The organism is Pseudomonas proteolytica (assembly GCF_007858275.1).
Classification (GTDB): domain Bacteria; phylum Pseudomonadota; class Gammaproteobacteria; order Pseudomonadales; family Pseudomonadaceae; genus Aquipseudomonas; species Aquipseudomonas proteolytica.
Map to the genome: position 1 here is coordinate 115344 of NZ_VFEV01000005.1, position 57362 is coordinate 172705.

The following is a 57362-nucleotide window of genomic DNA, read 5'->3' on the forward strand; positions in this document are numbered from 1 at the left end:
TGGTCACCCCCCGCTGGCGTATTACCGTCAGCGACATGCAGCCGCTTGCGCCCCTTTGCGAGTCGTTGACCAGCATTCTGGCGCGCCAGGCGTTGTCGCCCGAACCGGTGGACTACATCGACGGCGAGCATTTCCTCACGCTGGACCCTTCGGCACAGCCACCCGTTCACCTGCCGGTGAAAATCGATGCCATCGCACGCCTGATAAACGAGCTGTCCAGCCTGTTGTTCAGTGCCTTTCAAGAGCAGCAACTGGACTACTGGAATACCTCCAACACCGGTACAGGCCCACGCTGGAAAGCCTTCTCCAACATGTTGCGCAGAGTCTGGAGCGTCACCGAGCATGAAGGCTGGAGCGCGCAGGAATGCGCGATGGCCAGAATATTTTTCCAGTACCCCGAGCACGCCACACGCACCGCTCAAGATCCGTACAAATCCCGCGCCTACCTGATCGACATCGATACCCTGAGTAACGGGCAGACATGCCACCTCGGCCTTTCGGGCACGGCGGTGCTGATCGGCGAGCATGAGCAACGCCCTCTGATTCTGATGCACTCGCTGGCGCAAGGTTATCAACGGTTCGACTCCCTCGAACAACTGGAGCAAGCCCTACCCGCCACACTGTCCCGCACCCACCCGGACCTGTCCTTGCACTGGCGGTTGTACGAACCCCCGGCAAACTATTTCGACAACCAGGCCTGTGCCTTGATCGCCATGCAGATCGGGGTGATTGGCGCTTTGGTCGACACCGATTCGCCGGGCAGCGCAGACGATGGTGAGCCAAGCCCGATCATCGCCCGCATCCTGCCGGGCATTGAAGAGTTGAGCGATCACGAACTGTCCAATATCCGCCACATCCATGAGCGTATTCCACCTTGGCTGGCTGATGCTTCTGACCTCGACGTATCCCTTTACAGCCGCCTGTTGGTGGACCTGGCCGAACTGCACAGCCATAACCATGGCCGGTTGTTCAACGACGGCATTGCGCCAATCCGCACCTACGCCCGGCAACAGTTGCAGGACCGCATTCAGGCCCATCGAGAGGGTGCCCATCTTGAGGTGGACGACATCGAGATCATCATCGAAAGCCCGCAAGTGTGGGGCACCTTTGTCGTGCCAGGCCCCAACACCATTACCCGCCGCGGCCTGATAGACCTGGCGCTGGAAAACCTTGCCGGCCTTCCCACCGGCCAGGCCCGTGTGCTCTACAAAGGCAGCCAGGCACCCACGTGGCTGTCCTATAGCTACCTCAAGGGCGTGATCGAAGACCTCGACATCGGCAAGCACTACCCGGCATTGATCAAACAGAAGCTGCTGGATGACCCCCTGGAATCCAAGCGCCGACAGACCCTGTACGCCATGCACCTGCAGGTGCAATTACCCCTGCAGGCCCTGCAGTGGAAGGTTCAGCACAAGCACGGCATCGACGGCCAGGGCTTTCGCTACGTCGCCGCAGCCATGCAGGTGGAGCCACATGAGCGCAAGGTCGAAGGGCAAGAGATCGTCATCCGGGCGCTGGGCTTTGTGCCGACACTGCGCCCCACACCCAAACAGGATGTCGTCGCCAACATGTTTGTGATCGGCCCCCGTGATCACACGCGTGGCCCCTGCCTGCTGTACCGGCCGTTGCTGAACCCGTCGCTGATTCAATTCCCGTCCCGGCAAAACCTGCTTTACGCCATCAAACATGACCACAACCTGCGCGAATCGGTACTGGCCTGGCTACCGGAGGGCGCACGCTTCAACTACGCCCAATACGTGTTCCCCTATAAATTGCCCTCGCCCTGGACGGTGGTGAGGGGGCTGATCGAGTCGCAGACCCTGTTGTATATGAGTGGCCCCATCGCCTTGAGCGATGAGGTGCTGGGCAATGACACCCTGCACACGCTATTCACCGCCAATGCCAACGCGCTGGTCGAACTGGCGACCCGGCAATCGGTGTCCAATGTGCAGAAACGCTGGGCGTCCTACCGCCAGGCGGCCTGGCAGATTTTCAGCGCGGTGTTGCCTTTTTTCGGGCGCACGCTGGGAATCGCCGCGTGGATCTGGCAAATCATGGACGACTTGCAGACCATCGAGCAGGCCCAGGAGCTCGACGACCCGCAGGCCTCCTGGGCTGCCGAGGCCGATCTGTTGCTGAACCTGGGTATGGCGCTGATCCTGCACGTCGCCCTGCGCCATCCGCCCAAGCAGGTCGAACCCCTCAAACGTCTACCGGCAACGCCACCGGTACCGGTCGAAGAACCCGCCACACCGGTTCGCAAGGTGGTAGTGGTGAAACAGCCCAACCTCAGCGAACCCGAGCGGCAGGCGCGGCATCAAGACACGCTGTACACCAGCGGTGCCCTGAACAGCCTTCCCACAAGGCTGGCCGCGACGCTCGACGGTTTCAAAGTCAGCAGGCCCACAGGGCTGGGCGCCCAGAACAAGACGCCGGGCCTGCACCTGCACCTCTATCCGCAGGGGGAAAAGTGGTATGCGCCGGTGGCAGAGCGCTGGTTCGAAGTCAACGTCGACAGCCATTCCAACGTGGTGATCATCGACCCCAACACGCCTTCGCGCACCGGCCCCTTGCTGCAGTCCAACCTGGCCGGCCAGTGGTTTATCGATACCCGCCTGCGCCTGCGCGGGGGTGGCTTCAGGAACCGCCGACGCGCCGCCCAGGCCGAAAAACCTTCGCGCATCAGCGACCTGAAGGACAAACTCAATCGCTTCGACGCCACTGAAAATCTCCGCCAATCGCAGATCTCTGCTGCCTACGCCGAGATCGGCACCGGAGCGGGCCCTTCCACCGGGGAACGCCGCGAGTCCTTCATCGAAAAGGCCGACGAGCGCAGGGCCGAATACGAGGTCCCGATCCGTCAACTGCGGTCCCTGAACATTATCGACACCGTGCCCAATTATCAGGGCTACATGATCGATTACCTGAACAAGCAGGTGCTGCTGACCCGCTCCGTCATCGCCGAACGCCTGGAGCCGTTTCGCGCCCTGCTGTCCTCGACCTTGACCGCGATAGAGACCGAGGGAGCGCCCAACCCCAGGGAGCAAGCCGCGCAGGCACAGGCCATGTCGACCTTGACCGTGGATATGATCCAGCGCCTGGAATACATCGACACCCGTTTTCGCCAACTGGAAAACCTCGGGATCGAAGGCGCCAGGGTGATCCAGGCCACGATGCAGGCGCTGCCCAACCTCGCCCTGCCGGACCTGAAGGCTTACAACATCACCCTGCAGCGCTACCTGTGCATCAAGGAAGGCAAGGGCGAGGCCTTTGTCGATGCGCGCGCGCGCCTGCATGACATCAGCGAGGCGGCGGACGTTCACATCCAGAGCCTGATCGAAATGACCAGCACCATCAGTGAAAGCTCCCTGGATGAGCGCATCGAAGCGCTCAACAGCCTGCTCGACCAGTTTGCGATCAACGACCAGCGCTTGCTGGACCTGCACGCCGAGCACCCGGAGCAGGTGCTGCGCGAGCCGCTGGAGAGCCTGCGCCAGCACATCGACGAGTTCGCCCGGCGCGCGGAGCAGAATCTGGCGCAATGCTTGCGCGAAAGAAAAGCCCTGGAACCCAAGCCCGAGGCCGCCAAGGTTGTGCAAACGCCGAAAAAGAAAATCATCAAGACCCGCTTCGACGGCGTGGTGGTGGGCGAGCCTCGGGAAACCCAAAGCGATCTGGTGGACGTGAAGGAACCCATGACGGGCAAGGTGATTGCCACCTTCCACGAAAAAAACCCGGGGGTCTGGGTCGAGCGCGAGCAGCAGGCCAGCACCTCGCGGCCGCCTCCGGCGGTGGACCTGGGCGTCAGTATCAACGCGGGCAAAAGCGTGCTCGAAGGCGAGCCCGGGGCGACCCAGCGCATCATCTCCCACTCAAAAAAAGCCGGGCGGATCCCGGTGGAAATCGAAGAGATGTTCCACCAGTATGCCGCCCGCATGGAGCGTGCGATCAGCACGATTGAGCAGGCGCTCACCGAGCTCAATCTGACCGAAAGTGACCGCCCTTCCGCTGCCACCCTCAACAAGCAACTCAACGACACGGCCGAGCGCCTTTACGAACAGGGCACACAGACGCGCATCAGCATGACCAAGCAACAACCGCCCACGGCCGCCCGAGTCGAATGGCTGTACGACAAGGGGCTGGTGGAAATTGCCAAGGTCGTCAACCGCCGGCGCCTCAAAGGACCGGGCAAGAACTACCTGGACGAATACGAGGTACGTGACCATCAAACCCACGAGGTGCTGTGGTACGCGCACTTTCACTACGGGTCACCGCAAGCAGCGCTGCCTGACTATACCGCCGGGCATCTGAAGACCCGTGAGCAGCAGAAACTCGGCGGCGCCTTCCAGGCCACGAGTAGCAATGACCGTGACCAGATCGCGATTTATCGCAGCGAAATCCGCCTGCCATTGGCCAACAAGCTGTTTTTCAACACCTGACCCTCAGTCGGCCCGCCAGGCCTTGCGCAACCGCGCCAGGGCCTGGGTGATGGCCTCTTCGGGCACGGCGGCAAAACCCAGCACCAGGCCGGCACGCTGGTCCTGCGGCTCAAGGGAGTCGGGCAACCAATAGCTGCTCAAGCCGTTGATTTCGACATCGGCTTTGGCGGCCAGGTCCAGCAATTCCCGCTCCCGCGCCAGGCTGTCCACCCGCACGGTCAGGTGCAGCCCCGCCGTGACAACGGGCAGGCTGCCCATGCCGGGCACACCCTGCGGCCAGCCCGCCAACAGGGCATTGCGCCGACTCAACGCAGCACGGCGCATGCGCCGGATATGTCGCTGGAAATGCCCGCTGGCCATAAATTCAGCCATGACTGCCTGGGTGCTGACTTCCGAATGGCGCACGTCCACCGCACGGCGCCGGGCGAACGCGTCCACCAGCCCCGGCGGCAATACCAGATAGCCCAGGCGCAACGCCGGAAACGCAACCTTGCCAAAGGTGCCGACGTACAGCACCCGACCACTGCGATCCAGCGCGGCCAAGGGCGCCAGGGGGGCGCCGCTGTAGCGGTATTCGCCGTCGTAATCATCCTCGACGATCCAACCGTCGCTGCGCTCGGACCAGGCCAGCAACTCCAGGCGCCGCGCCAGACTCATGACCACCCCCAGCGGGTATTGATGGGAGGGCGTGACGTAGACCACACGATTGGCCCCCAGCGCGGTGCAGTCGATACCTTCTGCATCCACCGTCACACCCTGCATCTGTGCGCCAGCAATGGCGAAGGCGTGACCGGCGGCGCGGTAGCCGGGATTTTCAATCGCTACGCCATCTCCCGGCCGCACCAGCAACTGTGCACAAAGGCTGATTGCCTGTTGCGCGCCACTGGTGATCACTATTTGTGCAGCGCTGCACTGCAGGCCCCGGGCGTTGCGCAAGTAGGCGGCAATCAAGCCCCGCAGGCGCTCATCGCCGGCCGGGTCGCCATAGCACAGTTGCTGCAAGTCCGGCTTGCGCCAGAAAGCCGCATTCAGCTTGGCCCACACGTCAAAAGGGAACAGGTCAAATGCCGGCACGCCCACCCGAAAAGCCCGGGGCGGTCCACTGGGAGGCAGGGGTAAATGATGGGTTTGCAAACGATCCAAAGCCGGGCTGTGGATAACTTTTTTGCGAGAATTTGCCGCCGGATCGGCATCAATTGTGGATAAGGCTGGGGATAAGCCTGTTGAAAACCCTGTGGACAGTTTTGTGGATAATTTTTCCGGCAACTGCGCCACATACGTCCCATCCCCTACCCGGCCCTCGATAAAACCTTCGGCATACAGCTGATCGTAGGCGCGCACCACGCTGTTGCGGGAAATCCCCAGCGCCACCGCCAGGTCACGGCTGGCTGGCAGCCGCGTACCGCTGACCAGGCGCGCATCGAGGATGCGCTGGCGCAAGGCCAGGTAAAGCTGGCGCGTCAGGCCCTGCCGGCGGTCCAGCTCAATGCCTGCCGGGTTGAAAGACAGCGGGGGCTCGATGGGCGGCATGTGGCAGCTCCGGCATTGGTCCTATGAAATGAGCACAAGATGGCTCTTACAACGAACCATTAGCCTGCCTAGGATGCTGGCATTCGCCAAGGAAAATCTCCATGTACACACCCCGCGCCTTTGCCTTCGACGATTTGCCTGAACTGCACCAATTGATCCAACACACGCGCTTGGCCCAGTTGGTGACCGTTGGCGAACAAGGCCTGCAAGCCAGCCACCTACCGCTGCTGCTCAAGCCCGACGAGGGCCCCCATGGCACCCTCTACGGGCACCTGGCCAAGGCCAACCGGCAATGGCAGGACCTGCAGAGCGGCAGCCAGGCCCTGGTGATTTTTGCCAGTGCCGAGGCCTATGTCAGCCCGAGCTTTTACCCGGCCAAGGCGGAACACGGCAAAGTGGTGCCGACCTGGAATTACCTCGCGGTGCATGCCTACGGCCAGGCCGATGTGTTCACCGACACCGAGCGCCTGCTGGCACTGGTCAGCGCCCTGACCGACCGCCATGAATCGGCGCGCGCGCAGCCTTGGAAAGTCAGCGACGCGCCGGACGATTACATTCAAGGCATGCTCAAGGCCATCGTCGGTTTCGCCCTGCCCATCGAGCGTTTGCTGGGCAAGCGCAAACTCAGCCAGAACCGCAGCGCAGCAGACATTGCCGGCGTGCGTGACGGGCTGGCCGCCAGCCCCGATGTACGCGACCAGACCCTCGCCCGCTTCATCCCCCAAGGAGCCCCCCATGCACCCGATTGAAATCCGCCCGGTCAGCGCAGCCGATCATGCCGCCTGGTTGCCGCTGTGGCAGGCGTACCTGCGTTTCTACAACACCGAGCTGCCAGACACGGTCAGCGCCAGCACCTGGCAACGCCTGATCGACCCCAACGAGCCGACGCACTCGGCCCTGGCCTGGCAGGATGGCAAGGCGCTGGGCATGGTCAATTTCATCTACCATCGCTCCAACTGGAGCATCGAGAACTCCTGCTACCTGCAGGATTTGCTGGTAGAACCGGCGCAACGCGGCAGTGGGATCGGCCGCAAACTGATCGAATTCGTCTACACCACCGCCAAGGCCGATGGTTGCTGCAAGGTCCACTGGTTGACCCATGAGAGCAATGCCACGGCGATTGCGTTATACGAACGTATTGCTGAGCGCCCTGGTTTTATCCAGTTTCGTAAAGGCCTCTGAACCCAAGGCCTCAATACAACTCCCCTGGAGAACAGCATGTCGACTTCACTTGCAGACTGGAAAGGCGTCGCGGCGCCCAGCACTCAACTGATCGAGGGGCGTTTCATTCGCCTGGAAAAACTCGATCCACCTCGCCACGCCGATGGCCTGTGGCAAGCCCTGCAAGGCCCGGGCGCCGACCCCAAGCTTTGGGACTATTTGCCATACGGCCCATTTCTCGAGCGCGCGGCCTTCGATGCCTGGCTGAACAATCACGCGCTCAACAGCGACCCGTACTTTTTCAGCGTGATCGACCGTGCCAGCGGCGAGGTACAAGGGATTCTGAGCCTGATGTCCATCGTCCCGGCCCAGGGCCGCATCGAAATCGGCCACGTCACCTTTGGCGCCCCGATGCAGCGTTCACCGAAAAGCACCGAAGCGGTGTACCTGCTGGCCAGGCATTCCTTTGAACTGGGCTACCGCCGCCTGGAATGGAAGTGCAACAACGCCAATGCCCGCTCCAAATACGCAGCCGAACGCCTGGGCTTCAGTTTTGAAGGGGTGTTCCGCCAGCACATGGTGGTCAAGGGACAGAACCGCGATACGGCGTGGTATTCGATTTTGGATGGAGAGTGGCCGACAGTGGGTGCCGGGTTTGAAGCGTGGCTTGCCGATGCCAACCAGACCACCGACGGGCAAGTGAGAAGCCTGGCAGAGTGCCGGGCCTGATCCCCCTCAAGGCAGTACAGATCAAAGCTGTCGAGCTTCGACGAGGCTGCTATGGCGGTGGGTCAGGCACCCACAAGGGTTTCGTTGGATGGCGCTGGGGTCAGGCCAGCTTTTGCGCCAACACTGCGATGTGTTCCGGGCCAATCCCGCAGCAACCGCCCAAATGGCTGGCACCGCGCGCCTGCCAGTCAGCCGCCCAATGCAGGTAACCGGGCGGGTCGAGGTCTTCGCGCAGCGGGTCCAGGCCATCGTTGGCCGTGGCTTGCTTGGGTTGCGGCGGGAAGGCGTTGGCGTAGGCGCCGATATGGATATCGCGCCCCAGGCGCTCAAAGGTCTGCCGCGCAGCGTCAATCGCGGCGCCAATCACCTCCGGCTGGCTGCAGTTGAACAACAACACCTGCACACCCAACTGCGCCGCCGCTTCTGCTGCGTCTGTCACGGGTTCGCCCGAACGCAGGCGCGGCACCTCATCGGCGTCTTCGTCGCGCAAGGTAAACGACAGCCAAAACGGTTTGCCGTCATCGGGCAGGCCGGCGTGGATGGCCCGGGCTTCGACGATGGAGCTTTGGGTTTCCGCCAGCCACAGATCGACATGAGGCCCCAGGCCCGCTACCAGCGGCGCCAGCAGCTCAAGGGCGCGATCGGCTTCAAACAGGTCAGGGCGATAGGAGCCAAACAACGGCGGCAAGGAGCCCGCCACACGTACCGCCTTGCCCGAGGCATCCACCGCCCGGCGCGCGAGTTCGCCCGCCAAGGCCGCCAGGGCCTGGCCTTCGGCGGCAAACCGCGCCTCGCCGATATGGAACGGCACCACCGCATAGCTGTTGCTGGTGATGACATTGGCGCCGCTCTCGATATACGCCGCGTGCACCGCTTCCACCGCTTGCGGGGCTTCGCTCAAGGCCAGCGCAGACCACTCCGGCTGGCGAAACGGCGCGCCACGGCGCTGCAGTTCGCGGCCCATGCCACCGTCGAGAATCACTGTGTGTACTGAGCCCATATGCCTTTTACTCATATGCTTATGAAAATAACTCACTATCAGAGTCGTTCTTATAACTATTTAATACGCACCTTCTGGTTATTAACAACCTCTTTTTTATTGGTATTCATCGTGAAATTTCCACCGCTGCTGGCCCTCGGCCTGACGATTCTGGCCGCCTCTACCCAAGCCTTTGGCGGTGCCACTCTGGAGCGCATCGAGAAAAAGCAGGAACTGGTCGGCGTGCTGATGGAAAGCTACCCGCCGTTCTCATTTCTCAATGAGCAGAACCAACTCGATGGCTTCGACGTCGATGTGGCCAAGGCGGTCGCGCAAAAACTGGGCGTGAAGCTGCGTCTGGAAACGCCCTCCTGGGATGTGATCGCAGCCGGTCGCTGGAGCGGCCGTTACGATATATGCATCTGTTCGATGACCCCGAGCAAAGCCCGCGCCGAGGTATTTGACTTTCCGGTGCAGTACTACGCCTCACCGGCGGTGATCGTGGTCAATGCCCAAGACGAGCGCATTCATGGCGCCAAGGACTTGAGCGGCAAGAGGGTCGGGCTTACCAGCGCCTCCAGCTATGAAAGCTACCTGAACAAAAACCTGGTGATCGAAGGCGCCGAAGACACGCAATTGCAGTACCCCTTCGAGGACGTGCAGATCGCGCCCTACGACACCGATAACGTAGCCTTCCAGGACCTCGGCCTGGGTGCAGGGGTACGCCTGGATGCAATCCTCACCAACCTGGTCACCGCCCAGCCGCGCTTGACCGAGGACAAACGCTTCAAGCTCGCCGGCCAAGCGCTGTACTCAGAACCCAATTCGGTGGCGATCGAGAAAGGCGACCCGCAGTGGGACAGCAAAGTGCGTGAAGTCTTCGCCCAGCTGAAACAGGACGGCACCTTGAGCAAGCTGTCGCAGAAATGGATCGGCGCCGATATCAGCCAATGACCGCCTTTCCCCCACCTCCCAAGCCGGTGGCTAGCGAATCGCGGCTACAACGCCTCTTCGGTTTCCGCACCCGCCTGTACCTGACCTGGGCGGTGCTGTTCGCCCTGTTCGCGAGTTTTTTCCTGAGCTTTGACCTGAAGTTCTCGATCATCCTCGACAAGCTGCCCAACCTGCTGGGCCTGAGCCTGGCGCCCAGCGGCTTCCTGCAAGGCGCAGCGCTGACGTTGTTTCTGTGCCTGTGTTCGATCGCGGCTTCGTCAGTGCTGGGGTTTGTCACCGCGCTGGGACGCCTGTCGAAAAGCGCCGTGGCCTTTGGCATTGCCAGCTTCTATGCGTCGTTCTTTCGCGGCACACCGTTGCTGATCCAGATCCTGTTGATCTACCTGGGCCTGCCGCAACTGGGCCTGGTCCCGGGCGCCATCGCCGCCGGGATCATCGCCTTGTCGCTCAACTACGGGGCTTACCTGAGCGAGATCTTCCGTGCCGGTATTCTCGGCGTGCCCCATGGCCAACGAGAGGCCGCCCTGGCCCTGGGCATGCGTGACAGCCTGATCTTCTGGCATGTCACCCTGCCACAAGCCATGCGTACGATCATTCCGCCCACCACTAACCAGTTCATCTCGATGCTCAAGGACTCGTCGCTGATTTCGGTGATGGGTGTCTGGGAAGTGATGTTTCTGGCGCAATCCTATGGCCGCTCCAGTTATCGCTACATCGAGATGCTGACCACTGCGGCGATCATTTACTGGGTGTTGTCCATCGGCCTGGAACTGATCCAGGCCCGTATGGAGCGCCACTACGGCAAGGGTTATGTACGACGCGGCTAAGCTTCAGCCCAGCGAACGGCGCACCCTGACCACCCCCATCTGCAAGCCGAACGGACGAAACACAGCGTTCAACGACTTGAGCGTCTGATTGCCCTCGCCATGCTCGATATGCACCAGCGTGCGCACGGAAATCTTGCACATCCTGGCAAATTGGCTCTGGTGCAGGCCCGTGACTTCAACGCGAAGGCGGCGTACCGCTTCGCCGATTTGCAGGGTGCCTTGGGCCAGGCCCTGCTCGATGCCCTGGATCAGCAGGGCGCGTGTATCCATGCTGACAGTCATCGCAGCAGGAAGCGTTTCGCCGCACCCGCCGGTGCAATGTCATGCAAGAAGGCAGGAGCCGTCTTGAGGAAGGTGACATCCCACTCCAGAGGAAACCGCCCACTCACCGCAGAACAAAAACCTTGTTCAATATCGTCCAGGTGCTCCACGAGATAGTCCTGCCGATAATGAAACCGACAGGGTCCATCAAAACCTTTTTGAGGCTCGGAAAACTCCAGCCGCATTGCGTCGTGCCAATGGCCGGCATTAAAGATTTGCAACATCAGGGAGTGAATGGCTTCCGTTGGCAATTTAATGCACCTTCGGCGAATGAAGCAGGCTTGATTACGCAATATAGTGCATGCGCGATTGCCAAGCCCGCTTTATTTACGCAGTAAAATGCATTTATTGCGTTTAAGCGGGTTAAAAAACGCAATAAAATGCAAACCAGCTCACCTACATTGAGCACGCGTACATTCGCTCCGGACTAAAGACATCTCCCGCGCACTACGCACGCCGCCGCTGACAGTTGTACGCCGGCCACCTCGCTAAATTCCCTGCCTCACATATCAGAGGTTGGGACCGTATGCCCTACACATCCAAGCGACTTGCCATAGTCATGACCTTCGCGCTGAACGCTGCCAGTATTTCAATGGTTGCCGCACGCGGGGATATGGAGCCACCCAGCGACAGCGAGCAGGCACATCCCGTACCTGCCAGCGCTTTTTATTTCGCCGACTACGCCACCACCCACAACGGCCGCAGCGTCGCCCAGGTACTGGACAACGCCATAGACGCATTGTGGGAGCCAGGCGTTCTGAGCGATTACGATCTGGAGCGGATTACCCATGACTACCACTACTTCAGCAACCTGGCGCCCAACAGGCTCGGCGCGGTGCTTGAACAACTGGCCGGCAGCCAGAACGCCAACCTGGGCAGCGCCACCCAGAACAGCCTGGCCCCGCTGAACGCCAGCCTGCTGTCAGTGATGCGCGAGGGGAACGGCGATGCCCCCGGGCGTTTCTGGTTCCAGGGCCTGGGCAGCGGCGCCAGCCTGGGCGGGCAGCACGGCAGCGCCGGCCTGCAGCAACGTACCCGAGGCCTGGTGCTGGGGGCCGATTGGGCCGTGGACCCTGCCTGGCGCGTGGGTGTCGTGGGCGCCAAATCCACCAGCGACCTGAGCGCCAAACGCTTCAAGGCCGGGCTGGACAGCTGGCACCTGGGGGCTTACGCGGTGCGCGAGGACGGGCCACTGGCGCTGCGCCTGGGAGCGATCCATAGCAGCCACGCCGGCCAGAACAAACGCAGTGTCGACTTTGATTTCATCGACTATCGGGAGCAGCTCAAGGGCAAGTACACCGCGCAAAGCCAGACGCTTCTCAGCGAGCTGGGCTATCGCGTGGACCACGGCAGTTTCACCGTCGAACCGTTCGCCGGCGTAGGCTATCAGCGCTACCACCGCGAACGCTTCAAAGAAAAAGGCGGCATGAGCGCCCTCAACGTCGGCGAGCAAACCCAGCAGAATCTGAGCACCACCCTCGGCCTGCGCATGAGCAGCCTCTACACGCTGGACAACCAGATGAGCCTCAAACCTCACGTCAGCGCGAGCTGGAAGCATCTGTACGGCGATGTAGGTAGCAGCGTGCGCCAGTCCTCCGCATGGGTGGACAAGGACGCGTTCAACAGCGATTTCACCATCCAGGGCACCGCGCTGAACCGCGACAGCCTGGCCTTGCAGGCCGGGCTGGGGCTGGCAGTGTCGGCCACGCAGAGCGTCGGCCTGACTTACACCGGTGACGTTGGCGCCCGCAGCACCAGCCAGGCAGTCATGGGCCAATGGACCCTGACCTTCTGAATTTTGCGCAAAAAAAAGGGGGCACATGCCCCCCGAGGATTAAGCGGTAGTGTCGAAGGCTGTGTATCAGCCTTCGATTTCGATCAGGATTTCGCCCGGGTTGACCCGGTCGCCCTTGGCCACATGAACGGCGCTGACCTTGCCGGCGATGGCCGCCTGCACTTCGGTCTCCATCTTCATCGCTTCGGTGATCAGCACGGCCTGGCCGGCCTTGACCACGTCGCCTTCCTTGACCAGCACATCCACGATATTGCCCGGCATGGCCGTACTCACATGGCCCGGCTCGCTGGCTTGCTTGCGTTTGCTGGTGCCGCCGCCGACGAATTCGTTGAGCGGTTCGAATACCACTTCTTCCGGCATGCCGTCGATGGACAGGTAGAAGTGACGCTTGCCTTCGGCCTTGACGCCGACACCGGTGATATCGACGCGGTAGCTTTCGCCGTGTACGTCGATGACGAACTCGGTCGGCACGCCTTCACCACCGGCACGGGCCACGCCGCCGGCTTCAGGGATTGGCAGCAGCACTTCAGGGCTCAGGGTCCCGGCTTCACGCTCTTCGAGGAACTTGCGTCCGATATCGGGGAACATGGCGTAGGTCAGCACGTCTTCTTCGGACTTGGCCAATGCGCCGATTTCGCCACGCAGCTTGGTCATTTCCGGCTTGAGCAGGTCGGCCGGGCGCACGTCGATCACGTCTTCGCTGCCGATGGCCTGGCGCCGCAGTTTCTCGTCCACGGTGCCCGGCGCCTTGCCGTAGCCGCCCTGCAGGTAGAGCTTCACTTCGTTGGTGATGGTCTTGTAGCGCTCGCCGGCCAGCACGTTGAAGAACGCCTGGGTGCCGACGATCTGCGAAGTTGGCGTCACCAGCGGCGGGAAGCCGAGGTCTTCGCGCACCCGCGGGATTTCGGCCAGCACTTCGCTCATGCGGTTGAGGGCGCCCTGCTCTTTCAACTGGTTGGCCAGGTTGGAAATCATCCCGCCCGGTACCTGGTTGACTTGCACGCGGGTGTCGACGGCGGTGAATTCGCTTTCGAACTGGTGGTACTTCTTGCGCACGGCGTAGAAGTACAGGCCGATTTCCTGCAGCAGTTCCAGGTCCAGGCCGGTGTCGAACTCGCTGCCTTTAAGGGCGGCGACCATCGACTCGGTGCCCGGGTGGCTGGTGCCCCAGGCGAAGCTGGAGATGGCGGTGTCGATATGGTCGGCACCGTTTTCGATGGCCTTGAGTTGGCACATCGCGGCCAGGCCAGCGGTGTCGTGGGAGTGGATAAAGATCGGCAGGCTCTGCTCGGCCTTCAGCGCCTTGACCAGCTCGCCGGTGGCGTACGGGGTCAGCAGGCCGGCCATGTCCTTGATTGCCACCGAGTCGCAACCCATGGCTTCCATTTGCTTGGCCTGGGCCACGAATGCCTCGATGGTGTGCACCGGGCTGGTGGTGTAGGCGATGGTGCCCTGGGCGTGCTTGCCCGCCGCTTTCACCGCTTCGATGGCCACGCGCAAGTTACGCACGTCGTTCATGGCGTCGAAGATACGGAACACGTCGATGCCATTCACGGCGGCCTTGGCGACGAAGGCCTTGACCACATCGTCGCTGTAGTGGCGGTAGCCCAGCAGGTTCTGGCCACGCAGAAGCATTTGCAGGCGCGTGTTAGGCAACGCGGCGCGCAGTTTGCGCAGGCGCTCCCACGGGTCTTCTTTCAAGAAACGTACGCAGGCGTCGAAGGTCGCGCCGCCCCAGACTTCCAGGGACCAGTAGCCGACTTTGTCGAGCTTGTCGCAGATCGGCAGCATGTCGTCAGTGCGCATGCGGGTCGCCAGCAACGATTGGTGGGCGTCGCGCAGGATGGTGTCGGTTACGAAGATTTTCTTAGACATTGGAATGTTCCTCACAGGCCTGCGTGGGCGGCGATGGCGGCGGCGATGGCCAGGGCCAGCTCTTCGGGTTTGCGCTTGATCGAGTAGTTGGTCAGCTCAGGGTGGCTTTCCACAAAACTGGTGTTGAACTGGCCGCTGCGGAATTCCGGATTGCGCAGGATTTCCTGGTAGTAGGCGGCGGTGGTCTTCACGCCTTGCAGGCGCATGTCGTCCAGGGCACGCAGGCCGCGGTCCATGGCTTCTTCCCAGGTCAGCGCCCACACCACCAGTTTCAGGCACATGGAGTCGTAGAACGGTGGGATGGTATAGCCGGTGTAGATCGCCGTATCGGTCCGCACACCCGGGCCGCCGGGGGCGTAGTAACGGGTGATCTTGCCGAAGCTGGGCAAAAAGTTGTTCTTCGGGTCTTCGGCGTTGATGCGGAACTGCAACGCAAAGCCACGGTGCTGGATATCTTCCTGTTTTACCGACAGCGGCAGGCCGGACGCGATGCGGATCTGCTCGCGGACGATGTCGATCCCGGTGATTTCTTCGGTGATGGTGTGTTCTACCTGCACCCGGGTGTTCATTTCCATGAAGTACACCTCGCCCTCGGCGAGCAGGAACTCCACGGTGCCGGCGTTCTCGTAGCCCACGGCCTTGGCCGCGCGCACCGACAGGTCACCGATATAGGCACGCTGCTCGGGGGTCAGTTGCGGGCTTGGGGCAATTTCGATGAGTTTCTGGTTGCGGCGCTGGATCGAGCAGTCGCGCTCGAACAGATGCACCACGTTGCCAAAACTGTCGCCGAGGATCTGCGCCTCGATGTGCTTGGGATTGACGATGCATTTTTCCAGGAACACTTCCGCCGAGCCGAAGGCCTTGGTGGCCTCGGAGATCACGCGGGGGAAGGCTTGTTCGAGTTCTTCACGGCTGTTGCAGCGACGAATGCCGCGCCCGCCACCACCGGAGGTGGCCTTGAGCATCACCGGGTAGCCGATGCGGTCACCTTCGGTCAGTGCTTCGGCGATGTCGGCAACGTTGCCTTCGGTGCCGGGGGTGACCGGCACACCCGCCTTGATCATGCTGCGGCGCGCTTCGGTCTTGTCGCCCATGCGGCGAATCACTTCGGCCGATGGACCAATGAATTTGATACCGCGTTCGGCGCAGATATCCGCCAGTTCGGCGTTTTCCGACAGGAAGCCGTAGCCGGGGTGCAATGCGTCGCAGCCGGTTTCCACCGCCAGGTTCACCAGCTTGCGCGGGTTCAGGTAGCCGGCCAGGGGCTCGGCGCCAATGCTGTGGGCCTCGTCGGCGCGCTTGACGTGCAAGGCATGCCGGTCTGCGTCGGAATAGACCGCCACTGAACGGATACCCATTTCGGCACAGGCCCGCACGATGCGGACGGCAATCTCACCACGGTTGGCGATCAGGATCTTTGTTATCACTTGGAGTTTCCCTTGAGCCGATTGCTGCATTCATCGACCTGCTAGACCAGGTCGGCGCGTGACCAAATGTTTCAAGCCAGTCGCGAGATACACACTATGCGCACTTAGGGATTAACAAAAATCAATAATTATTGGGTTGTGTATAAGTAAAGACTTATAGTTGAGCGCACAGACCCCGGCGAGACCTTTTTAATTATGCGTAAGTCATTGATGCGTATGACATTACGTCAATTGCAGATCTTTAATGAGGTCTGCGATTTGCGTTCCTACAGCCGCGCGGCTGAAGAAATGTCCCTCACGCAACCGGCGGTCAGCCTGCAAATTCGCCAGCTCGAAGAGCTGGTCGGCCAGCCGCTGTTCGACTACGTGGGCAAAAAGCTCTACATGACCGAAGCGGCCGAAGCCCTGCAACGGGCCAGCCGGGACATTTTCGGGCGCCTGGAAAACCTCGATATGCAGCTCTCGGACATGCAGGGCTCGCTGCAGGGGCAATTGAAGCTGGCGGTGGAGTCCAGCGCCAAATACTTCGTGCCGCACTTGTTCGCCGCCTTCAAGCGCCAGCACCCGGAGGTGCAGTTGCACCTGACAGTGGTCAACCGCGCCCAGGTGATCCGCCGGCTGTCGGACAACCGTGATGACCTGGTGATCATGTCCATGGTGCCTCAGGACATGGGCCTGGAATTCCTGCCGTTTCTCAATAACCCGATTGTGGCGGTGGCCCCACCGGACCATCCGCTGAGCCTGCAAGGGCCGCTGCGCCTGCAAGACCTGGAGCCTTACACCCTGTTGCTGCGCGAACCCGGCTCCGGGACGCGTTTGGCCTGCGAGGAATACTTCAAGGAAAAGCGCGTGCACTTCACCCAGACGGTGGAAGTGGCCTCGGCCGAGGCACAGCGCGAGTGCGTGGTGGCGGGGTTGGGCGTGGCGCTTTTGACACGCCACGCCCTGAACCTGGAACTGGCCACCGGCGGGCTCAAGGAGCTGCCGGTGGAAGAGCTGCCGCTGTACCGCAGTTGGTGCCTGGTGCAGGCCAAGGCCAAACGCCTGTCACCGGTGGCCCATGCGTTCCTGGGCTTTATCCGCAGCGAGCGGGTGCAGATCAGCGCGCTGGCTGAACGCTTCGCTGGGCAGCCGCGGGTGCCTGCCAGTGCAACTCCGGGTAGTCACTGATGCTCTGCAGCAGTTGACGCTGCTCGCAGCGATCTTCAATTGCACGCCGGAACGCCATGCGGCGCTGGTCTTCCTGCTGACGACGGGTCTTGACGGTGCTGGTGCTGTCTTCGTAGTGCCGGGCCATTTCGAGTCTCCCAATGCGAGTACGGGGAGTTCAGGATGGGCACGGGGGATGACGGTTTGGCGGCGCGGGGGTTACAGGACGATGAATACTGACCTGTGGTGAGCGGGCTTACTGTGATGAAAAGGTTTGTTGTGGCGAGCGGGCTTGTCCCGCGCTGGGCGGCGAAGCCGCCCCAAAAACAGGCAACCAGGAATGTCTGATACACCTCATTGTTCTTGAATGGGGCCGCTTCGCCGCCCAGCGCGGGGCAAGCCCGCTCGCCACAACAAGCCCACTCAGCTCAACAGGCACGCTTGCCAGGAGATCGAGTCAGTCGTCGAGGGCTTTGACGGACTTGGGTGACAACCGCAGGCTGCGCAAGCTGCGCTTGACGCTCTTGAGGTGGTTGACCAGGCTCGGGCCACGCGCCATTGCCACGCCCATCGCCAGCACGTCGATCACCACCAGGTGGGCGATACGCGAGGTCAGCGGGGTGTAGATTTCGGTGTCTTCGTGTACATCGATCGCCAGGTTGACCGTGGACAGTTCCGCCAAGGGCGTCTGGCTCGGGCACAGGGTGATCAACGTAGCGCCGCTTTCACGCACCAGGTTGGCGGTGATCAGCAAGTCCTTGGAACGACCCGACTGGGAAATACAGATCGCCACGTCGGTGGGCTTCAACGTCACCGCCGACATTGCTTGCATATGCGGGTCGCTGTAGGCCGCCGCTGTCAGCAGCAAACGGAAGAATTTGTGCTGGGCATCCGCTGCCACCGCGCCGGACGCACCAAAGCCGTAGAACTCCACGCGCTGGGCCTGGGACATGGCGGTCACGGCTTTTTGCAGCTCGATCGGGTCGAGCTTCTCCCGCACTTCCATCAGGGTGTGCAGGGTGGTGTCGAAAATTTTCAGGCTGTAGTCGGCGACGGAGTCGTCTTCGTGAATCGCGAACTGGCCGAAGCTGGCACCGGCCGCCAGGCTCTGGGCCAGTTTCAGCTTCAAGTCCTGGAACCCCGAGCAACCGATGGCGCGGCAGAAGCGCACGATGGTCGGCTCGCTGATGCCTACGCTGTGGGCCAGGTCAGCCATGGAACTGTGCATCACGGCCGCAGGGTCAAGCAGCACGTGATCGGCAACCTTGAGTTCCGATTTGCGTAACAGGTGGCGCGACTGGGCGATATGTTGCAACAGGTTCAAAGGGCAGGACTCTTGTTATTGGCAGACGCCAGGGATGTAGCAAGCTTGTAGTTATACTACAAGAATTGTTGATTTGCCCGTTCGATGCATCACTAAATCGCCCTACTGCCCCCTGAATCAGCGGGCATATGCCATGTAGCACCCGATGGCGCCTCACTGGCAGTCAGGAAAATCTGCATTTTTTCGTAACAAATCCGCCAACCCTTCGGCCTCGATCGGCCGACTGATCAAATAGCCCTGCACTTCATCGCAATTTTCGGCGCGCAGGAAATCCAACTGCTGCTGGTCCTCCACGCCCTCAGCGACCACCTTGAGTGCCAGGCCGTGGGCCATGGCGATGATCGCCCGGGTAATCGCCAAGTCTTCGCGCCCCTGGCCCAGGCCCCGAATAAAGGTCTGGTCGATCTTCACGTAATCCACCGGGATGCGCTTGAGGTAACTGAGGGACGAATAGCCGGTGCCAAAGTCGTCAATGGCCAGTTTCACCCCCAGGTCGCGCAATTGCTGGAAGGTGGCGATGATGTGCTCGACGCTGTCGAGCAGTTGGCTTTCGGTGAGTTCCAGCTCCAGGTACTGGGGGGCCAGCCCGGTTTCGTCCAGCACCTGGCGCACCAGGCTGACTAATTTGCCCTGGCGCAACTGGTGCACCGACAGGTTGACCGACACGCGAATCGGCGCCAGGCCCTGGCGCTGCCATTCACACGCCTGCCAGCAGGCCTGGCGCAGCACGAACTCGCCCAATGGCACGATCAACCCGGTTTCTTCTGCCAACCCGATGAAATCACCGGGCGGCACGCTGCCCCATTGCGGGTGGTCCCAACGCACCAGCGCCTCGGCGGCGTTCATCTTGCCGGTGGCCAGGCACAGCTTGGGTTGGTAGAACACTTTCAATTGGCGCTCATCGATAGCCTTGCGCAGTTGGTTTTCCAACTGCAGACGCTCCAGGGTGCTGGCCTGCAGGCTGTCGGTATAGAACTGGAAGTTATTGCCGCCCAAATGCTTGGCGTGCTGCATGGCCATGTTCGATTGGCTGACCAGCGCGGAAATTTCCCGGGCGTTATCCGGTAACAGGCTGACACCGATTGAGGCGCTGACCACCAATTCGTGGCCCTCCACCGCCACCGGCACCCGCAGCTTGGCCAGCAGCCGGGTAGCCACGCGCGCCAGGCTCGACAAGCTGCCATAAGCGTCGAACAACACCGCGAACTCGTCGCCGGACAACCGCGCGATGGTGTCGGCTTCCGGTAAGGCGTTGATCAGGCGCCGGGCCATTTTCTGCAGCAATTGGTCGGCGATCTCATGGCCCAGGCTGTCATTGAGCAGCTTGAAGCGGTCCAGGTTGATATGCAGCAACGCCAGGCTACGACCGCCCTGGCGTACCCGTTGATGGGCTTCGCGCAGGCGCTCGCGGAACAGCGAGCGGTTGGCCAGCCCCGTCAGTTCGTCGTAATGGGTGAGGTAGCGCATGCGCTCCTCGGACTCGCGGCGCGCCGACAAATCAGCGAAGAAGCCCACGATATGGCTCACATTTCCCCGAACATCACGCACTACGCTCAGTTGTAGCCATTGCGGGTACAACTCGCCGTTCTTGCGCGCCTCTACCAGTTCCCCCTGCCAACTGCCGTGGCTCAACAAGGCCTGGCGAATCACCGGGAAGTGTCGGCGCGCATCGCGGCTGCACGGCAATTCCACGACGTTGCGCCCGAGCATGTCGTCGATATCAAAGCCGGTGACGCGGCTGAAGGCCTGGTTGACCGCAATCAGCACATATTCCGGATCCAGGATCACAATGCCTTCGCTGGCCGCCTCGAACACCGTGGACGCCAGCCGCAACTGCTCCTCCACCGCCTTGCCGGCGCTGATGTCGCGCCGGGTACCGAGCATGCGTGTCACGCGTCCGCTGGCGGTACGCTCCACGGCCCGCCCGCGGTCTTCGATCCACACCCAGCGCCCGTCGCCGTGGCGCACGCGGTACTCCACCTGATAGTCCTCGCTGCGACCTTTCAGGTGCTCCACCAATGCGCGCTTGAGCAGTGGCAGGTCGTCCGGGTGCAGGCGAGGCTTGAGGTCGCGCAGCATCGCCGTGACGTATTCAGGCTCCAGGCCGAACAGTTCCTTGAGCTGGGTGTGATGGACTTCATCGGTTTGCAGGTTCCAGTCCCACAATCCCAGTTCACTGGCCTGCAATGCCATGGCCAGGCGCGCCTCGCTCTTGCTCAGGGCGAGGCTGGCGGCGTCCAGTTGCTGGCCGCGCTGTTCGACACGGTGTTGCAGGCCGATTTGGGCCTCGCGCAACTCCTGCTCGACCTCGCGCCGCTGCTCGACCTCGCGCACCAGGTCCTGATTCAACTGCTCGCTGCGTTGGCGGGCCTGCTGCAGGTGCTCGATCAGGGCCTGGTTCTGGAAGCGCCGCAGCAAGCCGCGCTGGATCAGGCGATTGACCTGCCATGCCACCAGGCTCAAGGACGCCAGCAGGATCAGGCCCAGGTAACTCCAACCCTGCAATTGCGGTTCGCCGCTGCAGAATAGATAGAGGATGGTGGGGACCAGGCAGGGCAAGGCAAACGACAAAAACGCCGGCAGGCTCACTGCGTAGGCCACGCTGGCCGATAAAGTGGCCGCGCCAATCAGGCCAAACACCCAGGCTTGCTGCACGAAGCTGTCCAGTGGTACCAGGGCAATGGCCGCGCTTGCCAGGGTCAGGCCACTGGCTGCCGAGCCCAGCATGAACATCCGTCGCCAGATCGGCTGCGCCTGCCGGCTGGGCAGGGCGCTATCGAAGGCCGCCACCTGGATCACGCGCAACGCCACCAGGGCCAGCAACCACACCAGCCAACTGCCGACTTGCACATAGCGCTGCGGGCTCCAGAGCAACCAGGCGCAGACCAGGCCGTTAACCAGCATCAATAAGGTGGGCAGCAACGAACCTTGGTACAACAGACGCGTGCGCTCGACCGCCATCTCCATGGCGTAGTGCTTGCGGACAACCTGCGCCGGCGCGAGAGAAGGTCCAGGCAGGTCAGTGCTGAGGGTCATAGGCAGTGTTCTTATAATGGTGAGCCCGAAACGTCGACGGAGCATACACAAGCAGGCGTGCAGACCAAACTGCTCTGGATCATAAAAATCCGCGAATAAACCCGCGTAAACCTTTGGCCCAGAGGGGCTGAACAAGACAGGGCGCGGGCTGCAGGCGATGACTTACCGGTCATCCCTGTGGATCGATTATTTGCCGATTGTAGATCGCCGCTGTTTTTTTGTGCCGACCATCCGGCAATGGGATTTGCCCCCCTTCCCCCGGCACCCTAGAATGCGCCGATGCGCGATGATCTCTCCCTTTTGCTGAACTCCCTCAACGATGCCCAACGCCAGGCCGTAGCAGCCCCCGTTGGCCGTCAGTTGGTCCTGGCCGGTGCTGGCTCCGGTAAAACCCGAGTGCTGGTGCACCGTATCGCCTGGTTGATCCAGGTCGAGAACGCGTCCCCGCATTCCATCCTGTCGGTGACCTTCACCAACAAGGCCGCTGCCGAGATGCGCCACCGCATCGAGCAGTTGATGGGCATCAGCCCGGCCGGGATGTGGGTCGGCACCTTCCACGGCCTGGCGCACCGCTTGTTGCGGGCCCACTGGCAGGAAGCGGGCCTGGCCCAGACCTTCCAGATTCTCGACAGCGATGACCAGCAACGCCTGGTCAAGCGGGTGATCCGCGAGCTGGGCCTGGATGAGCAACGCTGGCCGGTGCGCCAGGCCCAATGGTTTATCAACGGCCAGAAAGACGAAGGCCTGCGCCCGCAACATATACAGGCCAGTGGCGACCTGTTCCTGGCCACCATGCGCAGCATCTATGAAGCCTATGAAGTGGCCTGCCAGCGTGCCGGGGTCATCGACTTCTCCGAGCTGCTGCTGCGGGCCCTCGACCTGTGGCGCGATAACCCCGGTTTGCTGGCCCATTACCAGAAGCGCTTCCGGCACATTCTGGTGGATGAGTTCCAGGACACCAACGCCGTGCAGTACGCCTGGTTGCGCCTGCTGGCCAAGGGCGGCGACAGCCTGATGGTGGTGGGCGACGACGATCAGTCGATCTACGGCTGGCGCGGCGCGAAAATCGAGAACATCTACCAGTATTCCGACGACTTCCCGGATGCCGAGACCATTCGCCTGGAGCAGAACTACCGCTCCACCGCCGGGATCCTCAAGGCCGCCAACGCCTTGATTGCCAATAACACCGGGCGCCTGGGCAAGGAGCTGTGGACCGACGGCGGCGAAGGCGAGGCGATCAACCTCTACGCGGCCTTCAACGAACATGACGAAGCGCGCTACGTGGTGGAAACCATTGAAAGCGCCCTGAAAACCGGACTGGCCCGTAGCGATATCGCCATTCTGTACCGCTCCAACGCCCAGTCGCGGGTACTCGAGGAGGCCTTGCTGCGCGAGCGCATCCCGTACCGCATCTATGGCGGCCAGCGCTTCTTCGAACGTGCGGAAATCAAGAACGCCATGGCCTACCTGCGCCTGCTGGAAGGTCGCGGCAACGATGCGGCGCTGGAGCGGGTGATCAACGTACCGGCGCGGGGCATTGGCGAGAAAACCGTCGAGGCGATCCGCGAACACGCACGGCACAGCGATGTGTCGATGTGGGAGGCCATGCGCCTGCTGATCGTCAATAAAGGCCTGACAGGTCGCGCTGCCGGGGCGTTGGGCGGGTTTGTCGAGTTGATCGACAACCTTGCCGCCAAGTGCCTGGAAATGCCGCTGCACCTGATGACCCAGACGGTGATCGAGCAGTCGGGCCTGATCGCTTATCACGAAGCGGAAAAAGGCGAGAAAGGCCAGGCTCGGGTAGAAAACCTTGAGGAACTGGTCAGCGCCGCCCGCGCCTTCGAGAACAGCGAGGAAGATGCCGACCTGTCGCCATTGGCGGCGTTCCTCGGCCATGCATCGCTGGAAGCCGGCGATACCCAGGCCGACGAACACGAAGACAGCGTGCAGTTGATGACGCTGCACAGTGCCAAGGGCCTGGAGTTTCCCTATGTGTTCCTGGTGGGCATGGAAGAAGGGCTGTTCCCGCACAAGATGAGCCTGGAAGAGCCCGGCCGCCTTGAGGAGGAACGCCGCCTTGCCTACGTTGGCATTACCCGGGCGATGCAGAACCTGGTGATGACCTACGCCGAGACGCGTCGCCTGTATGGCAGCGAGACCTACAACAAGGTGTCGCGTTTCGTACGGGAAGTGCCGAAGGGGCTGATTCAGGAAGTACGCTTGTCCAACAGCGTCAGCCGGCCGTTCGGCGGGGGCCAGCAACAGAATTCCAGCAGTATGTTTGCCGGTTCGGAAATTCCCGAAACCCCGTTCAGCCTTGGCCAGCAGGTCAGGCATGCGATCTTTGGCGAAGGGGTGATCCTCAACTTCGAAGGCGCCGGGGCCCAGGCCCGCGTGCAGGTGAACTTCGCTGAAGGCAGCAAGTGGCTGATGATGGGCTACGCCAAGCTTGAAGCGGTCTAAACGAGCTTGCTCGCGAAGATCGTCAACGATAACGCGGGCATCCTGAATGAACGTGGTGTCTTAGGGTTTTTCGCGAGCAAGCTCGCTCCTACACCGTGTCCGAATACCTCCTACGGAGCATTCGGATTAGGCCTTACGCAAAAGCCCGAAACATTATGTCGCTAGCCACTGTCAGTACACCTGTGCAACATGGCGCGCGTGCAATCCACAAATGGGAATTCCCTTTATGAAACGTTTTCTTAGCATCGCCATGGCGTTGTGCATCGGCCTGACGATGAGCCTCGACGCCAACGCCAAACGCTTTGGTGGCGGCAAAAGCTCCGGCGCAGCGCCGAGCCATCAGACCAGCCAAATGGCCCCCGCCGCTGGCGGCATGGGCGGAGCGGCTGCCACCGCAGGTGCAGCCGGTGCCGCAGGCGCTGCTGCCAAGGCCGGCGGTGCTTCGCGCTGGTTGGGCCCTCTGGCCGGTATCGCTGCCGGTGGCCTGCTCGCTTCCATGTTCATGGGCGGCGGATTCCAGGGCATGCAGATCTTCGACATCCTGATCATGGCGGTCATCGCCTTTGTGATCTTCCGCTTTATCGCCGCCCGTCGCCGCAAGCAGCAGGAGCACCTGGCTCCAGCCGGTGCGCCGATGCAGCGTGAAGTGTTCGAGCAAAAGCCTGCCATGGGTTCGATCTTCGGCGGCTCGGCGGCACCTGCTGCTGCCGCTCGTCCGGTGATCAACGCGCCAGCCTGGTTCAACGAAGAACGTTTCGTCGAAGCGGCCCGCAACCACTTCCAGTCCCTGCAGCAACACTGGGACGCCAACGAAATGGACAAGATCGCCGAGTTCGTGACCCCGCAATTGCTGGAGTTCCTCAAGCGCGAACGTGCCGAACTGGGCGACGCATTCCAGTCGACCTACATCGACGACCTGCGTGTGCAACTGGAAGGTGTGGATGACCGCGCCGACAAGACCATCGCCACCCTGACCTTCAGCGGTGTGTCGAAGACTTCGCGCTTCGACCAGGGCGAAGTGTTCAGCGAAAGCTGGAACATGGAACGTCCGCAAGGCGAAAACCAGCCTTGGCTGGTAGCCGGTATCCGCCAGAACGGCTGATCCGCAAAGGCGCATAGCCTGCTGTAACAAACGCCCCGGTCGGGTGCAGCGCTCCCAAGAGCCTGCACCGCCGGGGTGTTTTTTTGCCTGCGGAAAACTCAGTGCGGAGTTTTACTGGATTAATGAGAACGACTCTCATTATACTCGCCCTCCCCGGTTCTGCCCGAGCATAGGAAAGTGCCGCCGTGCTGGAAAAACTGTTCACTCAACACGCCCCTGCGTTGCATCGTTACTTGTTGCGCAAGAAGTGCTCCCCCAGCCTGGCCTCCGACCTGGTGCAGGACACATTTTTGCGCATCGCCCAGCTGGAGAGCCTGGAACGCGTGCTGTGCGCACCGTCCTATCTGTTTCGGGTGGCGCACAACCTGATGATCGACCATCACCGCCGCTTTGGTGAAAAGCGCTACGAAAACGACCCCACGGCCTTTTTCGCCACGTTGGTCGATGAGACCAGTTGCCCTGAAGAACAGGCACTCGGCGCACTCGAACTGGAACACCTGGAAAGCCTGCTTGAGCGCATGCCTGCCCGTACCCGCGACGTATTTATGCTCTGCCGTGTCGAGGGCATGACGCACAAAGAGACCGCGCGCTATTTACGGATATCCACAAGCTCTGTACAAAAACACATGGCAATGGCCCTGGCCAGGATTGGTCGGGCGCTGGAACCTGGCCAAGAGGGCTGAGCCTTGTGTACGACAAAGAGCCAAAAGGTAAATAGACCCAACCGTGAATGCCTCCCCACAAACTATCGACCCGGTAGAGCGCAAAGCTGCCGACTGGGTGATGCGCCATCGCCAAGGACAGCTTTCGGCACGTGAACTCGAGGCCTTTGAGCACTGGCTGGCTGCCGATCCATTGCACGCCGCCGCCGCCGAGCGCGCCAATCGTGCGTGGCAGGCCACCGCACAGCTCAAGCAACGTCCCGGTTATGTAAAACCCCAGCGCCCGCCGCGTTCTGCCTGGCTGCGCATGCCGGTTGTCGGCGGCAGCGCCTTGGCCGCACTGACAATCGGCTGTTGGATGCTGTTGGCGCCACCTTTCTGGGTGCAAGCCCTGAACAGCGACTATCACACCGGCTTTGGCGAAGTACGCCAGATCACCCTGGCCGATGGCAGCCAGGTGCAGTTGGGCAGCCACAGCATTCTCAACCTGGCCTACGACGACCAGACCCGGCGCGTGCGCTTGAGCCAGGGCGAAGCCGTATTCACACCTGCGCCGATGAATGAACAGGAGCGTCGCCCCTTCACCGTCCAGGCACCCGGCGCCGATATCACGGCACGCGGCACCCGTTATCTGGTGGGCATTGGCAAGGATCGCGAAGGCTGGGTGGGCGTATTGCAGCACCGGGTCGAGGTCAACCTGACCGATCACGGGCGCGATGAGGCAGCCGGCTCGGCATTGCTTGAGCAGGGCAACAGCCTGCGTTTCAGCCCGAAATCGGGCCTTGTACCGCTGAGCACCAGCCCCGAGGAATTGGCCAGTTGGCAGGAAGGACGACTGGTGTTCCAGCGTGAGTCCCTGGCCGACGCCACTGCCCGCATCAATCGCTATCGACCTGGACTGGTGCTGGTCAAAGGTGAGGCGCTGCGCAACGTCAAAATCAGTGCAGTAATGCGTCTGGATAACCTGGACGAAGCGCTCAAGCACCTGGTGGCGCAAGCCCATGGGCGGATTGTCGAGTTGCCTGGATTGACACTGATCTACTGATCAACCTTAAAAATTAAGATAAAAAACTCTATACATAGATCATAACGATCTATCGCGTTTTTGCAGCTGGGCCGTTTCTACTACATGTGAATAAATCTTATTTACTTTAGTGAGGCCGGTTTTGCAGACGCAAGAGAACAACAAAAAGTGCAAGGCAACAAAACGCACCCGGTTGAGCCTGGGAATTCGGTTGGCCGCCATTGCGCTGGTCGCCGATGCCGCGACCATCAGCCCGGTGCGGGCAGCCCCAGCCGCCAGTGCAGCGCACGCCCCGGCCACTGCTGTACATAATTTCGACGTGCCGACCCTGGCCCTGGATCAGGCCTTGGTGCTGCTGGCGCGCCAGGCCGGTGTCGAGCTTTACCTGGGCAGCAACGACTTCACCAACAGCTACGGCAACCCGGTCAAGGGTCGCCTGTCCCTGGACGCAGCGTTGCAAACATTGCTGGCCAATCAAGGTGTCACCTACAGCCTCGGCGGCCCGTCCGACCGCCCGATCATCCAGGTACAACCCGGGCCGAACTCGGCAGGCATCCTGCCTGGCGACCTGCATCCCACCTATGTGCTGGGCATGGAAGGCAAACAGTCGCGCGACGAAAAGGGCTACAACGACGTCTACGACCAAGACATCTCCACGGTCTACGCCGGCAAGGAGCAGATCGAGCGCTACAAAGGCGCGGCCCCCGCCGATATGTTCAAGGGCATGCTTAACGTCTACAGCGGCGATTCGCGTAACAGCGGCGCGCTGGACCCGAACATCCGCGGCATCCAGGGCCCGGGGCGCGTGCCGCTGACCATCGACGGCACCGAGCAGGCAATCACCGCTTATCGCGGCTATATGGGCGCCAACAACCGCAACTACATCGACCCCAACCTGATCGGTAGCATCAAGGTGTTAAAGGGCCCGAACCTGGAGCGCAACGTCTATAGCGGCATCGGCGGCGCGGTGGTGGCCAGCACCCTGAACGTCGACGACGTGCTCAAGCAGGACCAGGAATATGGTGGCGAACTTAAAATAGAAGGCAGCAACAACTCGGTGTCGCCCAAACTGCCGACGCTGATGACCGGACAAATGCCCAGCCCCGGCTATGAATACTCGCCTATCAGGGGCTATTACGATCACTCTTTGTACAAACACCCACGCACCAGCAGCAGTAACAAGCTGCTGTCCAGCGATGACTCCGCCTACCGCCTGGCACTGGCCACCCGCCAGGAAAAATTCGAACTTCTGGCCGCCTACGCCTTTCGCGAAAAAGGTAACCACTACGCGGGCAAGAACAAGAGCGACTTCTACTCCAGTGGAAAGCAAGTCAACGGACAGTTTGACTACATTCCCAACCTCGCGACCATCTACAAACCGGGCGATGAAGTCCCCAACACCTCCAGCAAGATGGAGTCCTGGCTGGGCAAGGCCAAATTCAAGATCGATGAAAACCAGTCCCTGGAGTTCGGCTACCGCGACACCGATGCGCTGTATGGCGAGATCCTGCCATCACGGATCTCGTTCTTTAAACCCGGCACAACTTACGACGCCGCCACCAACGGCGTGCCGCAGTGGCCGTTGAGCCATGTGCAAAGCAAAGCCTACAACCTGGAATACAACCTCAAGCCCGAGGGAAACCCGTGGGTGGATTTCTATTCCAACCTGTGGATGACCAACACCCGCAGCGATACCTACAGCAGCGGCGGCGTCCCCAATCAAACCACCCTCGCCGACCCGGTGTACCGTAATACCGCCCTGGCCAACTCCAAGCATGATCGTATCGGCCTGACCACAAGCAACAAGTTCAAGTTACTCGACAGCCTCGATCTGACGCTGGGTGGTAGTTACCAGCATGAAAAGTTGGGCTCGAACGACAACTATTACGACCCCATCATCAGTGACACGTTGCGCATGTACCCTCGCGCCGGCCGCCGTGAAGAGCAGGAATACAACTTCAAGTTCGACTGGCGTCCCGTGAGCTTCGCCAAGTTTGAGGCGGGGATGCGTTATTCGTCTTATTGGGCATTTGATGATTATTTGAAAAGTGCTCAGGATAAGAGTGGAATAACAACGCAACTTGAAGAAACCGGGCGTCGGGTGGATTACACCACGCGCAAAACAATGACGGATGCCGAATTAAAAACAACCATTGATCAGAAAATTGAAAACATGAAGGATTTCTGGGATGTTTTCGGCGCTACTGAAGCAGAGCGTTTGGCCGATATAGAAGTGATTAAACGAGAAACATCACCCATTCAAGAAATCCAACATAGGGTTAACTGGGAGAGTGATGGTAAAGGCCGCTATTCGCGCGCTAACAACCCGTGTATCAACGGCTTGAATGCAGGTGAAAATATCATTTCCTGCAGCTCTTCCGGAAATGGTGAGATCTACGAAAAAGACATCAAAGCCAAACACCAGAAAGACAGTGGCTGGACACCTTCGCTTTCTGCAACGTTCTTTACCTCGGAAAATGGCCGGGTCTACCTGCGCTACAGCGAGGCCATCCGTTACCCAAGCATGTTTGAAAGCACCATTGGCTTTTCCTCATCGATCAATCCCTGGGGGCTTGAGCCAGAGCATGCGCACAACTACGAAGCCGCCTACATCCATAACCTGGCCGGCTGGGGGGGCAGCGAAACCGCCGACATCAAGCTGAGCTATTACTACAACACCACCAAAAACGTGATCGAACGCGACCCACAACTGCGCTTCAGCAACTTGGAAAAGCAGGTCACTTCGGGTGTGGAGTTCCAAGGGCGCTACGATAATGGACGGTTTTTCACCGACATGAGCATTGGTCATGTCCTGAAAAACAGAGTCTGCGATGAAAACTCGGCTGTCTCCGTCAGCACCGACGGCAGTACCCCCAACTGCGTGGATGACGGATTTGTAGGCGGATATCTGGTGAGCATGGCAATGCCGGAGTGGACTGCCAACCTTGGTCTGGGTGCGCGATTCCTTGATCGAAAGCTGGAAGTGGGCGGACGGGCTATTTATTACCGCCAACATGAAAACAAGTTTTATGACAACTACCCCAACAGCGCCATGGTCAGTTATTACCTGAATACGCCTATGTCATGGGACAAGATCGTCACTTATGACGCCTACGTGAACTACAAGTTGACCGATGACGCATCCATCGAGTTAACCGGCACCAACTTGAGCAACCTTTATTACATCGACCCGCTGACGCGTTCGGCCATGCCTGCGCCGGGTCGAACTTTGAAGCTCGGTTTCACCGCTACTTTTTAATCCTGGAGGTATTGCATGGGAGGCTAAGAAGAAATTGGCAAACGCTTGACGTGTTGACTTAATTTAAATCACTCAATGGATGATGAAATGAAATCTTTCAACTACACAGTATTGGCAATGGCACTTCTGGGTCTGGCTGGCGTTGCTCAAGCAGCCACTTCTTCTGGTCAAAGTTACGATGGCACGATCGTCGTTGACGGTTCCAGTGGTTCAGGCTCAACCAATCACCCAGGTTCCGCGGGCCAGCCGGCCATTGGCGTTAAGGCTTTTTACAACGGCACGAAAGTCGCTTTCAGTGGTTTGAAAGGCATGGCTGCCACCGATGCCAATGGCGTCTCCACTATTACTACCGCGATGATGCCACCCTCTCACTCCACACTGGGCAACTTCGATTTCAAACAAGTTGCCAACCAACAGGTGTACTACGGAGAGTGGTCCCAGACTGGTGCCAACAATGACCCAAGCCGTGTCGTGTACTACTCCGGCGATACCGCTGGCCGCGTACTGCCAACGGCCAGCGTGACCTACGCGGTACAGGGCATCAACAACTACTCCGGGGCTAACGTGCTGTCTGGCGACCTGACCGCATCCTTCGGCACAGCGGCCCCGACTCTGGTCGGTTCGCTGAGCAACAGCACGCTGAAGGTCCAGTTGGCGGCCAACATCAACACCGCCGACGCCAGCTTTGCCGGCAACGCTGCAGCGCGCGATGCAGTCACTAATGCAAGCCTCTCAACCGGCACCACCCAAGGCAGCTTCTTCGGCGCAGGCTCCACCGCGTCGCTGGCCGGTATCGCCAAGTTCTCCGATCGCAACTACGACACCGCTTTCGGTGGCGTCGCCAAGTAATCGCCGGTTGAACCTGTTGTAGCACCACCCAAGCAAGTGCCTGCCCCCAGGCACTTGCTTTTGGCGTTTTGAAGCGATCCCGAGAGCCCGGTAATGCCCCAGCCCTACTGCAAGCGATCCCTCACGCTCCACGCTTTACCCTTTTCCCTGCTGCTGTTCATGGCCCCTGCGCTATTTGCTGCCGACCAGGACACCAGCTTGCGTCTGAACCAGACCATCGAGTACCGCGCCAATCAGCAAGAGCGCGAGTTGCTCAAGGATGAATTGCCCAGCGACGGCGCCGCGCCACTCTTGAACATCGACGGCCAGGACTACACCGTCGGCAACAACCTGGATGAATTGGGCCGCGCGGTGTACGTGTCCCTCTCACGCCAGAACTGGCCACAGGCCAGGGACTATCTCAAACGCTACACCGCCCTGCCCGGCCATGATCCGATGCTCACCGCCTATGCCAAGGGTGGCCTGGCCCGCGCCGAAGGCGACCTGGAGCAAGCCGAAGATTATTACCGCCAATTGCTGGCGATACAGTCCGACTTCCTGCCGGGCCGCCTGGAGCTGGCGCGGGTGCTGTTCGAGAACCGCAAGGATGGCGAGTCCAACGCCGTATTCCAACAGATCAGCAGTGGCCTCAGCCCCTCCGACGCGCAGGCCATGGGCCTGGGCAAGACCGTCGACAGTTTCAAGCAGGCCCTGGATCACCGTGAAGACTGGCAAGGCTCCTTCGCCATTGGCCCGACCTGGGGCAAAAACCTCAATCAGTCCCCCGAAAGCACAGTGACGTATCGCTACGTCACTGCCGAAGAAACCATTCTGGTCCAACGCTCGCTGCCCAAGGCTGTGTCTGCCCACGGCGCGGATTACGAGGCCACGCTCAACAAACGCATCGCCCTCAGCGGTCATCACGGGGTGTTCATGCGCTCGTTGTTGTACGGCCAGGCGTATGAAAAGGAGAGCAAGTACAACGAAAGCACCCTTATCAACAACGCCGGCTACAGCTATCACGATGCGAAAAACCAGTACTCCCTCGGGCCATCGTATGAGTTCAACACCATCGCCGACAACGCCATGTACAGCGCCTGGGGGTTGCGGGGCGAATGGATTCACACGTTATCGGCTACGCGCATGTTCAAGCTGGAAGGCGAATACAAGGACATGGCCTACAAGCACGACCTCAACAGCAACCTCGACGGCGGCATTAGCTCGGTCTACGCCACTCTGTGGCAGGCCCTGCCCCAGCGCTGGACGTTGTTCGGCGGCGTCGACCTGAGCCAGCGCAACGCACGGGATCGCACCCAGGCTTACCTGCAAAAAGGCGTGCGGCTGGGCGTCGCCAAGGATTTCGAGGTGGGAGTCAGCGCTGTGCTGTTCGCGTCATACCGCAAACGCCAATACGATGCCTACAGCGCCATCGTCGATGACCGACGCAGCGACGATGAACAGGGCTACACCTTTATCCTGCGCGCCCCACGCCTGGCGGTGATGGATGTGGTGCCCAGTCTGACGGTCAAATACAACAAGGTCGTAAGCAATGTCGACTGGCTTTATTCCTACGACAAAAACAGCATCAGCCTAAAGCTGGAAAAGCAGTTTTAACCGTCTTCACCGGGTTTTCTATTTCGCGGTTGCACTTATAGCGAGCTACTGTATAAAACGCCCCTATAAACCGCGCCATCTAGCATGAGGATCCCGGCCGTGGAAGAAGTTATCGAACAATTGCGTGAAGCCAACGAACCGGTACCGGTTCCTCTGGAACTGCCCGACGAAGACCAGTTGGTGGAAGTCGAAGAACAGCTGTTTATCAACATCCCGTTTGTGTTCAAAGAATTCCTGCTGACCGTCAGCGATGTGGTGTACGGCAGCCTGGAGCCGGTGACCATCACCGACCCACAGTCCCACACCTATCTGCCGGAAGTCGCGGCCAATGCCTGGGATATCGGCGTGCCTCGCGAGCTGATCCCGATCTGCCAGGACGGTGACGATTACTACTGCGTCGAAGAAGACGGCACGGTAGTGCTGTGGTCCGGCGAAGAAGAGCTGGTCACCGAAGAGTCCTGGGAATCGGTGTGGCACTGGGCGCGGGACGTCTGGCTGGAAAGCTGATCTCACAAACGCTGCGTACGGCTCCTACGGTGAGTCGTTCGCCAGAGGGGAGTGCTCAGTGCTCCGGGGTGTCCTTGTGGTTATCCAGGGTCTCCAGCAAGGCCACTTGCATACGCGTATGTATGCGGATGAACCAGCGCCAGAGCACTGCGGCCACCGCAGCCGTGACCACGGCAATCAACACCAGCAGCTTGTTGGTCGGCAGGATACTGGCCGACAAGGCCGCCAATAGCAGGAAGATCACCAGCAGCGAGAGGATCGGGATCAGTTCGGCAATCACCCGTCGCACGCGCTGGGTATGACGCCCGGCCATTTCCGGCTTCACGCTCATCTCCGCCAGCAACATCGACAGTGCCTTGAGCTTGCGATACGCGGCGATCAAAAATGGCAGCGACAGCAACAACGCACCGCCCCAGATCAATGCCTTCTGCCAACTCGGATCACTGATCCAGCCTTCCAGATACCCACCAATTCGTGCCGCGAAGAAACTACCGGTAAAGAAAATCGCCACCACCAGTGCCAGGTTCACCCCTACCTGCAGGATGATCTTGCGGATCATCGACGCCAGCATCGCGCCCTCGCCTTGGGGCGAAATACTGCGCAGCCATTCGCCATACATGCCAAACACCCGGCTCAGGCGCTGCGGCATCACCGCCGCGATCTTCAATGACAACGGGTCGGCGCCACGGATCAGGTACGGCGTCAGCAGCGTGGTAATCGCGGAAACCGCCACCGCCACCGGGTAAAGAAAGTCGCTGGTGACCTGCAAGGTCATCCCAAGCGCCGCAATGATGAAAGAAAATTCGCCAATTTGTGACAGGCCCATCCCGACCCGCAACGAAGTCCGGCCGTCATTGCCGGCGATAAACGCGCCAAGGCCACAGGACAGCATCTTGCCCAGCACCACGGCTACGGTAATGACCGCAATCGGCCAGGCGTATTGCAGCAGGATCTGCGGGTCGATCATCAAGCCGATCGCCACGAAGAAAATCGCGCTGAACATGTCGCGAACCGGCTCGATCAGACGCTCGATTTTCAGCAACTGCCGGGATTCGGCCATGATCGCGCCGATCAGGAAGGCGCCCAGCACCATGCTGTATTCGAGCTTGACCACCAGCAGGCAAAAACCGAAACACAGGCCCAAAACGGTGATCAGCAGCATCTCGTTGCTTTCGAATTTGGCCACGTAGGCCAGCAGCCGAGGCACCAGCAGAATGCCGATCACCAGGGCCACGATCATGAACAGCGAGAGCTTGCCCACCGTGGAAAACACCTCGCCGGAGCTGACCGTGCCGCTGACGGCGATGCTCGACAACAAGGCGATGATGCCGATACCGAGGATGTCTTCGACGATCAGCACGCCAAAGATCAGTTGGGCAAAGCGCTGGTTTTTCATCTTCAGGTCGTTGAGCGCCTTGACGATGATAGTGGTCGAGGAAATCGCCAGGATCGCGCCGAGGAACAGCGAGTCCATGGTGTTCCAGTCGAACCATTGGCCAATTTCGTAGCCAATCCAGATCATCAGGATGATTTCCATGAAGGCCGCGATAAACGCCGTGGCACCCACCTTGAACAGCTTGCGCAGGCTGAACTCCAGGCCCAGGCAGAACATCAGGAAGATCACCCCCAGCTCGGCCAGGGTCTTGATGGTGTCTTCATCGTGGATCAGGCCGAAGGGCGGCGTGTGCGGCCCAATGATGAAGCCGGCGACGATGTACCCCAGGACGACCGGCTGCTTGAGACGATGGAACAGGATAGTCACCACCCCCGCCACGAGCATGATCACGGCCAAGTCCTGGATAAAGCTGATGGCGTGCATGGCGAGGGGCTCCTTGAGGGTACTGGCACTGTCCCGATTTCCACGCGGCCGCTACAACGGCGCGTAATGTGCGGAAGGAAAAGTCTGCCTTAATCGTAAGAAATGCCCTTGAAATGGGCTTTTCAAGGGTAACACCGCGACTTCCGGCAGAAAGCCGGTGCAATATATGGAAACAGATCGCCTTGGGCGTGACGGCAAACCCCGTCCCGGCGTCCCGTAAGGGATGGCGCTGTAATGATTCCAGCATCCGCAGAGGTGCCCCCCAACCAATGCCTACAACCGTGAGTGTGCTATGGAACCCGGAAACGCCCAGCTGTCGATGACGGTATTGATGACCCCTGACATGGCCAACTTCTCAGGCAATGTCCACGGCGGCACCCTGCTCAAGTACCTCGACGAAGTGGCCTACGCCTGCGCCAGCCGTTATGCCGGGCGCTATGTAGTCACGCTGTCGGTGGACCAGGTGATTTTTCGCGAGCCGATCCATGTCGGCGAGTTGGTGACGTTCCTGGCGTCGGTCAACTACACCGGCAACACTTCGATGGAAGTGGGGATCAAGGTGGTCACCGAGAACATCCGCGAGCGTTCGGTACGCCACACCAACAGTTGCTTCTTCACCATGGTCGCGGTCGACGACGACCGCAAACCGGCCGCCGTGCCTGCGTTGCAGCCACAGAACAGCGAAGACAAGCGCCGGTTTATCCAGGGCAAACAGCGCCGCCAGATCCGCCAGGAGCTGGAGAAGCGCTACCAGGAGATCAAGGCCGACGTGTAAACCCAGTCAAAATGTGGGAGCGGGCTTGCTCGCGAAGACGGTGGATCAGTCAATACATGTGCTGACTGGTACAGCGTCTTCGCGAGCAAGCCCGCTTGTATGTTTAGACTTGAAGGGGTGGGCGGCGACTAAAAGCCCGATTCCGACTCTCCCACATGTTGATGTGTGAACACCGTCAAATGTGGGAGCTGGCTTGCCTGCGATGAGCATCGGTATCTACACAACTTTCAGAAACTGACGAACTCTCCTGTGGCGAGCGGGCTTGCCCCGCGCTGGGCTGCGAAGCAGCCCTAAACCCGCCTATCGCGGTTTATCTGAAGAAACGCGGTGGGCTTGTTGGGGCTGCTTCGCAGCCCAGCGCGGGCGATGCGGCGTTCCGACAAGCCCGCTCGCCACAACTGCGCCATCTGCCTGGATCTAGGCGTTGCGGCAAAGTTGTGTAGATACTTATGCTGCGATGAGGCCCTAAAGGCCGCCACCGGCCAACTGCTTCAACGCCAATTTACGCTGCGCAACCGGCAACCCACCCAACTGTTCCACAGCACTGTAGAACTTCAGCCAATCCCCTCCCTCCCGGCGAAACAACGCCGCAAACGCTGGCACCCACTGGTCATACAAACCAAACGGCAACAGCCGCGCATTGTTCATCGGCTGATTGATCCAGGCGTCATACCGCGGGTCGCCGGCCCACTGACTGTCGCGTAACTGCCGATACTCACGGCGCAAACGCTCGAACTCGTCAGCCTTGGCCTGGCGCATTGCATCGGCGGCCAACGGCTGCGCATACAGGCGTTCCAAGCGGGTGCGGGTGTCGAGGATCAGTTGGGTAAATTGGTCGCGCTGCTTCAAGGCCGACTCGCTCGCAGGCCCAAGGCCACGGGCCGTACGCCATTGCCGGGTGCCTTCCTGTTCGACAAAGGTGGCAAATGACTCATTGAACTCAGTGTCGTCCTTCACATAAAAACGCTGGTGCGCCAGTTCGTGAAAAATCACCGTGGCCAGACGCTCTTCGCCCCAGCGCATCATCGAACTCATGATCGGGTCATCAAACCAGCCCAGAGTGGAATAGGCCTCGACCCCGCCAATCGACACATCCATGCCGCGCAGTTGCAACAAGGCAGCCTCGCCCCGTGCGGCACCTTGGCTGTAATAACCGCGATAGGCCACGCACCCGGCGATCGGGAAGCAATGGTTCTGGGGTAACAAGGAAAATTCTGAGGTAGCGAAGACATTCCAGACCACGTACGGCCGACCGATATCGGCGTACAGGCGGTAGCTCTGGTTGTCGGGCAAGTGCAACGCTTGGCTGGCAAAGGTCCGCGCCTTCTGGGATTGCGCCAAATGCTCCCGCAAAACTTGCGCACGCGTCGGGTCGGCGATCACCTTGGCCACCGGCTCGCGGGCCTGCAGCAGTTGCCATTGGCCGCTGGCCAGTTGGCTGTAATAGCTGACACTGGAGCAACCACCGAGCAACACACACGCCAGCCCCGCCAATAAACGCCGCACCATTTCAAACCGCTCCAGAGTCATTGGCCTGCCAGACTAACGGGCTTACAGGAGGTATGCTCATACGATTCCTACGCTTGAGTGCTCACTATGCGTCAGCTCCTGCTTCCCTTGGCGGCGATTTTTCTCAGCGCCTGCACCTCCACACCGATCCCGCCGGCCGACCCGCAACAGGCCTGGGTCGATTTCGCCACCCCGACACCGGGCGCCAAACTGGTCATGGCGCAACGCCTGGACGGCAAAGCCCTCGATGATGGGCGGTACTTCCAGGTGCCACCGGGCAGCCACGAGCTGATGGTGCGTTTTGATTTTGAAGTGTATGCCGGCGCAGGCCTGGGCGGCGGGTTGAACCAGCCCCAGGAGCGCACGTGTTTTATCACCCTGCAATACGACCAGTTCGAAGCCGGTCAGCGCTATCGCCTGGAAGGGCGTTCGCTCGGCTTTACTCCCAACATCCGGCTGTATGACGCCGCACGGCAGTTGCTGGCAGAGGAGCGCAGCGTCAACTGTATTCCCTGATCAGTCATTGTTGCGCTGGTAGATGATGCGCTTGGTGCCGTTTTCGCAGGAGCCCACGATCATGGCTTCATCGTGATTCTTGGCTTCTTCGGCGGTGATGATTTCCAACGTGTAGGACGGGATCGCCTTGGCCTGTAGGTCGACTTCGATCTCTCTCCTCAGTTCTTCACAGTCTTTCGGCGCGGCCAGCGCCGACGTGGCCAAAGCACCGCAGATAATCGCCAAGGCAAAACGTTTCATGTGTGAAGCTCCCTAAATGCGCTGCGCACGGGTGTGCGCCAAAGGCTGCATGGGTATGAGACCACATTTGCGAAACGCGAGTTCTGATTTAACGCACAACAAAATGTGGGAGGGGACTTGCTCGCGAAGGCGGTGTGTCAGCCAATACATTTGTTGCCTGACCTAGCGCCTTCGCGGGCAAGCCCGCTCCCACATTGGACCTGCGCAGATCAGTTGATGAGGGTGCCATCCAGGGTGATGGTGGCGTTCAACACTTTGGACACCGGGCACCCCTCCTTGGCCTTTTTGCTCAGCTCATCGAACTGCGCCTGGCTTGCGCCGGGGATCTTGGCCTTGAGGACCAGATGGACCGCAGTGATTGCAAAACCACCGTCCACTTGGTCCAGGGTCACTTCGGCTTGGGTGTCGATGCTGTCGGCCTTGAGCCCGGCATCGCCGAGAATCATGGAAAAGGCCATGGAGAAGCAGCCGGCATGGGCCGCGCCGATCAGTTCTTCAGGGTTGGTGCCCTTGCCGCCTTCGAAACGGGCCTTGAAGCCGTAGGGGGCTTCGCGCAGTACGCCGGTTTCGGTGGAAATAGAGCCCAGGCCGGTTTTCAGGTCGCCTTCCCAGTGTGCGGAGGCTTTTTTCACAATACTCATAGCGTTCTCCCAAGCAGTGGTTGTGCATCAGTAAGGTTCTGAGGATAGAACCTCTGGCAAAGTTCACCCTGTCGGAAAAACCAAGCGCGCAAGTAGGAAATTTCATGCTCGCTATTGAATCTCGGGTATATGCCCTCATTGCATAGAGCATGCACATGAAGCGGCAGGTTTTGGTTCGTCACAAGCCTGCGCCCTTAGGAGAAGCAGGCTTATGAAACCGTTGTCCGACGTGAAGTTCTCGACCCTCGACTTGGTGCCGGTGCGCGCCAATGGCAGCCCGGCGCAGTCGCTGCGCAATTCCCTGGACCTGGCCCAGCACGTGGAAAAACTCGGCTACACCCGCTTCTGGGTGGCCGAACATCACAATATGGATGGCATCGCCAGCTCCGCGACCTCGGTGCTGCTGGGCTACCTGGCCGGCGGGACCTCGACCATCCGGGTCGGCGCAGGCGGCGTGATGCTGCCCAACCATGCACCGCTGGTGATCGCTGAACAGTTCGGCACCCTGGAAAGCCTGTACCCCGGCCGTATCGACCTGGGCCTGGGCCGCGCGCCCGGTTCCGACCAGATGACCGCCCGCGCCCTGCGCCGCGAGCGCTCCGGCAGTGCCGATGACTTCCCCGAAGACGTGGCTGAACTCATGGCGTACCTGGGCCCACGCACCCCCGACCAACGGGTGATCGCCGTACCGGGTACCGGCACCAACGTCCCGGTGTGGCTGCTCGGTTCCAGCCTGTTCAGCGCGCAACTGGCCGGTGAACGCGGTTTGCCCTACGCCTTCGCCTCACATTTCGCACCGCGCATGATGCATGAGGCGATTCGCGTCTATCGCAATCACTTCAAGCCTTCAGCGGTACTCGACAAACCCTACGTGATGCTCGGCGTCCCCCTGGTGGCCGCCGATACCGATGAGCAGGCCAATTACCTGGCCACCTCGGTCTACCAACGCATTCTCGCGCTGATGCGTGGGCAAAGCCTGGTGCAGCGCCCGCCGGTGGATAGCATGGACGGCCTGTGGCTGCCCCATGAGAAGGACGCGGTAGGCAGCTTCCTGGGCCTGGCGATGGTCGGAAGCCCGGCGAAAATTCGCGCCAAGCTGGAAGTATTGATCGAGCAAACCGGTGCCGATGAGCTGATCTTTACCTGCGACCTGTACGAGCATGCTGATCGGATTCATTCCTACGAGCTGCTGGCGCAAGTGATGAAAGGCTGACCCACAGGCACAAAAAAACCGACGCTCTGGCGTCGGTTTTTATGTCTGGCACACGGGATCACCCGCGGTTGTAGACGATTTCCTTGGTACCGCCTTCGCAACTGCCGACCACTTCGCCGTTGGTTGCAGTGCCTTTATCCACGATTTCCAGGGTGTACCCGGACGCGCCATTGGCCTGGATCTTGGCGTCGATTTCGCTTTTCAGCTCGCCACAGTCCTTGCCAGCCGCCAGGGCTGTACCTGCCAGGCTCAACAAACCTACTGCTAACAGAAACTTCTTCATCCGTTACTTCCTTGCGCTGATCAAAAAATGTACGCCGATGCATTTGGCACCGGCGCCCCAAGGTGTCGCGCAGGTTATGGCAATCGGCCAGCGTGCAAGTTCAACCGTGCCTATCAACTATTGGCAATACGAAAGCCCACCTTGAGGGTCACCTGGAAGTGCGCAGCCTTGCCGTCCTTGATGTGGCCACGGGTTTCGGTCACCTCAAACCACTCCAGATGCTTGATGCTCTTGCTGGCCTCGGCCAGGGCATTGTTGATGGCGTCCTCGATGCTGGTTGGGGACGAGCCCACCAGTTCGACTTTCTTATAGGTGTGATGATCAGTCATGAGCGTTCTCCTGGGTGGTTGAATGAAGCCTAGCAGTGATTCTTCGTACTGCTTCTGGCGGTACTTCTCACTTGAAAGTTCAGATTTACTGCACTTTCTGAAACCCCCGCAGTCGGAATCAACACACGTTACTCATTCACTCCAGGAGAGCCCACATGGCCAACACCTCTTTACGCAAAGCGTCATTGGAAAGCATGGAAGCCGAGATTTCGAGCCTGCTCAAATCCCTTGAGAGCCTCAAGGACGATGCGTCTGACGAGTCGCGCAAAACCCTGAAGGCCCTCAAAAGCAATGCCGAGAATGCCCTCAAGCACTCTCGCCACTTGATCAGCGATGCCTACGAAGAAAGCAAAGTCAAAATCCGCGAAACCGGGGTTGCCACCCGTGACTATGCGCAGGAACACCCGTGGACCACCGCCGGCGTTGCCGTTGGCGCACTGGGCCTGCTGGCTGCCTACCTGCTGTGCAAACGCGGTGACTAAACCGGTTGGCGCGCAAGCTCAGCCTTGAGCCACTGCGCCAACTGCCGAGCGCGCCCATCCGCGGCGCGCTTGGGTAGCCACAACGCCAGTTGCGCCGGGGTCTGGCTAAAGCCCCACGGCGCAACCAGGCGACCGGCACGCACATCCTCCGCCACCAGCGGTTGCGGGGCGATCGCCACCCCCAGGCCAGCCACGGCCGCCTCCAGCAAATAATACAAATGCTCAAACCCCTGGCCGTACTTCAACGCGCCGGCGTCGATGCCATGGTGCTGTGCCCAGTTGGGCCAGGCTTGCGGGCGTGAAGTGGTGTGCAACAAAGCCTCGTCCAACAAAGCCTGCGCAGGGGCCTGGCGCAGGGCTTGGTAGTGGGCAAAGTGTGGGCTCATCACCGGGCCAATGCGTTCGCTGGCCAGTTCGTATACCTGCATATCCGCAGGCCACGGGGGCTCGGCAAACAGCAGCAGGGCGTCCAGGCCAGGCCGCCGTGGATCAAGGTCGCCTTCGCCCGCCGACAGATGCAGGCGCAAATCCGGCAAATCGGCATTCAAGCGCCCCAGCCGCGGGATGAACCAGCGCGCCAGCAGGCTGCCAGAGCAGCCAAGCACAAACGGCGCGTCGGCGCTGCTCTGGGTCAGCTCCCCGCACACATCGCGCAAGCGCTCGAACGCCTCGACGCTGGCATCGCGCAGCCTCACACCGGAATCTGTGAGTTTAATGCCGCGCCCATCCTTGACGAAAAGGCTCACCCCAAGATGTTCTTCCAAGACTTTCAGTTGTCGGCTGACAGCGCCATGGGTCACATGCAATTGCTCTGCAGCCTGGCTGACGCTGTTGAGGCGGGCAGTGGCTTCGAATGCACGCAGGGCGTTAAGCGGGGGAAGGTCTCGGCTCATCTGTGAGTTTTCCTGACAGGTTGTGGCGATCTTATCGGTTTTCACGGTCGGGCGTGAGGGGTAGAGTGGCCGTCATTGCCTCTCTCTACTCGTCCTCCTGGAGCGCCCCATGACTCAGTCCCAGACCGATTTACGCAACGGCCCTGACGCCAACGGCCTGTTTGGCGCGTTCGGCGGCCGCTACGTGGCGGAAACCCTGATGCCGTTGATCCTCGACCTGGCCCGCGAATACGAAGCGGCGAAGATCGATCCGGCCTTCAACGAAGAACTTGCCTACTTCCAGCGCGATTACGTCGGACGCCCAAGCCCACTGTACTTCGCCGAACGCCTGACCGAATTCTGCGGCGGCGCCAAGATCTACCTCAAGCGCGAAGAGCTGAACCACACCGGCGCGCACAAGATCAACAACTGCATCGGCCAGATCCTGCTGGCCCGGCGCATGGGCAAGAAACGCATCATCGCCGAGACCGGCGCCGGCATGCACGGCGTGGCCACCGCCACCGTCGCCGCGCGGTTTGGCCTGCAATGCGTGATCTACATGGGCACCACCGACATCGAGCGCCAGCAGGCCAACGTGTTCCGCATGAAGCTGCTGGGCGCCGAAGTGATCCCCGTGGTGGCCGGCACCGGCACCCTCAAGGATGCAATGAACGAAGCCCTGCGTGACTGGGTGACCAACGTCGACAGCACCTTCTACCTGATCGGCACCGTGGCCGGCCCGCACCCTTACCCCGCGATGGTGCGCGACTTCCAGGCGGTGATCGGCAAGGAAACCCGCACCCAGTTGCAAGCCCAGGAAGGCCGCCTGCCGGACAGCCTGGTGGCCTGCATCGGCGGTGGCTCGAATGCCATGGGCCTGTTCCACCCGTTCCTCGATGACACCAGTGTGCAGATCATCGGCGTCGAAGCGGCCGGCTACGGCATCGAAACCGGCAAGCACGCCGCCAGCCTCAACGGCGGCGTACCGGGCGTGCTGCACGGCAACCGGACCTTCCTGTTGCAGGACGACGATGGCCAGATCATCGACGCCCATTCGATTTCCGCGGGCCTGGATTACCCCGGCATCGGCCCTGAGCATGCGTGGTTGCACGACATCGGCCGCGTCCAGTACACCTCGGTAACGGACGACGAAGCCCTCGACGCCTTTCACAAATGCTGTCGCCTGGAAGGGATTATTCCGGCACTGGAAAGCGCCCACGCCCTGGCCGAAGTATTCAAGCGCGCCCCGACCCTGCCCAAGGATCACCTGATGGTGGTCAACCTGTCGGGCCGTGGCGACAAGGACATGCAGACCGTGATGCACCATATGGAAACCGCCAAGCAGGAGAAACACTGATGAGCCGCCTGCAAACCCGTTTTGCGCAACTCAAGGAACAAAACCGTGCCGCCCTGGTGACCTTCGTCACCGCTGGCGACCCGGGGTATGACACCTCCCTGGCGATCCTCAAGGGCTTGCCGGCAGCCGGCGCCGATGTGATCGAGCTGGGCATGCCCTTCACCGATCCGATGGCCGACGGCCCAGCGATCCAGCTGGCCAACATCCGGGCGTTGGGCGCCAAGCAGAACCTGGTGAAAACCCTGCAGATGGTGCGCGAGTTCCGCAAGGACAACAGCGATACGCCGCTGGTGTTGATGGGCTACTTCAACCCGATCCACATGTACGGCGTGCCACGTTTTATCGCTGACGCAAAAGAAGCCGGCGTCGATGGCCTGATCGTGGTCGACGTACCGCCGGAACATAACAGCGAACTGTGCGACCCGGCCCAGGCCGCGGGCATCGACTTTATCCGCCTGACCACGCCGACCACCGACGATGCACGCCTGCCGACGGTGCTCAACGGCAGCTCGGGTTTTGTGTACTACGTCTCGGTAGCCGGTGTGACCGGTGCCGGTGCCGCCACCCTGGAACACGTCGAAGAAGCGGTCGGCCGCCTGCGCCGCCATACCGACCTGCCGATCAGCATCGGCTTCGGCATCCGCACCCCGCAACAAGCCGCTGCCATCGCCCGCCTGGCGGACGGTGTGGTAGTGGGCTCGGCACTGATCGACCACATCGCCAATGCCAGCAACGACCAGCAAGCGATTGATGGGGTGTTGAGCCTGTGTGCAGCCTTGTCGGAAGGTGTACGCAACGCCCGTAAATAATCCCCACCCATTGTAGGAGCGAGCTTGCTCGCGAAGACCGTCAACGATAACGCGGGCATCCTGGATGAACGCGGTGTCTTGACGTTTTTCGCGAGCAAGCTCGCTCCTACAACAGCTTTATTCCTTCAGCTCGATACGTTCGACCTTGCCCACCAGCAATATGTAGGACAGCGCCCCCAGCAACGCCAACACTGCAATGTAGGTAATCGCCGGCGCAAACGAGTCGCCCGTGGCCAGGAAGCCAATGACGATGGGCGTGGTGATCGCCGCCAGGTTGCCGATGAAGTTGAACACCCCACCCGTCAATCCCAACAAGCGCGCTGGCGCCAGGGTCGAGACCAGCGACCAGGTGATCGACGCCAGCCCGTTGCCGAAAAACGCCACCGCCAGGAACGCGATCACCAACGGCGTCGAGTCGACGAAGTTGGCGCCGATGATCGCCGTGGAGATCAGCAGGCCGCTGATGATTGGCAACTTGCGCGCAAAACCCACCGAGGCGCCACGGCGGATCAGCCAGTCGGAAAACAACCCGGAACACAGCACCCCGACAAACGCGGCGAGGAAGGGCAGCGACGCGAGCAAGCCGGACTTGATGAAGTCCATGCCGCGATACTTCACCAGGTAGGTGGGGAACCATGTCAGGAAAAACCACAAGGTCGAGTTCAGGCAGAACTGGCCCAGGTAGATGCCCCATAGCTTGCGTTTAGTCAGGACGATACCCAGGTCGACCCAACTGAACGGCGCCTTGCGCTTGGCGGTTTGTGCATCCAGGTCCACCAGCCCGCCGCCTGCGCGGATCAGCTCGATTTCCGCGCTGTTGACCCCTTTGAAATCGCGCGGCTCGCGGTACACCGCGTACCACACCAGCGCCCAGAGAATGCCTACCGCGCCGGTGCTGATAAACACCATGTGCCAGCCATAGTGGTGCTGCAACCAGGCCAGCACCGGGGTGAGGAATGCCAGCCCGACGAACTGCCCCGACGTGTAGAAGCCAATGGCCGTGGCGCGCTCACGCTCGGGAAACCAACTGGTGACCACCCGGCTGTTGATTGGATAGGCCGGCGCCTCCAGGGCGCCCACTGCCATGCGCAACACGAACAGGGCAATGAAGCTGGCGGCAAATCCCAGCATCACCGTGGCGATGGACCACAACAGCAGGGCGACAGTGTAGAGAATGCGCGGCGGCACCCGGTCCACCAGCCAGCCGCCGGGGATTTGCATGGCGGCGTAGGTCCAGCCGAACGCCGAGAAGATCAGCCCCACATGCACCGGGTCGATCCCCAGTTCGCTGGTCAGGGCCGGCGCGGCAATCGACAGGTTGCTGCGGTCCAGGTAGTTGATCACCACCGTGATAAACAGCAGGACCATGATGAAGTAGCGCTTGCGGCTGGGCGTGACTAAAGATGCCTGCCCGCTGAGGGTTTCAGGGTGCATGGGGGAGCCTCTTATTATGTTTATTGAGGTCGGTTGACGGCTATCTGATGGGGAGGTGGGAGCTGGCTTGCCTGCGATGGCGGTGGAACATTCAACATCGCTATCGCAGGCAAGCCAGTTCCCACATGGACCGCGTTATCACCACTCGGCAAAGCTGCCATCGGCATGCCGCCAGATCGGGTTGCGCCAGCGATGGCCGATGGCGGCCCGTTCAATCACATATTCCTCGTTGATCTCGATCCCCAGCCCTGGCCCATTGGGGATCTTCACAAAGCCCTGGTCGTAGTCGAAAACCCCCGGGTCGCGTACGTAATCGAGCAGGTCGTTGCTTTCGTTGTAGTGAATGCCCAGGCTTTGCTCCTGGATAAACGCGTTGTAGCAAACCGCGTCCAGTTGCAGGCACGCCGCCAGGGCAATCGGCCCCAGGGGGCAGTGCAGCGCCAGGGCCACGTCGTAGGCCTCGGCCATGTTGGCGATCTTGCGGGTTTCGGTGATGCCGCCGGCGTGGGACGCGTCCGGCTGGATGATGTCGACGTAACCTTCGCTGAGCACACGCTTGAAGTCCCAGCGCGAAAACAACCGCTCACCCAGGGCAATCGGGGTGCTGGTCAAAGGCGCCAGCTCTTTGAGCGCTTCGTAGTTTTCGCTCAGCACCGGTTCTTCGATGAACATCAGCTTGTACGCATCCAGCTCTTTCATCAGCACCTTGGCCATGGGCTTGTGCACGCGACCATGGAAGTCCACGCCGATGCCGACATTCGGCCCGACCGCATCGCGCACGGCGGCGACGTTGGCCAGGGCCTGGTCGACCTTGTCAAAGGTGTCGAGAAACTGCAGCTCCTCGGTGCCGTTCATCTTCACCGCTGTAAACCCACGGGCCACGGCCTCCTTGGCGGCGCGGGCGGTGTCGGCCGGGCGGTCGCCGCCGATCCACGAATAGACGCGGATCTTGTCCCGCACCTGGCCGCCCAGCAGGTCGCTGACCGACACACCGAGGGCCTTGCCCTTGATGTCCCACAATGCCTGGTCGATGCCCGCCAGCGCACTCATATGGATCGCGCCACCGCGATAGAAGCCGCCGCGATACAGCACCGTCCAGATGTCTTCGATGTTGCGTGGGTCTTTGCCGATCAAGTAGTCGGACAGTTCCTCGACAGCGGCCGCCACGGTGTGGGCGCGGCCTTCAACCACGGGCTCGCCCCAACCGGTCACGCCCTGGTCGGTTTCCACTTTGAGGAAGCACCAGCGCGGCGGCACGATGAAGGTGGTCAGTTTGGTGATTTTCATCTTCTTGTTCTCTCTTGTCGGATGCGGCACCTGGGGTGCCAGGCACACTCAGTTCAGGGCGTTCCAGGCAGCGACATACGCCTGGGCACGGCTCGCCACCTGCTCGACCGTCATGCCGGGCTTGTACAGCCCGGAACCCAGGCCAAACCCCTTGACCCCGGCGTCGACGAACACTTGCATGTTGTCTGGGGTAATCCCGCCCACCGGCAGCAATACCGTGCCGGCCGGCAACACCGCCAGCCAGGCCTTGACCACCGCCGGACCCATTTGCTCGGCCGGGAACAGCTTCAGCACATCGGCACCTTCGGCCAGGGCGGCAAAGGCTTCGGTGGGGGTCGCAACGCCGGGCGACAGGTACAGGCCCGCAGCTTTTGCCGCACGTAGCACCTTGGCGTCGCTGTGGGGCATGACGATGACCTGGCCACCGGCCGCCTTCACCTGTTCCACCTGCTCGGGCGTCAGCACCGTGCCGGCGCCGATCAGGCAATCGGCGGGCAACGTCTCACGCAGGGTGCGGATGCTGGTGTAGGGATCGGGCGAGTTGAGCGGCACTTCGATTACCCGCAACCCGGCCTGATACAGCACCTGGCCGACAGCGCCGGCCTCATCCGGGCGCAGGCCCCGCAGGATCGCGATCAAACCGTTGTGTGTGAGTGCTTGCTTGAGCATGTCAGGCCTCGATTGCAGGTTGAGTGAGCCCGGCGGCCAGCGCCAATTGCCACAGGCCGCGCTCGGTCGCTTGTTGCGCGAGGCTGACTTGGCTGAAACCACACAGGGCGAGGGCGCGTTGATAACGGGCGCAGAGGGCGGTGGCGCCTACCAGGATGATCGGCGTGTTGCGAGTACGGTCGGGCAAGCCGGCCAGTTCATGGCCGATCAGCAGGCCGGACAGGTAGTCCGACTGCTGCTCGGCAGCCAGTTCGGCGGTCAGCCCCAGCGTGCGCGCGCTGAATAGCGTCGACAGCACACCGCGTTGGCCGTCCTGTGAAAGCGCCACGCGCACGCCTCGGTCAAAGGCCTCAGCCTGGAACTGCCCGACGATCTTTTGCGTGCGCCCGAGAATGCTGTGGGTGCTCAGCACCGCGAACAGCTCACCGGTCATGAAGGTGTCAAAGTGGGTGATGCGACCTGCAATTACCTCGACCCATTTGGAATGGCTGCCGGGCAGGCCGATCAATAACTCAGCGCTGGCCGCAAAGCTTTGCAGCACGCCGAGCACCTGGGTTTCTTCGCCGCGCATCACGTTGGGCAAACCGACCTGCTCGATCACGCCGGGCACGATATGCACATCGACACCGCGCCGGCTGCGCACCTTGTGTAGCGCCAGGCCCAGGCTGGCGACGTCGACCGGCGTATGGCGATAGGCCGCTTCGCTCCAACCCTGGGCGCTGCCGACCATGCCGCAGGCAATCACCGGCAGAGCGGGCTGCGCGTCGAGCCAGTCGCCGCACGCGGCATCAAAGGCCAGCTCAAAACCATCACTGCAGTGAACGCCGGCAATCAACCGCGGTTCACTGGGCAAATGCATGATTCCCGACGCCAGCGAGCGCTGTTCGAGGACCTGGCCATCGGGGCCGAGTTTATAAGCACGAAGGGAACTGGTTCCCCAATCGAGCGCGATCAAGTGCGCTGGCATTGCTTCACCTGGAATGTGGCAGATGGCCGACTATAAACCTAAGGCTCTGGATATCTCAATATATAAATACTGATCCCATATATTGGAACAACGTAGAAAAAATCCCCACGTCCCCGTGCTGCTCTACGCACATAAACGTGAGGATTCGACCGACAGAAACTGGTTAAAAAATAGACAAATCCAACGGACGCATGGCCCCCATCCAGATCGCGTAGTCGGTATGGTCCTTCAGGTCATCGCCGGTATCCGGGTGCAGAAACACCACCAAACCGTTGCGATTGAGGGCCAACCACGGCAACGCCACGCCGATGTACTGCGGGTCGAAGGCCAACTGGCAACTCCAGTCCGGATGCGGCCCCACCGCACGCTCATGCATGCGCCCCACGCGCACCGGGAAGATGGCCGCCGCTTCTTCACAGAGCTTGCGCGCCTGATCGAGCGTGCTGGCGTCGAAGTAGATATGGGCGTGATAACCCTTGATACGTTGCATGACTGGCTCCGGACTCGTTGATCGGCCGATCCTAGACCGCAATCGACGGCAGGGCCAGCCCGACCAGCGATTGCGCGCTGCTGGCCTGCTCGGCCACCAGCCAGTCGACAAACCGCTCGATCAACTGCCCGCGCCGCTTACGCTGGGGCAATACCACGTAATACCCAAAGCGCGAGATCACCGTGTCGCCAATCGGACGGCACAGCCACTTTTGCTCCAACAGGTTATCCACTAGGTGGCGCCAGCCGATGGCCACACCCTGGCCGGCAATCGCCGCCTGGATCAGCAGCGTGTAATTGTCGAAACGCAGCGGCCCCGGGGTCGGCGCGGCGCTGATCCCCAGTTCGCGAAATACCCCGCTCCAGTCGAACCACTGACTGTTGTTCTCCTGACGCAGGTGCAGCAACGGCAACTCTTGCAGGCCCTGCAACGACAACGGCGTGGTGCGGCCCTTGAGCAGTTGCGGGCTGCACACCGGAAACACTTCTTCGTTGAACAGCCACTGGCTGTCGCCCTGCTTGAAACGACCGTCACCAAACAGCACCGCCACGTCGATATCACTGCGCAAGGTCGCGTGATTGCGCTCGCTGGTGACCAGGCTCACATCCACCTGCGGGTTGGCTTCGTGAAAGCGATGCAGACGCGGCATCAACCAGTAGGCGGCGAAGGCAAAGTCGGTGGCCACTTGCAGCACTTCATGTTGATCCTGTTGGGTGATCGTGCTCAGGCCCGTGTTGATGCTCTGCAAGCCGGCCTGCACGTGTTCGAACAACAGCCTGCCCGCATCCGTCAATTCGATGCCCCGGTAGATACGGTCGAACAGACGCACCGCCAGCTGGTCCTCCAGGCGCTTGATCTGCTGGCTGACCGCCGGCTGGGTAGTGCCCAGCTCCATCGCTGCTGCCGTGAAGCTGCGATGACGGGCCGCGGCTTCAAAGGCACGCAGCAGGTCCAGCGACAGGTTTCCCAGGGCTTCATACATAAGCAGTACTTATCCTAGACATTGCTTTTCATGGGCTTTACCACGTTTTCCATGGCCTGCATGCTCAATCGCATAAATATTGACTATGGAATGCCGCGAAACCATGAAGCGCAAGAACATTCTTTTCATCATGGCCGATCAAATGGCCGCGCCGTTGCTTCCGTTCTACGGTCCTTCGCCAATCAAACTGCCCAACCTCAGCCGCCTGGCCGCACAAGGCGTGGTGTTCGACGCCGCGTACTGCAACAGCCCGCTGTGTGCGCCGTCGCGTTTTACCCTGGTCAGCGGCCAGTTGCCGAGCAAGATCGGCGCCTACGACAACGCGGCGGATTTCCCCGCCGATGTACCGACCTACGCCCACTACCTGCGTCGCCTCGGCTATCGCACGGCGCTGTCGGGCAAGATGCATTTCTGCGGGCCGGACCAGTTGCACGGCTACGAAGAGCGCCTCACCAGCGATATCTACCCCGCCGACTACGGTTGGGCGGTGAACTGGGATGAGCCCGACGTGCGCCCCACCTGGTATCACAATATGTCGTCGGTGCTGCAAGCCGGCCCATGTGTGCGCACCAACCAACTGGATTTCGACGAAGAGGTGGTGTTCAAGGCCCAGCAATACCTGTTCGACCATATTCGCGAGGACGGCGACCAGCCGTTCTGCCTGACGGTCTCCATGACCCACCCCCACGACCCGTACACCATTCCCAAGCCGTTCTGGGATATGTACGACGATAACGATATCCCGATGCCTACAACGCCGGCCCAGGCCGACCAGGATCCGCACTCCCAGCGTCTGCTCAAGGTCTACGACCTGTGGGACAAGCCGCTGCCAGTGGATAAGATCCGCGATGCACGACGGGCTTACTTCGGCGCGTGCAGCTACATCGACAGCAATGTCGGCAAACTCCTGCAAACCTTGCAAGACACTGGCCTGGCCGAAGACACGATCATCGTGTTCTCCGGCGACCACGGCGACATGCTCGGCGAGCGTGGGCTCTGGTACAAAATGCACTGGTTTGAAATGGCCGCCCGCGTGCCGCTGCTGGTCAGTGCGCCAGGGCAATTCCAGGCCGGGCGGGTGAGCGCGGCGGTGTCCACCGCCGACCTGTTGCCGACCCTGGTGGAGTTGGCCGGCGGTGAACTGGACGCCGACCTGCCTCTGGACGGCCGCTCACTGGTCCCGCACTTGCAAGGGCAGGGCGGGCATGACGAAGTGTTCGGCGAGTACATGGCCGAAGGCACCATCGGCCCGCTGATGATGATTCGCCGCGGCGCCTACAAATTCATCTATAGCGAGGACGATCCCTGCTTGTTGTTCGATGTTCACCGCGACCCTCGTGAGCAGGAAGAACTCAGTCAGTCGCCAGCCCATCGCCCGCTGTTCGAAGCCTTCCTGGCCGAGGCGCGGGCCAAATGGGACATGCCCGCGATCCACCGGCAAGTGCTCGCCAGCCAGCGCCGCCGGCGTCTGGTATGCGAAGCCTTGGCGGTGGGCAAACTCAAGAGCTGGGATCACCAGCCGCTGGTCGACGCCAGCCAGCAGTACATGCGCAACCATATCGACCTCGACGATCTGGAGCGCAAGGCTCGTTATCCACAACCCTGCCAAAACCAATAAATCCAGTAAGGGGAAGGCCATGCAAAAGTTATCCACAGTCGTCAGTGCCGCGTTGTTGCTCAGTGCCACCCACGTGTATGCCGACGCCCGTTGCGAGACGGTGAAGATGGCCGACCCCGGCTGGAGCGACATTGCCGCCACCAACGCCATCGCCGGCTTTTTACTCAGCGGCATGGGTTACAAGGCCAAGGTCGATACCCTGGCGGTGCCGATCACTTACGGCGGGCTCAAGGACGGCCAGGTGGATGTGTTTTTGGGCAACTGGATGCCAGCGCATCAGGGCTTCTACGACAAGTTCGTGGCCAACGGCGATGTGGTGCAACTGGCCAAGAACCTTGAAGGTACGGAGTTCACCCTCGCGGTGCCGGACTATGTGTGGGAGGCCGGCGTGCATGACTTTGCCGATCTGAATAAATTTGCCGACAAGTTCGACAAGAAGATCTACGGCATCGGGTCCGGCGCGCCGGCCAACCTTTCGCTGAAGGAAATCATCCAGAAGAACGACTTCGACCTCGGCCAATGGAAGCTGATCGAGTCCAGCGAGCAGGCGATGCTGGCCGAAGTGTCCAGGGCGGTGAAACGCGAGCGTTTCGTCACCTTTCTCGGCTGGACACCGCACCCGATGAACGTGCAGTTGAAGATGCGCTACCTCAAGGGCGGGGAAAAATACTTCGGCGACACCGGCAGCGTGTACACCCTGACGCGCAAAGGTTATGCACAGGCATGCCCGAATGTGGCCAAGCTGCTGACCAACCTTAAGTTCACCCAAGACATGGAGAACAGCATCATGGCCGAGGTGGTGAACAACAAGGTCAGCAATAGCGATGCGGCCAAGGCGTGGATCAAAGCCAACCCGGCGGTATTGGACAAGTGGCTGGAGGGGGTTGAAACCCTCGATGGCCAGGAGGCATTGGCGGCGGTCAAAGCCAAACTCTAAATATTGCCCTGGTTCCTACAGGTCTTCCTATCACCCTGTAGGAGCCGGCTTGCCGGCGAAGAATTGGAAAACGCCGCGTTTTTTCAGGCAACCCGCGTTATCGTTATCCATCTTCGCGAGCAAGCTCGCTCCTACAGTATTTCGAGCGATCCATGTCCCGGCCCCACACTCTGCTCCCATTCCTGCGCTGGCTACCGCGCCAGACCCGCGCCAGCGTTGGCCGGGATGCGATTGTCGGCCTCAGCGGCGCAGTGCTGGCCTTGCCGCAATCGATCGCCTATGCCCTGATCGCCGGCCTGCCTCCCGAATACGGCCTGTATGCGGCGATCGTCCCGGTGCTGATTGCCTGCCTGTGGGGCTCTTCGTGGCACTTGATCTGCGGCCCGACGGCGGCGATTTCCATAGTGCTCTACGCCAGCATCAGCCCGCTGGCGGTGCCCGGATCGCAGGACTACATCACCTTGATCCTGTTGCTGACCTTGCTCGCCGGCGTCTTCCAATGGCTGTTGGGCATGTTGCGCTTTGGCGCGCTGGTCAATTTCGTCTCCCATTCCGTAGTCCTCGGCTTCACCCTTGGCGCGGCAGCTGTCATTGCCCTGGGCCAATTGCCCAACCTGCTGGGGCTCGACCTGCCCAGCCAGGGCACGGCGTTCAACAGCCTGCTGGCGCTGATCGACCACGGCGGCGAATGGGATCGCCCGTCCCTGGCCCTCGGGCTCGGCACCTTGCTGGTGGGCGTGCTGCTCAAATACTGCGTGCCGCGCTGGCCGAGCCTGTTGATTGCCCTGGTCCTCGGCAGCCTGGTGGCGTGGGCGTGGCCGGCGATGTTCGGGCATGTGGCGCGGGTCAGCTCATTTGTCGGCCAATTGCCGCCGTTCAGCCCGTTGCCGCTGGACCTGGATATGATCCTGCGCCTGCTGCCCAGCGCCGTGGCGGTCGGCATGTTGGGGCTGGTGACCAGCCTGTCGATTGCCCGCTCGCTGTCGGCGCGTTCGCAGCAGTTGCTCGACGCCAATCAGGAGGTCCGCGCCCAGGGTTTATCCAATATCGTCGGCGGATTTTTCTCCGGCTACCTGTCGGCCGGATCCTTCACCCGCTCGGGCCTGAGCTACGAGGCGGGCGCCTGCTCACCACTGGCGGGGGTGTTCTCTGCGTTGTGGGTCGCGCTGTTTGCGCTGTTCGGTGCGGTACTGATCGCGCACATCCCGATCCCGAGCATGGCCGCCAGCATCCTGCTGATCTGCTGGGGCCTGGTGGATCATCGGGGCATTCGCGCACTGTGGCGGGTCAGCCGCGCGGAGTTTGTGGTGATGGGCCTGACATGCCTGGCCACCTTGCTGCTAGAGCTGCAAACGGCGATTTATGCAGGCGTGCTGGCGTCGCTGTTCTTCTACCTCAAGCGCACCTCGCAACCACGGGTGCAACAGTGGCGCGACGGTGACGATGATGTGCTGCGGGTCGGCGGCTCGATCTTCTTTGGCGCCAGCCACTACCTGCAAGTGCGCTTGCAGCGCCTGCAAGGCCAACGGGTGGTGATCGAGGCGCAACAGATCAACTTTATCGACTATTCCGGGGTGGAGATGCTGCACCAGGAAGCCCGCCGTTTGCGCGGGTTGGGGCGCAGCCTGACGTTGCGCCGGGCGCGGCCGCAGGTGGTCGAAGAATTGAAAAAGCTGGAAGGGGCCGACAAGTGCCCGATCCATTTCGAAGACTGAATTCGCTCAAAAACTGTGGGAGCTGGCTTGCCTGCTCCCACATTTGATCTTCAGCGACCTGAAAATCATTGGGTTGCCAACTGGCGCCGCAGCTCGGTCAGCACCGGCGCCGAATCCGGGCGCACGCCGCGCCACAGGTAGAAGGCTTCCGCCGCTTGCTCCACCAACATGCCCAGGCCATCCATCGCCACTGCCGCGCCGTGCTCTGTGGCCCAGCGGCAGAAGGCCGTCGGTTCCTTGGCATACATCATGTCGTAGCAAAAGGTCTTGCCCGGTTCGATCAGGCTGCTGGCAATCGGCGGTACATCGCCTGACAGGCTCGCGGAGGTGGCGTTGATGATCAAGTCCACCGGCTCACTCAGCCAGTCGAAGCCGCTGGCAGACACCGGCCCCAGGTCATCGAACAGTTCGGCCAGCAACTCGGCTTTTTCCACGGTGCGGTTGGCGATGATCAGCGAGGCTGGCTGTTGCGCCAGCAGCGGCTCCAAGGCCCCACGCACCGCGCCACCGGCACCGAGCAGCAGGATGCGCTTGCCCGCCAGGCTCAAGCCGGCGTTGACGGTCAAGTCGCGCACCAGGCCAGCACCGTCGGTGTTATCACCCAACAGGCTGCCATCGGCCAGCTTGCTCAGGGTGTTCACCGCGCCTGCGCGTTGCGCGCGCTCGGTCAGGGCGTTGGCCAGGCGATAGGCCTCTTCCTTGAACGGCACGGTGACGTTGGCGCCGCGCCCATGCAGGAAAAACTCCCGGGCGCAGCCGGTGAAATCCTCAAGCGGCGCCAGCAACGTGCTGTAGTCCAGCGCCTCGCCCGTCTGCTCGGCAAACAGGCGATGAATCAACGGCGACTTGCTGTGGCCGATGGGGTTGCCGAACACCACATAACGATCCATCAGCTGGCCACCTGGGGCGCAGCAAGGCCGAGCCAGTCACGGTCTTGCAGGAAATAATCGGTCAAACGTGCTTCTTCGCTGCCGGCGGTAGCCTTCCAGTCATAGCTCCAGCGCACTTGCGGTGGCAGCGACATCAGGATCGACTCGGTGCGCCCGCCCGATTGCAGGCCAAACAACGTGCCACGGTCGTACACCAGGTTGAACTCTACATAGCGACCCCGGCGGAACTCCTGGAACTGGCGTTGCTGTTCGGTATAGGCCAGCGCCTGGCGACGCTGGACGATGGGCAGGTAGGCGTCGATGTAGGCATCGCCAATGGCGCGCATAAAGGCGAAGCAGGTGTCGAAGTCCCACTCGTTCAAGTCATCGAAGAACAGGCCGCCGATCCCGCGGGGCTCGTTGCGATGCTTGATGTGGAAGTAGCTGTCGCACCAGGCCTTGTAGCGCGGGTAAACGTCTGCGCCAAACGGCGCGCAGGCCTGCTCGGCCACACGGTGCCAATGGATGCAGTCTTCTTCGTTGCCGTAGTAGGGCGTCAGGTCGAAGCCGCCACCGAACCACCAGACAGCCTCTTCGCCTTCTTTCTCGGCGATGAAAAATCGCACATTGGCGTGGGAAGTCGGTACATGCGGGTTATGCGGATGGATCACCAGTGACACGCCGAGGGCTTCAAAACCGCGACCGGCAAGCTCCGGACGGTGGGCACTGGCGGACGGTGGTAGGCCACTGCCGAAAACATGGGAAAAGTTGACGCCGCCTTTCTCGATCACTGCCCCGTTCTCAATCACCCGCGTGCGGCCACCGCCACCGGCTGGGCGGGTCCAGGCATCTTCGATAAAGCGCGTATCCGCCTCGAAGGTTTCCAGGGCACTGCAAATGCGGTCTTGCAGGTCGAGCAGGTAGGCTTTTACAGCCTCGGTGCGAGTAGTCATGGCATCACCTTGAATCGGGCAAAGCTACGCGAGGCCATTGGGCGTCGGCGGCAAAGGGGCGCACAGGATACCACCGCGCCGGGCGCTGCCACAGTTGACGAAGATCAAGCATAGGAGTCCGATAGGAGCCTTTCGCGAAACAGACTTGAGGACAGAGCAGATGGCCAAACGTATCCAGTTCAGCGCCCATGGCGGCCCCGAAGTACTTGAGTATGTGGACTACACGCCGGCAGAACCGGGCCCGCAACAGGTACGTGTGCGTAACCAGGCCATTGGCCTGAATTTTATCGATACCTATTACCGCAGTGGCCTGTATGCACCGCCGGCCTTGCCCTCGGGCCTGGGCGCGGAAGGCGCTGGGGTGGTGGATGCGGTGGGCAGCGAAGTCAGCCAGTTCAAGGTCGGCGACCGCGTGGCCTACGGCAGCGGCCCCCTCGGTGCCTACAGCGAGCTGCACGTGCTGCCAGCGGCCAACCTGGTGCACCTGCCGGATGGGATCAGCTTCGAACAGGCTGCTGGGGCCATGCTCAAAGGCCTGACCGTGCAGTACCTGCTGCGCCAGACCTATGAATTGAAAGGCGGTGAAACCATCCTGTTCCACGCCGCTGCCGGTGGCGTCGGCTCCCTGGCCTGCCAATGGGCCAAGGCCCTGGGTGTGAAGTTGATCGGTACGGTCAGTTCGCCGGAAAAAGCCGCCCTGGCCAAATCCCTCGGCGCCTGGGAAACCATCGACTACAGCAAGGAAAACGTCCCACAGCGCGTACTGGAACTGACCGACGGCAAGAAATGCCCGGTGGTGTACGACGGCGTCGGCAAGGACACCTGGCTCGCCTCGCTGGACAGCGTCGCGCCCCGGGGCCTGCTGGTGAGTTTCGGTAATGCGTCAGGTGCGGTGGACGGGGTGAACCTGGGGATTCTGGCGGCGAAAGGTTCGCTGTACGTGACCCGGCCGACACTGGCGACCTACGCCAACAATCCGCAGAACCTGCAGGCCATGGCCGACGACCTGTTTGCCATGATCGAAAGCGGCAAGGTGCGGATTGATATCAACCAGCGGTATTCCCTGGCGGACGCGGCGAAGGCGCAGGTGGAGTTGTCGGGGCGACGGACGACTGGGTCGACCATTTTGCTGCCGTAACATTTCGGCTGCTTGGAATGCCGCCATCGCGGGCAAACCCGCTCCCACATTCGAACGCATTCCCGGGTTGGAAATCGGTCGAATGTGGGGCTTGCCCGCGATGGCAGTACCACGGTCTCAAGACGGGCGCCGAACCTCACCCGTGGCCAGATCCCGGATCAAGCTCGGGTTCTTGCGCCCACCCAGGCTGCCACCCAGCACCCGGTCCACCTGACCACGGAAATACTGCTCCACCCGGATCCGCGAGCGCGCCGCCGGCCGGCCTTGTGGGTTGGCAGAGGTGGAGATCAATGGCCCCACCAGTGAACACAAATCGCGCACCAGCGGATGATCGCTGACCCGCAATGCCACGGTGTCGTGCTTACCAGTCACCCATTCAGGCAGCAGGTCCTGATGGGGCACCAGCCAGGTATTGGGCCCCGGCCAGGTACTGGCCATGCGGTCGATCCAGGT

General features: G+C 61.0%; 51 protein-coding genes (2 of these 51 cut by a window edge). 26 read left to right on the plus strand and 25 right to left on the minus strand.

The genetic code is table 11. The features are described from left to right. Window positions 1-4439: the 3' portion of a dermonecrotic toxin domain-containing protein gene (locus FIV38_RS05525; protein ID WP_092232244.1), read on the plus strand. The gene continues 181 nt to the left of window position 1, outside the view; the window shows 4439 of its 4620 coding nt (coding positions 182-4620); its start codon lies off the left edge, out of view; the stop codon is at window positions 4437-4439. Between the two features lie 3 nt (window positions 4440-4442). Here the strand turns inward: FIV38_RS05525 and pdxR are convergent, their stop codons facing one another. Beyond that, a complete protein-coding gene (pdxR, locus tag FIV38_RS05530; protein ID WP_092232247.1) occupies window positions 4443-5969 on the minus strand; it encodes a MocR-like pyridoxine biosynthesis transcription factor PdxR in 1527 nt (508 codons plus the stop codon). A 101-nt stretch (window positions 5970-6070) separates the two neighbouring features. Between pdxR and FIV38_RS05535 the strand changes: the two genes are divergently transcribed. From FIV38_RS05535 to FIV38_RS05545, 3 genes are read left to right on the plus strand one after another with little or no spacing between them, the layout of a single operon-like run. Then, window positions 6071-6718 carry an FMN-binding negative transcriptional regulator gene (locus FIV38_RS05535; protein WP_092232250.1) on the plus strand — a complete coding sequence of 216 codons (648 nt, stop codon included), beginning with the start codon at window positions 6071-6073 and terminating at the stop codon, window positions 6716-6718. Further along, entirely contained in the window at window positions 6705-7151 is a 447-nt protein-coding gene (locus FIV38_RS05540) for a GNAT family N-acetyltransferase (protein WP_092232253.1), read from the plus strand. Before FIV38_RS05535 ends, FIV38_RS05540 begins: the two co-directional genes overlap by 14 nt. Before the next feature lie 36 nt (window positions 7152-7187). Continuing rightward, window positions 7188-7859 carry a GNAT family N-acetyltransferase gene (locus FIV38_RS05545; protein ID WP_092232256.1) on the plus strand — a complete coding sequence of 224 codons (672 nt, stop codon included), beginning with the start codon at window positions 7188-7190 and terminating at the stop codon, window positions 7857-7859. 100 nt (window positions 7860-7959) lie between these two features. Here FIV38_RS05545 and FIV38_RS05550 read toward each other — a convergent pair whose 3' ends face one another. Next, window positions 7960-8859 carry a homocysteine S-methyltransferase family protein gene (locus FIV38_RS05550; RefSeq protein ID WP_092232259.1) on the minus strand — a complete coding sequence of 300 codons (900 nt, stop codon included), beginning with the start codon at window positions 8857-8859 and terminating at the stop codon, window positions 7960-7962. 111 nt (window positions 8860-8970) lie between these two features. Between FIV38_RS05550 and FIV38_RS05555 the strand changes: the two genes are divergently transcribed. Continuing rightward, window positions 8971-9792 carry an ABC transporter substrate-binding protein gene (locus FIV38_RS05555; protein WP_092232262.1) on the plus strand — a complete coding sequence of 274 codons (822 nt, stop codon included), beginning with the start codon at window positions 8971-8973 and terminating at the stop codon, window positions 9790-9792. After that, window positions 9789-10619 carry an amino acid ABC transporter permease gene (locus FIV38_RS05560; RefSeq protein WP_029290023.1) on the plus strand — a complete coding sequence of 277 codons (831 nt, stop codon included), beginning with the start codon at window positions 9789-9791 and terminating at the stop codon, window positions 10617-10619. Before FIV38_RS05555 ends, FIV38_RS05560 begins: the two co-directional genes overlap by 4 nt. Before the next feature lie 3 nt (window positions 10620-10622). Here FIV38_RS05560 and FIV38_RS05565 read toward each other — a convergent pair whose 3' ends face one another. Then, window positions 10623-10889: a helix-turn-helix domain-containing protein gene (locus FIV38_RS05565; RefSeq protein WP_371128935.1), complete on the minus strand. Its 267-nt coding sequence runs from the start codon at window positions 10887-10889 to the stop codon at window positions 10623-10625. Window positions 10890-10897: 8 nt separating this feature from the next. After that, window positions 10898-11191 (minus strand): hypothetical protein, encoded by a 294-nt coding sequence (locus FIV38_RS05570; protein WP_235860955.1) that lies wholly within the window; start codon window positions 11189-11191, stop codon window positions 10898-10900. Between the two features lie 275 nt (window positions 11192-11466). On the opposite strand from FIV38_RS05570, the gene FIV38_RS05575 reads away from it, so the two are divergent. Next, on the plus strand, window positions 11467-12735 hold the full coding sequence (locus FIV38_RS05575) for an autotransporter outer membrane beta-barrel domain-containing protein (protein ID WP_092232265.1): 1269 nt from the start codon (window positions 11467-11469) through the stop codon (window positions 12733-12735). 66 nt (window positions 12736-12801) lie between these two features. Here FIV38_RS05575 and oadA read toward each other — a convergent pair whose 3' ends face one another. Together oadA and FIV38_RS05585 are read right to left on the minus strand one after the other, a co-directional pair. After that, a complete protein-coding gene (gene oadA, locus FIV38_RS05580; protein WP_029290033.1) occupies window positions 12802-14610 on the minus strand; it encodes a sodium-extruding oxaloacetate decarboxylase subunit alpha in 1809 nt (602 codons plus the stop codon). 11 nt (window positions 14611-14621) lie between these two features. Further along, window positions 14622-16037 carry an acetyl-CoA carboxylase biotin carboxylase subunit gene (locus FIV38_RS05585; RefSeq protein ID WP_029290035.1) on the minus strand — a complete coding sequence of 472 codons (1416 nt, stop codon included), beginning with the start codon at window positions 16035-16037 and terminating at the stop codon, window positions 14622-14624. 195 nt (window positions 16038-16232) lie between these two features. Here FIV38_RS05585 and FIV38_RS05590 point away from each other — a divergent pair, with 195 nt between their 5' ends. Next, complete coding sequence (locus tag FIV38_RS05590) at window positions 16233-17207, plus strand: LysR family transcriptional regulator (protein WP_029290038.1); 975 nt, start codon at window positions 16233-16235, stop codon at window positions 17205-17207. Here the strand turns inward: FIV38_RS05590 and FIV38_RS30250 are convergent. From FIV38_RS30250 to FIV38_RS05605, 3 genes are all read right to left on the minus strand, one after another. After that, window positions 17137-17334 carry a PA3496 family putative envelope integrity protein gene (locus FIV38_RS30250; protein ID WP_071610068.1) on the minus strand — a complete coding sequence of 66 codons (198 nt, stop codon included), beginning with the start codon at window positions 17332-17334 and terminating at the stop codon, window positions 17137-17139. The genes FIV38_RS05590 and FIV38_RS30250 overlap by 71 nt on opposite strands. Window positions 17335-17643: 309 nt before the next feature. Further along, complete coding sequence (hexR, locus tag FIV38_RS05600) at window positions 17644-18510, minus strand: transcriptional regulator HexR (RefSeq protein ID WP_017739023.1); 867 nt, start codon at window positions 18508-18510, stop codon at window positions 17644-17646. A gap of 153 nt (window positions 18511-18663) precedes the next feature. Further along, a complete protein-coding gene (locus tag FIV38_RS05605; RefSeq protein WP_092232268.1) occupies window positions 18664-21546 on the minus strand; it encodes a GGDEF domain-containing phosphodiesterase in 2883 nt (960 codons plus the stop codon). Between the two features lie 279 nt (window positions 21547-21825). Here FIV38_RS05605 and uvrD point away from each other — a divergent pair, with 279 nt between their 5' ends. The 8 genes from uvrD to FIV38_RS05645 all read left to right on the plus strand — a co-directional run bounded on the left by uvrD (window position 21826) and on the right by FIV38_RS05645 (window position 33005). Next, entirely contained in the window at window positions 21826-24009 is a 2184-nt protein-coding gene (gene uvrD, locus FIV38_RS05610) for a DNA helicase II (RefSeq protein ID WP_029290045.1), read from the plus strand. Between the two features lie 226 nt (window positions 24010-24235). Next, the gene (locus FIV38_RS05615; protein ID WP_029290048.1) at window positions 24236-25111 is read left to right on the plus strand and encodes a Tim44 domain-containing protein; all 876 of its coding nucleotides are present in this window, start codon (window positions 24236-24238) and stop codon (window positions 25109-25111) included. 185 nt (window positions 25112-25296) lie between these two features. Beyond that, window positions 25297-25794, plus strand: coding sequence for an RNA polymerase sigma factor (locus FIV38_RS05620; RefSeq protein ID WP_092232271.1), 498 nt, complete (start codon window positions 25297-25299; stop codon window positions 25792-25794). Window positions 25795-25837: 43 nt separating this feature from the next. Continuing rightward, window positions 25838-26818 (plus strand): FecR family protein, encoded by a 981-nt coding sequence (locus FIV38_RS05625; RefSeq protein WP_224791155.1) that lies wholly within the window; start codon window positions 25838-25840, stop codon window positions 26816-26818. A gap of 190 nt (window positions 26819-27008) precedes the next feature. Continuing rightward, complete coding sequence (locus FIV38_RS05630) at window positions 27009-30056, plus strand: TonB-dependent receptor domain-containing protein (protein WP_235860957.1); 3048 nt, start codon at window positions 27009-27011, stop codon at window positions 30054-30056. 87 nt (window positions 30057-30143) lie between these two features. Next, window positions 30144-30905 (plus strand): Slam-dependent surface lipoprotein, encoded by a 762-nt coding sequence (locus tag FIV38_RS05635; RefSeq protein WP_166647881.1) that lies wholly within the window; start codon window positions 30144-30146, stop codon window positions 30903-30905. Window positions 30906-30998: 93 nt separating this feature from the next. Next, window positions 30999-32498: a surface lipoprotein assembly modifier gene (locus tag FIV38_RS05640; RefSeq protein ID WP_092232338.1), complete on the plus strand. Its 1500-nt coding sequence runs from the start codon at window positions 30999-31001 to the stop codon at window positions 32496-32498. Window positions 32499-32597: 99 nt separating this feature from the next. After that, on the plus strand, window positions 32598-33005 hold the full coding sequence (locus tag FIV38_RS05645; RefSeq protein ID WP_029290059.1) for an SMI1/KNR4 family protein: 408 nt from the start codon (window positions 32598-32600) through the stop codon (window positions 33003-33005). 55 nt (window positions 33006-33060) lie between these two features. Here FIV38_RS05645 and FIV38_RS05650 read toward each other — a convergent pair whose 3' ends face one another. After that, window positions 33061-34824 carry a cation:proton antiporter gene (locus tag FIV38_RS05650; RefSeq protein ID WP_029290060.1) on the minus strand — a complete coding sequence of 588 codons (1764 nt, stop codon included), beginning with the start codon at window positions 34822-34824 and terminating at the stop codon, window positions 33061-33063. 292 nt (window positions 34825-35116) lie between these two features. On the opposite strand from FIV38_RS05650, the gene FIV38_RS05655 reads away from it, so the two are divergent. Beyond that, a complete protein-coding gene (locus FIV38_RS05655; protein WP_029290061.1) occupies window positions 35117-35599 on the plus strand; it encodes an acyl-CoA thioesterase in 483 nt (160 codons plus the stop codon). 465 nt (window positions 35600-36064) lie between these two features. Here FIV38_RS05655 and FIV38_RS05660 read toward each other — a convergent pair whose 3' ends face one another. Continuing rightward, window positions 36065-37108 (minus strand): aminopeptidase, encoded by a 1044-nt coding sequence (locus FIV38_RS05660; protein ID WP_092232341.1) that lies wholly within the window; start codon window positions 37106-37108, stop codon window positions 36065-36067. Window positions 37109-37195: 87 nt separating this feature from the next. Between FIV38_RS05660 and FIV38_RS05665 the strand changes: the two genes are divergently transcribed. Continuing rightward, complete coding sequence (locus tag FIV38_RS05665) at window positions 37196-37624, plus strand: PA0061/PA0062 family lipoprotein (RefSeq protein WP_029290280.1); 429 nt, start codon at window positions 37196-37198, stop codon at window positions 37622-37624. On the opposite strand, the gene FIV38_RS05670 is transcribed toward FIV38_RS05665, so the two are convergent. Together FIV38_RS05670 and FIV38_RS05675 are read right to left on the minus strand one after the other, a co-directional pair. Next, a complete protein-coding gene (locus FIV38_RS05670; RefSeq protein ID WP_092232344.1) occupies window positions 37625-37864 on the minus strand; it encodes a DUF1161 domain-containing protein in 240 nt (79 codons plus the stop codon). A gap of 209 nt (window positions 37865-38073) precedes the next feature. After that, window positions 38074-38505: an OsmC family protein gene (locus FIV38_RS05675; protein WP_029290276.1), complete on the minus strand. Its 432-nt coding sequence runs from the start codon at window positions 38503-38505 to the stop codon at window positions 38074-38076. 211 nt (window positions 38506-38716) lie between these two features. Between FIV38_RS05675 and FIV38_RS05680 the strand changes: the two genes are divergently transcribed. Further along, the gene (locus FIV38_RS05680) at window positions 38717-39718 is read left to right on the plus strand and encodes an LLM class flavin-dependent oxidoreductase (protein ID WP_029290274.1); all 1002 of its coding nucleotides are present in this window, start codon (window positions 38717-38719) and stop codon (window positions 39716-39718) included. Between the two features lie 58 nt (window positions 39719-39776). On the opposite strand, the gene FIV38_RS05685 is transcribed toward FIV38_RS05680, so the two are convergent. After that, window positions 39777-40001 carry a DUF1161 domain-containing protein gene (locus tag FIV38_RS05685; RefSeq protein WP_092232347.1) on the minus strand — a complete coding sequence of 75 codons (225 nt, stop codon included), beginning with the start codon at window positions 39999-40001 and terminating at the stop codon, window positions 39777-39779. Between the two features lie 113 nt (window positions 40002-40114). After that, complete coding sequence (locus FIV38_RS05690; protein ID WP_029290270.1) at window positions 40115-40330, minus strand: dodecin; 216 nt, start codon at window positions 40328-40330, stop codon at window positions 40115-40117. Window positions 40331-40485: 155 nt separating this feature from the next. Between FIV38_RS05690 and FIV38_RS05695 the strand changes: the two genes are divergently transcribed. Next, window positions 40486-40812 (plus strand): ElaB/YgaM/YqjD family protein, encoded by a 327-nt coding sequence (locus tag FIV38_RS05695; RefSeq protein ID WP_003170746.1) that lies wholly within the window; start codon window positions 40486-40488, stop codon window positions 40810-40812. Here the strand turns inward: FIV38_RS05695 and FIV38_RS05700 are convergent. Next, on the minus strand, window positions 40809-41705 hold the full coding sequence (locus tag FIV38_RS05700; RefSeq protein WP_092232350.1) for a LysR family transcriptional regulator: 897 nt from the start codon (window positions 41703-41705) through the stop codon (window positions 40809-40811). The two genes, FIV38_RS05695 and FIV38_RS05700, sit on opposite strands and share 4 nt — an antisense overlap. Before the next feature lie 109 nt (window positions 41706-41814). Here FIV38_RS05700 and trpB point away from each other — a divergent pair, with 109 nt between their 5' ends. Together trpB and trpA are read left to right on the plus strand one after the other, a co-directional pair. Continuing rightward, window positions 41815-43041: a tryptophan synthase subunit beta gene (gene trpB / locus FIV38_RS05705; protein ID WP_029290261.1), complete on the plus strand. Its 1227-nt coding sequence runs from the start codon at window positions 41815-41817 to the stop codon at window positions 43039-43041. Then, window positions 43041-43850 (plus strand): tryptophan synthase subunit alpha, encoded by an 810-nt coding sequence (gene trpA, locus FIV38_RS05710; protein WP_029290259.1) that lies wholly within the window; start codon window positions 43041-43043, stop codon window positions 43848-43850. The genes trpB and trpA overlap by 1 nt, the downstream gene beginning before the upstream one ends. A gap of 117 nt (window positions 43851-43967) precedes the next feature. Here the strand turns inward: trpA and FIV38_RS05720 are convergent, their stop codons facing one another. The 6 genes from FIV38_RS05720 to FIV38_RS05745 all read right to left on the minus strand — a co-directional run bounded on the left by FIV38_RS05720 (window position 43968) and on the right by FIV38_RS05745 (window position 49679). Next, window positions 43968-45284, minus strand: coding sequence for an MFS transporter (locus FIV38_RS05720; protein WP_092232353.1), 1317 nt, complete (start codon window positions 45282-45284; stop codon window positions 43968-43970). Window positions 45285-45422: 138 nt separating this feature from the next. Next, complete coding sequence (dgoD, locus tag FIV38_RS05725; protein ID WP_029290255.1) at window positions 45423-46571, minus strand: galactonate dehydratase; 1149 nt, start codon at window positions 46569-46571, stop codon at window positions 45423-45425. A 48-nt stretch (window positions 46572-46619) separates the two neighbouring features. Beyond that, complete coding sequence (locus FIV38_RS05730; RefSeq protein ID WP_092232355.1) at window positions 46620-47240, minus strand: 2-dehydro-3-deoxy-6-phosphogalactonate aldolase; 621 nt, start codon at window positions 47238-47240, stop codon at window positions 46620-46622. Between the two features lies 1 nt (window position 47241). Further along, window positions 47242-48207 carry a 2-dehydro-3-deoxygalactonokinase gene (locus FIV38_RS05735; protein ID WP_092232358.1) on the minus strand — a complete coding sequence of 322 codons (966 nt, stop codon included), beginning with the start codon at window positions 48205-48207 and terminating at the stop codon, window positions 47242-47244. A gap of 163 nt (window positions 48208-48370) precedes the next feature. After that, entirely contained in the window at window positions 48371-48697 is a 327-nt protein-coding gene (locus tag FIV38_RS05740) for a DOPA 4,5-dioxygenase family protein (RefSeq protein ID WP_070996584.1), read from the minus strand. A gap of 31 nt (window positions 48698-48728) precedes the next feature. Further along, window positions 48729-49679 (minus strand): choline sulfate utilization transcriptional regulator, encoded by a 951-nt coding sequence (locus tag FIV38_RS05745; RefSeq protein ID WP_092232361.1) that lies wholly within the window; start codon window positions 49677-49679, stop codon window positions 48729-48731. A gap of 103 nt (window positions 49680-49782) precedes the next feature. Here FIV38_RS05745 and betC point away from each other — a divergent pair, with 103 nt between their 5' ends. From betC to FIV38_RS05760, 3 genes are all read left to right on the plus strand, one after another. Next, the gene (gene betC / locus FIV38_RS05750) at window positions 49783-51297 is read left to right on the plus strand and encodes a choline-sulfatase (RefSeq protein ID WP_029290245.1); all 1515 of its coding nucleotides are present in this window, start codon (window positions 49783-49785) and stop codon (window positions 51295-51297) included. A gap of 19 nt (window positions 51298-51316) precedes the next feature. Next, window positions 51317-52234, plus strand: a complete 918-nt coding sequence (gene choX, locus FIV38_RS05755) for a choline ABC transporter substrate-binding protein (protein WP_092232364.1) — start codon at window positions 51317-51319, stop codon at window positions 52232-52234. A gap of 152 nt (window positions 52235-52386) precedes the next feature. Beyond that, a complete protein-coding gene (locus tag FIV38_RS05760) occupies window positions 52387-53949 on the plus strand; it encodes a SulP family inorganic anion transporter (protein WP_092232367.1) in 1563 nt (520 codons plus the stop codon). Window positions 53950-54014: 65 nt separating this feature from the next. On the opposite strand, the gene aroE is transcribed toward FIV38_RS05760, so the two are convergent. Beyond that, on the minus strand, window positions 54015-54839 hold the full coding sequence (aroE, locus tag FIV38_RS05765) for a shikimate dehydrogenase (protein ID WP_092232369.1): 825 nt from the start codon (window positions 54837-54839) through the stop codon (window positions 54015-54017). Then, a complete protein-coding gene (hemF, locus tag FIV38_RS05770; protein WP_092232371.1) occupies window positions 54839-55771 on the minus strand; it encodes an oxygen-dependent coproporphyrinogen oxidase in 933 nt (310 codons plus the stop codon). The genes aroE and hemF overlap by 1 nt, the downstream gene beginning before the upstream one ends. Before the next feature lie 160 nt (window positions 55772-55931). Between hemF and FIV38_RS05775 the strand changes: the two genes are divergently transcribed. Further along, window positions 55932-56909, plus strand: coding sequence for an NADPH:quinone reductase (locus FIV38_RS05775; protein WP_070996594.1), 978 nt, complete (start codon window positions 55932-55934; stop codon window positions 56907-56909). A gap of 117 nt (window positions 56910-57026) precedes the next feature. Here FIV38_RS05775 and tsaC read toward each other — a convergent pair whose 3' ends face one another. Continuing rightward, window positions 57027-57362, minus strand: partial view of an L-threonylcarbamoyladenylate synthase type 1 TsaC gene (tsaC, locus tag FIV38_RS05780; protein WP_029290233.1) — the 3' portion only. 222 nt of this gene lie beyond the right edge of the window; 336 of the gene's 558 nt are visible here — the last part of the coding sequence; the start codon falls outside the window, past its right edge; its stop codon occupies window positions 57027-57029.

Bases quoted from the DNA above. Each gene is read 5' to 3' on its own strand.
- uvrD (WP_029290045.1), top strand. From the start codon at position 21,826: ATGCGCGATGATCTCTCCCTTTTGCTGAACTCCCTCAACGATGCCCAA.
- FIV38_RS05635 (WP_166647881.1), top strand. From the start codon at position 30,144: ATGAAATCTTTCAACTACACAGTATTGGCAATGGCACTTCTGGGTCTG.
- FIV38_RS05545 (WP_092232256.1), top strand. From the start codon at position 7,188: ATGTCGACTTCACTTGCAGACTGGAAAGGCGTCGCGGCGCCCAGCACT.
- FIV38_RS05675 (WP_029290276.1), bottom strand. From the start codon at position 38,505: ATGAGTATTGTGAAAAAAGCCTCCGCACACTGGGAAGGCGACCTGAAA.
- FIV38_RS05590 (WP_029290038.1), top strand. From the start codon at position 16,233: ATGCGTAAGTCATTGATGCGTATGACATTACGTCAATTGCAGATCTTT.
- FIV38_RS05655 (WP_029290061.1), top strand. From the start codon at position 35,117: ATGGAACCCGGAAACGCCCAGCTGTCGATGACGGTATTGATGACCCCT.
- FIV38_RS05660 (WP_092232341.1), bottom strand. From the start codon at position 37,108: ATGGTGCGGCGTTTATTGGCGGGGCTGGCGTGTGTGTTGCTCGGTGGT.
- dgoD (WP_029290255.1), bottom strand. From the start codon at position 46,571: ATGAAAATCACCAAACTGACCACCTTCATCGTGCCGCCGCGCTGGTGC.
- FIV38_RS30250 (WP_071610068.1), bottom strand. From the start codon at position 17,334: ATGGCCCGGCACTACGAAGACAGCACCAGCACCGTCAAGACCCGTCGT.
- FIV38_RS05775 (WP_070996594.1), top strand. From the start codon at position 55,932: ATGGCCAAACGTATCCAGTTCAGCGCCCATGGCGGCCCCGAAGTACTT.
- FIV38_RS05535 (WP_092232250.1), top strand. From the start codon at position 6,071: ATGTACACACCCCGCGCCTTTGCCTTCGACGATTTGCCTGAACTGCAC.
- oadA (WP_029290033.1), bottom strand. From the start codon at position 14,610: ATGTCTAAGAAAATCTTCGTAACCGACACCATCCTGCGCGACGCCCAC.
- FIV38_RS05550 (WP_092232259.1), bottom strand. From the start codon at position 8,859: ATGGGCTCAGTACACACAGTGATTCTCGACGGTGGCATGGGCCGCGAA.
- FIV38_RS05615 (WP_029290048.1), top strand. From the start codon at position 24,236: ATGAAACGTTTTCTTAGCATCGCCATGGCGTTGTGCATCGGCCTGACG.
- FIV38_RS05665 (WP_029290280.1), top strand. From the start codon at position 37,196: ATGCGTCAGCTCCTGCTTCCCTTGGCGGCGATTTTTCTCAGCGCCTGC.
- betC (WP_029290245.1), top strand. From the start codon at position 49,783: ATGAAGCGCAAGAACATTCTTTTCATCATGGCCGATCAAATGGCCGCG.
- FIV38_RS05540 (WP_092232253.1), top strand. From the start codon at position 6,705: ATGCACCCGATTGAAATCCGCCCGGTCAGCGCAGCCGATCATGCCGCC.
- FIV38_RS05745 (WP_092232361.1), bottom strand. From the start codon at position 49,679: ATGTATGAAGCCCTGGGAAACCTGTCGCTGGACCTGCTGCGTGCCTTT.
- trpA (WP_029290259.1), top strand. From the start codon at position 43,041: ATGAGCCGCCTGCAAACCCGTTTTGCGCAACTCAAGGAACAAAACCGT.
- FIV38_RS05605 (WP_092232268.1), bottom strand. From the start codon at position 21,546: ATGACCCTCAGCACTGACCTGCCTGGACCTTCTCTCGCGCCGGCGCAG.
- FIV38_RS05670 (WP_092232344.1), bottom strand. From the start codon at position 37,864: ATGAAACGTTTTGCCTTGGCGATTATCTGCGGTGCTTTGGCCACGTCG.
- FIV38_RS05700 (WP_092232350.1), bottom strand. From the start codon at position 41,705: ATGAGCCGAGACCTTCCCCCGCTTAACGCCCTGCGTGCATTCGAAGCC.
- FIV38_RS05640 (WP_092232338.1), top strand. From the start codon at position 30,999: ATGCCCCAGCCCTACTGCAAGCGATCCCTCACGCTCCACGCTTTACCC.
- FIV38_RS05740 (WP_070996584.1), bottom strand. From the start codon at position 48,697: ATGCAACGTATCAAGGGTTATCACGCCCATATCTACTTCGACGCCAGC.
- aroE (WP_092232369.1), bottom strand. From the start codon at position 54,839: ATGGATCGTTATGTGGTGTTCGGCAACCCCATCGGCCACAGCAAGTCG.
- choX (WP_092232364.1), top strand. From the start codon at position 51,317: ATGCAAAAGTTATCCACAGTCGTCAGTGCCGCGTTGTTGCTCAGTGCC.
- FIV38_RS05720 (WP_092232353.1), bottom strand. From the start codon at position 45,284: ATGCACCCTGAAACCCTCAGCGGGCAGGCATCTTTAGTCACGCCCAGC.
- FIV38_RS05685 (WP_092232347.1), bottom strand. From the start codon at position 40,001: ATGAAGAAGTTTCTGTTAGCAGTAGGTTTGTTGAGCCTGGCAGGTACA.
- hemF (WP_092232371.1), bottom strand. From the start codon at position 55,771: ATGACTACTCGCACCGAGGCTGTAAAAGCCTACCTGCTCGACCTGCAA.
- FIV38_RS05680 (WP_029290274.1), top strand. From the start codon at position 38,717: ATGAAACCGTTGTCCGACGTGAAGTTCTCGACCCTCGACTTGGTGCCG.
- trpB (WP_029290261.1), top strand. From the start codon at position 41,815: ATGACTCAGTCCCAGACCGATTTACGCAACGGCCCTGACGCCAACGGC.
- FIV38_RS05760 (WP_092232367.1), top strand. From the start codon at position 52,387: ATGTCCCGGCCCCACACTCTGCTCCCATTCCTGCGCTGGCTACCGCGC.
- FIV38_RS05565 (WP_371128935.1), bottom strand. From the start codon at position 10,889: ATGGATACACGCGCCCTGCTGATCCAGGGCATCGAGCAGGGCCTGGCC.
- FIV38_RS05695 (WP_003170746.1), top strand. From the start codon at position 40,486: ATGGCCAACACCTCTTTACGCAAAGCGTCATTGGAAAGCATGGAAGCC.
- FIV38_RS05560 (WP_029290023.1), top strand. From the start codon at position 9,789: ATGACCGCCTTTCCCCCACCTCCCAAGCCGGTGGCTAGCGAATCGCGG.
- FIV38_RS05575 (WP_092232265.1), top strand. From the start codon at position 11,467: ATGCCCTACACATCCAAGCGACTTGCCATAGTCATGACCTTCGCGCTG.
- FIV38_RS05650 (WP_029290060.1), bottom strand. From the start codon at position 34,824: ATGCACGCCATCAGCTTTATCCAGGACTTGGCCGTGATCATGCTCGTG.
- pdxR (WP_092232247.1), bottom strand. From the start codon at position 5,969: ATGCCGCCCATCGAGCCCCCGCTGTCTTTCAACCCGGCAGGCATTGAG.
- FIV38_RS05690 (WP_029290270.1), bottom strand. From the start codon at position 40,330: ATGACTGATCATCACACCTATAAGAAAGTCGAACTGGTGGGCTCGTCC.
- FIV38_RS05735 (WP_092232358.1), bottom strand. From the start codon at position 48,207: ATGCCAGCGCACTTGATCGCGCTCGATTGGGGAACCAGTTCCCTTCGT.
- FIV38_RS05730 (WP_092232355.1), bottom strand. From the start codon at position 47,240: ATGCTCAAGCAAGCACTCACACACAACGGTTTGATCGCGATCCTGCGG.